The organism is Hyphomicrobium sp. LHD-15 (genome assembly GCF_031157355.1).
Lineage (GTDB): Bacteria > Pseudomonadota > Alphaproteobacteria > Rhizobiales > Hyphomicrobiaceae > Hyphomicrobium_C.
Map to the genome: position 1 here is coordinate 1168084 of NZ_JAVIFT010000002.1, position 57671 is coordinate 1225754.

Here is a 57671-nt window from a genome sequence, read left to right on the forward strand (position 1 = left end):
GCGCCGCCGGCGCAGGATGCGGCTTCTCCGGTGCGTACGGTGTGGAGCCGCGATCAGAAGGGCGCTCCCGAAGCCACGGCGAAGACGGCGAAGGCACCGGACGTCAAGCAGCCACCTGCGAAGAAGAGCACGGTTTCCATCGCCAAGGTGCAGCCGGTCCAACGTGTCCAGCCTGTCGCGGTCGCTGCTGCAGCGGGGCCGGTGCAGGATGCACGTGCGGCGCGTGCGCCGACGGGAGCTGTCGTTGAAGGCGCGCCTGGCGAACCCGTCGCAACGCTTCCTGCGCGCGATAGTACCGAGGGCAACGTGACCGTCGATCAGCCGTCCGGTGAGCCGGAATCGTCGTTTGCGCTGTTCACGCCGCCAGCGGCGTTGGCGTCGGCAACTTTACCCTCGGCTTCGCCGCGCACGGTCGCGACGCGCCAGGCCGATGCGCATCAGACGCAGGGCGGACAAGTTCCGAGTGATCAAGCTGCGGCAAGCAACGATCAAGGTTCGGCCGAGATAGGTCGCGAGCTGGCCGGTCCTCCGGCGCCGCCTGCTACTTCTGTCGCTGCGTCAACGGCGATGGGCCCACCCGTCGCGGCGCTGACATCCGACAGGCCGGCCGCGCCGCCTGCCGAGACGGAAGCGCCGGGGCCGCTCGCATCGCTGCTCGGCGGAGGAAACGGTGCGGCTTCTAAACCAGCTTTCGATCCGCCTTCGGGGCTCGGCGTGAAGCCCGGCCGATGCGTCGTCGAAACCGCGCGCTACGGCGGCGACACCACTGTGCTCGTCAAAGCTCAGCAGGGCGCAAAGGTGCATTACATCGCGCTGTCGGTGATCGACGGCTTCGAGGACAGCATGACGAAAAGCTTCCTCTCGTCTCGCGGTGAAGGAGGCGAGGTGCTCGGAACCTTCCCCAGCCGGGATCAGGCGTTGGCACAGGCGAAGACGCTCTGCCCGGGCTGATGCTTTAGGGCTCCGGCGCAAAGTACTTGAGGGCGGCGGACGAGATGGCGCCGCCGACGACGCACGGAATTCCGGCTACGACCAGTCCTCCGGCAGCGGCGCCGACACAGCCGAGTGCCAGCGCGGTCTGTCCAACCTGACCCCACCAGGCGTAGTTGCGTGATTTCTCGGAGCCCTTGGCCTTCAGCTCGTCGATGGACGCGAGCGCTTCCTTGCGGATTTTTCCGATTTCGAACGTTTCGGCCGCCTCGATGACCTCCCGCAAAGGCTTCCGCACCACGGTGGGCTGGCGGTTCATTTCCTCGTTCAGGATATCGAGCAGTTCCTTCTCGCGCGAGGCGTTGGTGGCGAGCGTCCATTTGGCCATGGAGCCGATCGTCAGCTTTTCGACGTTGTTCTTGTCGACGGACAGGGCGAGGGCGCCGACGATGCGCTCGATCGGCTCCCGGTAGCCGGTGGCATAATAGTAGCCCCACAGCGCGTCGAGCACGTAAGCCCCGTCGTCGATCGGCATATCCGATAGGGGTTTGCCGTCGCCGTAGAGATATTTCCGCAGCAACACCATGCGAGCCGGCATGCGCTCTACGAACTTCTGCAGCAGATGCTTCCAGTCCGGCAGGCCGGAATAGGCGATGGCGCGGATCAGCACGACCTGATCCTCGGGCGACATCGGGAACATGCGCGAGATCAGGCGCTCGGCGCGCTCGGGGTTCGATCCGATCACGCCGCCGACGAAGCCGATGTAAACACCCGCGGAATCGAGATCGCGGAAGATGCCGAGGTCGCCCATCGCATGAAAGATCTCGGGCAGCCGGTTGGGCTCGGGATCCTTGCGGTAGTCGTTGATCCATTTCAGGATCTGCTCGGACTTCTTGAACTCCTGCTCAGGCGGGTCCTTGGCCAGGGCTGGGGACAGCCAGGCCGGAGAGAGGGCGATCGCCGCCAGCAGCGCGAGGGTGGTCGATATTCGCATGGGCCGTCACCTCCGGACGCGCCGGGCCTTTGTTTTTGCGGAGTAGAGGCAGATTTACCGATCACAAGGCCTGGATATCCGGGGCGATTTTGTGGCGGCCAGCCGTGAGGGTGACCCTACACCGCGTTTTGCCTGCTTTGCGGACGCACGACTTGGCTTGACGGGGCGGCTTTCGCCGCCAATGTTCCGGGCATGCCCACAAGCAACGAAAATGCCCAGGACGGACTTGCCCCGCCCCTGCCGCCCGAGCCGTCGGAACGCGGTGAAAAGCCGGTTGCGACCGGGCCCGACGTCATCGCGTCCTATCTCAAGACGCTGACCACCGGGCCTGGCGTTTACCGCATGCTCGATGTGGCGGGTGAGGTCGTCTACGTCGGCAAGGCGCGTAATCTCCGCGCACGCGTTTCGAACTATACGCGACTTGCCGGGCTGCCGAACCGTACCTTGCGGATGATCCAGTCCACCGCGTCGATGGAGTTCGTCACGGTTCGGACCGAGGCGGAAGCGCTGCTGCTAGAAGCGAACCTGATCAAGCGCTTCCGCCCGCGTTTCAACGTCACGCTGCGCGACGACAAGTCGTTTCCCTACATCCTGATCCGCCGCGATCAGGGTGCGCCACAGATCCTGAAACACCGGGGCGCGCGGACGATCAAGGGCGAGTATTTCGGCCCGTTTGCGTCGGCTGGCGCCGTCAACCGCACCATCAACATGCTGGAGCGCGCGTTTCTCTTGCGCTCGTGCTCGGATAGCGTGTTCGAAAGCCGCACGCGGCCGTGCCTGCTCTATCAGATCAAGCGATGCTCCGGCCCTTGCACCGGTGAAATCGGACTCGAAGACTACGGCGCGCTGGTCGAAGAGGCGCTGCGTTTCCTGAAGGGCGAGAGCCAGTCGGTGCGGGAAATGTACCAGCGGCTGATGCAGGAGGCGTCCGACAATCTCGAATTCGAGCGGGCCGCGAAGCTGCGTAATCGCCTTTGGGCACTGGCGCACGTCACGGCCGAGCAGGCGATCAATCCCGAGGGCGTCGAGGAAGCGGACGTGTTCGCGGCGTTCCAGGAAGGCGGACAGACCTGCATCCAGGTGTTCTTCTTCCGGGTCGGCCAGAACTGGGGAAACCGCGCCTACTATCCGAAGGCCGATCGCACGCTTTCGGTCGAAGAGGTGCTCGATAGCTTCGTTGCGCAGTTCTACGACGACAAGCCGGTGCCGCGGCTCATTCTGCTATCGCACGAGATCGCCAATCACGAGCTTCTGGCCGAAGCGCTCTCGATCAAGGCGGACCGGCGGGTCGAGATCCGCGTGCCGCAGCGGGGCGTCAAATCTGGGCTCGTAGACCATGCGCTGACCAACGCGCGGGAAGCCCTGGGGCGAAAGCTCGCGGAGGGATCGTCGCAACGCACGTTGCTGGCGGCGCTCGGCGAGCGGTTCGAACTCAAGCGTGCGCCGCGCCGCGTCGAGGTGTTCGACAACAGCCACCTCATGGGCACCAATGCAGTCGGCGGGATGATCGTCGCGGGCCCGGATGGGTTCGCGAAAGGCGCTTATCGCAAATTCAACATCCGTTCGGATACGCTGACGCCGGGCGACGACTACGGCATGATGCGGGAAGTGCTGACCCGGCGGTTCCGGCGGCTCGCGGAAGCCGAGGCGGAGGCCCCCGCGGATCAGGCGTCGGATGCCCTGTGGAACCAAGTTGCGGCGGAACAGGCGCCGCCGAGCGAAGATGCCGGCCCAGACGAGGCCGAAGCCGATGTGTTTCCCGACGATGTGTTTCCGGATCGGCCGGATCTGGTGCTCGTCGATGGTGGCGCCGGGCAACTCACGGTGGCGGTGGAGGTGCTGGCGGAACTCGGCCTCTCGGACATCAAGGTTATCGGCATCGCCAAGGGGCCGGATCGCGACGCGGGCCGCGAGCATTTCCATGTGCCGGGGCGCGGGGCGCCGTTCATGCTCGAACCGCGCGATCCGGTGCTCTATTTCGTGCAGCGGCTCCGGGACGAGGCGCACCGGTTCGCGATCGGTACACACCGGGCTAAACGCACGAAGGCGCTCGGCGCCAATCCGCTCGACGAAATTCCCGGGATCGGACCGACGCGGAAGCGCGCCCTGCTCAAACATTTCGGATCGGCGAAGGCGGTTTCGCGGGCCGGCGTCGAAGATCTCACGACCGTTGGCGGGATCTCCGAGGAGATGGCCAAGAAGATCTACGATTTCTTCCACGAGCGGAAGGTTTGACGGCGGATGTTCCGAGGGCTCGGCTGGCGACGGCCGCCCAAAAAGGAAAGAGCGGAGCGAGAGCTATTCGCTCCTGCTCCGCTCCAATGGCGCCCTGATCCCGGATACGCGGCTACATTCGAGGCGCTGACGACCGGCAGTCGACGACGAGATACATAAGTCGGCTGCTTGACGTTCCTGCGACAACAACGGAACCGGCCGAGGTTTGTTCCGGCGCGATCGGAGTTGCCTGTGGATAAGCCATAATGGGCAGGATAGCTCCGAGGGTTCAAGCGATTTCCTCAAGTCCGTCTGAGCCGCGCTTCGGAACCCCATTGACTGGCGTACGCGCGAATGGTGTTAGCTAGGCGCCATGGACCCGCCCATCTCGACCCGGCCACATGCGACGAGCCTCCCGAACGTGCTGACCTACGCACGGATCGCAGCCGTGCCCGCATTGGTGGCCTGTCTCCTGTTCATCGAGGGCGAGGCCGGCCGTTGGGCCGCCTTCTGGCTGTTCGTCGTGGCCGCCATCACCGACTGGCTCGACGGCTATCTCGCGCGCCGGCTGGCGCAGCAGTCGACGCTCGGCCGGATGCTCGATCCGATCGCCGACAAGCTGATCGTCGGAGCGGCGCTGATCATGCTGGTGCACGACCGGACCATCGACGGGATGTCGATCTGGGCGGCGGTCGTCATTCTGTGCCGCGAGATCCTGGTATCGGGCTTGCGCGAATTCCTGGCCGAACTGAATGTGAAGGTGCACGTGACTGCGCTCGCCAAATGGAAAACGGCTGTGCAGATGGTGGCGCTCGCGTTTTTGCTTGCGGGCCCGGCCGGCGACCAGATCGTGCCCGGCATCTCGACAGCCGGCATCCTGCTGTTGTGGCTAGCGGCGGTTCTTACACTCTGGACCGGCTATGACTATCTGAAGGCTGGCATTCGTCACGCCATGGAAGGATAGACCTCTTGTCGATTGCAGAGACCAGCGAAGCCCGTTCGGCGGGCGTTTCCAACAGCCAACGGCTGACGGTGCGGTATTTCGCGTGGGTCCGCGAGAAGGTCGGGCGGGCGGAAGACGTGCTCGACCTGCCGGCCGAGGTGACGACGGTCGGCGAGCTGGTGGCCTGGCTCACGACGCAGGGGCCGGAATATGCGCGCGCGTTCGAGCGTGCCAGCGTGGTTCGGGCCGCACTCGACCAGGTTCATGTCAAACCCGCGCATTCGCTCAAGGGCGCCCGCGAGATTGCTTTCTTTCCGCCTGTGACCGGCGGCTGAGAGGAGGGCACGCATGGCGGTGCGGGTCCAGCGCGAGGAATTCGATGCGGCCGCGGAGGTCCGCACGCTGGTCGACGGGCGCACCGATGTCGGCGGAGCCGTCACGTTCACCGGTTTCGTGCGCGGGGAAGCCCAGGGCAAGCAGCTTCTGACGCTGACGCTCGAGCATTATCCCGGGATGACGGAAATGGAGCTGCAGCGGATCGAAGACGAAGCCCGCGCCCGGTTCGAGCTTACCGCGTCTCTCATCGTGCATCGTTTCGGGGAGTTGAAGCCGGGCGATCCGATCGTGCTGGTCGCGACCGCGTCGGCCCATCGGGCGGCGGCGTTCCAGGCGGCCGAATTCCTGATGGACTATCTCAAGTCCCGGGCGCCGTTCTGGAAGAAGGAATCTTTCGCCGACGGCAGCGAGAGCTGGGTCGATGCACACGCGTCGGATTGTGACGCACTTGGGCGTTGGGACGGCCCTGGGTTAACTCAAAAGTAACCATAACCGTCATCCTAAATAAATTACATTTCCTGTTGATAACACTTGGAAAACCGATACTCTGTGTTCGGTCCATGGTGAACGGTTAGTAACTCCTTAACCTTTATCGATCCATAACAATGCCTGATGGTGTCCCGGAAAACGCCATTATTTACGATTACTTACTGACTGTCCCGCCAATGGACCGTGTTGCGTAGACGGGGGTCACACAACGATGAAGACTGTTTTTTCGTGGCGCTTTGCGCCGCAGCAACTTTGTGCGCTCGTCGCACTAACATTTCCGCTCGCGGCTTCCGCAGCGGAAGGACAAGCTGCGTCGACTACGAAGCCCGCGCCTCAAGCACAGAAGCTCGCCAATAAGGTCGAGACCACGGGGTCGCTCGGCACGGCCGCCACGGTCAAGTTGCCGGAAGCTTCCGCACCCGAAGCGACGCTGGGCGGAGACGCCACCCACACCCGCTTCCTGATCGGGCTGCCCAAGCAGGTCGAATTCCAGGTCTTCTCGCTCTCCAATCCCAATCGCGTCATCGTCGACGTTTCGGAAAAGGTTCTTCGGCTTCCCCCGCAGCCGGAAGAGAACATCGCCGTCGGTCTGGTGAAATCGTTCCGCGCCGGTGGATCAGGTCCCGGCAAGTCGCGCGTCGTGATCGAGGTCACGCGGCCGGTGGTCGTCGAAAGCGCCATCATCGAAGCAGCAGCGGATGGCAAGGGTCATCGTCTGGCGCTCGACATCGTGCCGGTGAACGCCGCCAAGAACACCGAAAAGAAGCCGCTCAAACTGCAGCCGTTCTCGCTCGGTGCCGTCGATGTGCAGCCTCCGCTTCCGACGCCCGCGATACGACCGGACGAAAGGGCGGCGCGGTCGTTCAAGCCGATCATCGTCATCGACCCCGGCCACGGGGGTCACGACTCTGGTGCCATGAAGAACGGTGCGGTCGAGAAGGACGTGGTGCTGGCGTTCAGCTTGATGCTCAAGGACAAGCTCGAGAAGACCGGGCGCTACAAAGTGATGATGACGCGCGACAAGGACGTGTTCGTCGAACTCGACAAGCGCGTCGATTACGCCGAGGAGCAGAAGGCGAACCTGTTCATCGCCGTCCACGCCGACTATGCGGGCGGAAACTCCAAGGCGCGCGGTGCGACCATCTATTCGCTACGTGAATCGGTCGCCAACGCGCTTCAGCGGTCGGCGAAGGGCGAGGTTTCGAGCGCGGTGTTGAGCAAGACCGAGGTCGAAAAGATGAAGCTCGCCAGCATCGACAACGATCTCTCGGCGGTCAAAAACATTCTCGCCGATCTCGCAGGGCGCGAAGTCGAGGCGACGCAGGAGCGGACCAGCGTGTTCACGCGCTCCGTCATCGAATACATGGGCGCGAGCACCGAACTGCGCGCCAAGCCCGATCAGCAGGCCGCTTTCCGGGTTCTCAAGACCGCTCAGTTTCCGTCGGTCCTGATCGAGCTCGCCTATGTCACCAACAAAGAGGACGCGCAGCTGCTTCGTTCCGATACTTGGCGCGACAAGGTTTCGGATTCGATCCTGACCGCGGTCGAAAACTATTTCGGAAATCAGATTGCGCGCCTGCCGATGTAAGGGCGCGCGTAAGAGGTTTGGGAGCGCTGATAACAAGAAGGCCGGTCCGCAAGGACCGGCCTTTAGTTTTGTAGCCGGCTTCCAGGTCGCACACCCTGCCGGCAAAGCTCAGTTAAGTTCTACTTGGAGGATGCGGAGGTTTAAGGCGCCACAGGAGTACATATTTCCATTCGAGATCGTGCCGAAGCTCATGGGTATGAGCGGCGCTCCTTGGTCGGGAGGCGTCGGTGGACCACTGACGAAGGTGCTTCAGCATAGTGCACTCCATCTTCGAGTTGGTGCCGTGAACCCGCTCCGATCAATTTGACCAATTCCAGCCGCGACACACCTCTCCCTTCGCCAGGGTTGGCAAAGCGAGACGACGACGATGCTGAAGAAGGCGGAGCGGACACGGCGGTCCTGGACGGGCTTATGGAATGGCGCGATGCGTGCCCGCGGAACGCTCCCTCTGGCAGCGCCGTCCCGGGCTGCCACGCGTTCCGCTGGACTCTCAGACCAGCTGATCGGTCATTTCGGCTCAGAGATCTCAAGGACACCTGTCCAAAAAACTCTGACGCATGCACCAGTAGCAGATGCAAAACGTGGACGAGCCACGTTCGCAGCCGGCGAGGCAAATCTCTTCCCCCACGAGAGGAAGACTAAGCGATTCGAATGACACCAAGCTTATCGCGGCACAATAATCACCGATGCGTGGCGCGGGTGACTCAGTTCGCCGGTGGGGTTGCGTGGGGTGCTTCCTGCTCCGGCGGCTTGGCATCCTCTCCGCACGAATTGAACAGCGACGTGATGCAGGTCCAGGTTTTCGTCGCAGCGTTGCCGATGGCGCTGCCGGCGTTCCCGATCTGCTCGCCGGCCTTCTTCGCGGTGCCGCCGATGGCCTCTCCCGCCTTCTCGAGACCTTCCTTCGAGGATTTGACGGTCTGGCCGGCCAGTTCCTCGACGGTGCGGGGAACGGGCGCAGGTTTCGCGGGCTCGGCCTGGTGTTCGGCGGGCTGAGTAGGCTGGGGGGCCGCCGGAGCGGCGTGAGGCTCGGGCGCGGCGGTGGTGGGCGAGGGGGCCGGTGGGGTCGACTGGTGTGGGGCGGCGGGCTGTGAGACGACGGCTGTCAGGCCGGGGCACGGGAATGGGGCGCCGCGCGAGACGGCGCAGGTTTCGTGGCGGCCCTTGGTGGCCATCTGCGATATGCAGAAAAGGGAGGCCGTCGGATCCTGGCCGGCGCCGTCGGCGGTGCCGTCTATGACGCAGCGATAGAGTGCCGGTGGGCCTTCACAGGTTACGCAATATTCGAGCGCTGCCGCCTGTCCCGTGGTGAGGCTGACGACAAGCCCGGCTGCTGCGAGCCTGGTAGCCAGTGTCTTAACGCGACCGAACATCTCTCACTCCCACCGTAATTCTATTCACGGCCTGGCTTTTTATTGTCGAGCGCGAGCGTACGGCCCCAAGCCCCCTTAGCATAGGACCTAGGGCAAACCAATGAAGGCAGAGCCACAATCGGATGTGCACGCGCGATTTTGCGCGCTGCGGCGTGCTTGCCAATCCGCGACCCCCCCTCTATACGGGTGCTTCGCGCGACCCCGGAGACGTGGCCGAGAGGCTGAAGGCGGCGGTTTGCTAAATCGTTATACCCTCTAAAGGGGTATCAGGGGTTCGAATCCCCTCGTCTCCGCCATTTTATCGCTCTCGCGCCCATAGGCGCTCCGCGGGGGGGGGGCGGCACTCGTGCCGGGTCGCCTTGCTCCGAAGCCTCCGGGCTTCGACCAGAGAGCGAATTCGCCCTCTCCAGTCTGGCAACCCCTCCTGATGGCTCGATCGCGGACGCTCAGCCCTCGGTGGACGAGGGCAGCCGGAGGGTGCGCCGCTACTTGTATTCAATGATTGTCGAGCGGCGACCGGTCCATTGGGTCCACTGAAATTTCAGCTGGCCGAAAGCCTGGGGAATTTTCGACAAGGTGACAAAGGTTGCGTAGGACGTGTTCGATCGGGCTCTGAATATGCGAAACCACAGGATAGGCCAAAGCGGCCACATGACCGGCAGCGCCCACACATAGTTGCTCAGAACATTCTGTCTGCAGAAGCGCTCAGGAAACGCACCATGCATGTGGAAGCCTTCGGCGTATGCGTGCCCTGCCCGGACGTTCCGCATCCACCATTGCTTGAACCGTGTCATGTCGGCGTTGTGAAGCGTCATGGGATGGTCGATGCGCCAGATCTCCCATCCGTTCTGGCGCAGCCGCACACTCATCTCGGGCTCTTCGCCCGCGATGAGCTGTGAATTATATCCGCCCACTTCGGCGAAAGCCGCCCGTCGGATCAAGGCGTCGCCGCCGAAGAACAGCGTCTTGCCGGTTGGGGTATCCCACTCCATGTCGCACAGAAGATTATAGGTTGATGCCTTCGGAAAGCGCTCTCTGCGACGCCCGCATACGACGGCCGCTTTTTCATTTTGAACTAAAAATTCGATCGCTGCGGAAATCCAACCTGGGTCCAACTCGCAATCCCCGTCCAGGAATTGGATGAACTCGACTTCGGGATGTTTCGCGATCAACTTCTGCGCGCCTTCGTTTCGGGCGCGTGCGGCTGAAAACGGTTTTGTGAGATCGAGGGGCAGGACTTGCACGCCGTAGGCTAACGCAAGGGCGACCGAATTGTCGGTCGAGTTGGAATCGACGTAGATGGCGGGTGCCTGCAAGGCGCTGACCGATTTGAGGCACGCGGCGAGGCGTTGGCCTTCGTTTCGGCCGATCATGACAAAGCCAATTGTTGGCCGATCAGGTTTTAGGTCCGCACTCATCTTTCGCCTTCACGAGACCGCCGCCAAGTTCGTCGCTTCCGACAGTGCGCAATGCTTAACGCTGCCGCCGATTGCATCAAAGCATGGATTAGTCTCATTCGACGCGGCGTGGACAGACTTTTTGCAGGTAACAGTTACTATAACTTTTCGTAAACAACTTATGGCTCTGTCTCGCTTTGAATTTGCGCCTCAAAAGCTGGTGTCGATTAATCTTTATATTGTTTTCCAATTGTTTTTCTTTGTGGCTATTGTTTTCTTTGGTCTCATAACCGGATCGCTGGCGCCTTTTCCCTGCAGCTCTCCGTGAACTTGCGAGGGCACTTTCGCTATGATTAGTGAAGTCTTCGAGCAGCGCGCGCGGTGGTTGCGCGATTTGCCTGCGCGCACCGCACTCAAACTCTGCAATCAACAACGAATTCGCGGCATACTTGGAAAGCGCTACGACGAGGCGCTGCGGTCGCACGTTCGCGAGCTTCCTAAGCTGAGCGAGGTCGATGCACCTATCGTAGAGGCGCTGAACCGCGACGGCATTTACATGACGTCGCTCGACAAGCTTGGGTTGCCGGGCGGCGATACGGCCTTCCAGGTTGCTGCCAAGCTGGCGCAGGGGTTCGCGACCGAGGCTCGCGCCCGAGCGGCAAGCGGCGAAACGTTCGTTTTCGTTCCGCCCGAAGAAATCGTCTCCAATCCTGACCTTTTCCTTCTTGGTCTGCAGGATCGGTTGCTCGACATTGCCGAGAACTACATTGGCCTGGCGCCCGCATACGACGGTGTCGTGCTCAACTATACGGTGGCGGACGGGCGGGAGATCTCGACACGTAAATGGCATCGCGATTGGGAAGACCGGCGGATGCTGAAGGTCGCGATCTATCTCAACGACGTCGATGCTGGCGGCGGCCCGTTCCAGATGATCCGGCGGCACGACTCGATGCAGAACGATGTCGATGGCTTCGACTACAGCCTGGCTGACGATCGGGAACTCGAGCGCCGATTGGGGACGACATTCGCGCAGGACGTCGTCAGTTGCGAAGGGCCGGCCGGTACCGTCATCTTCACCGACACGGCGCGTTTCTTCCACCGCGGCAAGCCCGCGACCGCACGGGATCGATCGGCGCTCTTCTACAGCTACTTCGCCAGCCATCCGCGTCATCCGTTCCTGTGTGAAAGAACGGGCATGAAGCGGGGCGACATTGCCCGCTTGTCGAGAGACCTGCCGCAACGGCAGCGCGACGCCGCGCTGTGGAGGCAACAACTTTCGCCGGCGCTGCGGATTATTCCGCCTGCAAGGCTCTGATCGCGTCACTCGGCGTTCAACGATCGGGCTTGCGACGACAAGAGGCGGACGTTCAGGCGAGCTCATGCACGCTGAACAGCGCCTCTGAATCTTCCCATACTCGCACCGGAGTCCATCCAGAGCAGCGGGCCAAGGTCTGAAACTGCTCGACCGAATACTTGTAGGAGTTCTCGGTGTGGATGCTCTCGCCGGCCCGCATCGTGAACCGATGTCCGCTGATTTCGAAACGCTGATCGCGACGGCTCACGAGATGCATTTCGATCCGGCCCTCGCGGGCATTATAATGGGCCGCGTGGCGAAAGGACTCGAGATCGAACACAGGTTCAATCTCGCGATTGATGTGGGCGAGCAGATTGAGATTGAAATCTGCGGTGACGCCTAGGCTGTCATTGTATGCGCTTTCGAGCGTGGCCTTGTCCTTCTTCAAGTCGATACCAATTAGCAGACGCCCTTCTGCGGAGAGAAGCGATTTGAAGCGCAACAGAAGGCGCGACGCCTCTGCCGGTGCGAGGTTTCCGATGGTCGATCCCGGAAAGAAGCCGATCTTCTGACGTGTCTTGAAGTCGTTCGGTAGACGTGACAATTCGGAGAAATCGCCGAGCATCGGGCGGATGTCGAGCCGCGGGAAACGCCGCGCTATGCGAGCGGTCGCCGCAGCCAAAGCGTCGGTCGACACGTCGATCGGGACGTAGGCCGCATGGTCCGGCAGCTCTCGCAGCAGCAACTCTGTTTTCCGGCTGGATCCGGAGCCGAACTCGACGAGCACGCTGTCTGAAGACGTACCGTCCATCATCTCCCGCGCGTAGGTGGTCAATATGCCGGTTTCGGTGCGCGTCGGATAATATTCGGCGAGCTCCGTGATCTTCTCAAAAAGCGCGCTGCCGCGTGCATCGTAGAAGTAGCGGCAAGGCAACGACTTCTGGGGGCGCGACAGGCCATCGACAACTGCGCGCACAAAAGCGTCCCTTTGGCCGGTCGCATCCGCGCGGAGCCGCTTGGTCTGTGAGTTTGAAAGCATTACGAGATATCCGAAGCTAGACGCAGGCCAGCGAATTGCCAGCGTTGTTGGGGATAGAAGAAATTGCGGTAGGTGGATCGAGAGTGACCGTGCGGCGTGGCGCAGGAGGCTCCGCGCAAAACCTGCTGACTGACCATGAACTTGCCGTTGTATTCGCCAATCGCGCCTTCCGGTGGTTTGTAGCTGGGGTAGGGCAGGTAGGCGCTTTGGGTCCATTCCCAGACGTCGCCGTACATCTGTCGTGGAACGCCCGGTGCGGGGTTGCCGGCGGGCACGGGCCGCAACGACCCTGAACCGAGATCATTTCCTTCTACCGGCAACGCCGCCGCCGCGATCTCCCACTCGAATTCGGTTGGCAGCCGCTTGCCGCTCCAGCGCGCAAAGGCGTCGGCCTCGAAATAACTGACGTTGCAAACAGGAGCGGCCGGCTCCAACGGCCGCTGCCCTTCAAGTGACATTGCCTGCCATTGGTCGTCGCGGTGCTCCCAATAGAGCGGTGCTTGCCAGCCCTCGCGCTGTACGGTCGCCCATCCGTCGGCAAGCCAGAGAGATGCGGTGCGATAGCCGCCATCCTCGATGAACGCGAGCCATTCGCCGTTTGTGACGAGACGGTCGGCGAGGCCGAACGGATGGATCAGGGCATCATGGCGGGGGGCTTCGTTGTCCCAGGCGAAGCCCGCGCCATCGTGTCCGATTTGATGGATGCCGCCCGGATATTCGATCCAGCTTACGCCTGGGGGTTCGCCGCGGCCGACCGCTGCAGGCTTTGGCTTCCGGTACGCGGGACGGAGAGGATTGGCGGCGAACAGGGCAAGAATATCCGTCAGCAAAAGCTCCTGGTGCTGCTGCTCGTGATTGATGCCGATCTCGACGAGGCGGGCGATCTCGCCTTCGGGCTCGCCGGATTGCGCAAACATGCGGGCGAGCGCGTCGTCAACATGCGCGCGATACGAGAATACGTCGTAGATGCCGGGCCGGGTCAGCACGCCGCGACGGGCGCGCGGATGACGGGAACCTTGGCTCTCGTAGTAGGAATTGAAGCAGAAATTGAAACGCTCGTCGAAAACGCGGTAGCCCGAAAGGTGCTTGGCCAGGATGAAGGTTTCGAAGAACCACGTGACATGCGCCAAGTGCCATTTCGTCGGGCTGGCATCGTCCATCGCCTGCACGACCATGTCCTCGGGACTCAACGTTTCCGTGAGGTCGATGCTCTGGCGCCGTGTTTCGAACAGTCGGGCACTGAGCGTAGGAGCTTTGGGGGCCGGATGAGGAGCGAGAGCGGGAACTCGGCTGGCCATGTTCGGGTCCTCTTCGACGCGTGTTTTCTCTCAACGCGCGAAACAGGGAAAAGGTGCAGAAATTCCTTGGGCGACGAAACCAGACATCTGGCTTTCGAATCCATGCCTGAAGGCTATTGGAACTTCGATCAGGTTGCTGTGCTTTGAACCCACAGACCTTGGAAGGCTGGATCGCGGGAGTGAACGATGTCCTCGCAATTCGATGCCGTTATCATCGGGACTGGGCAGGCCGGACCCTCACTGGCAAACCGGCTGTCACAAGCGGGCCAGAAAATCGCGGTCATCGAGCGGGCCTGTTTCGGTGGCACCTGCGTCAACACCGGATGCATGCCGACGAAAACCCTTGTGGCCAGCGCTTACGCCGCCCATCACGCGCGTCGCGCCGCCGACTATGGCGTTCTCGTTCAAGGTCAGATCGGCATCGACATGAGGGCCGTCAAGGCACGAAAGGACAAAGTCTCTGACTCGGCATCGAAAAATATCGAAGCATGGTTGCGTTCGATGCCCGGCTGTACAGTGCTGCAAGGTCATGCGCGATTTGTGTCGCCCGATGAGATCCATGTGGGCGGCGAGCATCTCAAGGCAGAGCAGATCTTCGTTAACGTCGGCGGACGGGCCGTAGTCCCACCGATCGCGGGTATCGAAGCCATCGACTTTCTCACCAACGCGACGATAATGGATCTCGACACAGTGCCGGAACATTTGATTGTTCTTGGCGGCAGCTACATCGGTCTCGAGTTCGCGCAGATCTTTCGGCGCTTCGGCAGCAAGGTAACGGTGGTCGAAGCCGCGCCTCGTTTGGTTGCGCGCGAGGATGAGGACGTGTCGGCGGCGATCAAGGACATTCTCGAGCTGGAAGGTATTTCCATTTACGTGGATACGAAGTGCTCGGGTCTCGCGAAGCACGGCTCCGGGATCGCCGCGACGTTTGAGACCGCTTCCGGGGTGGTCGAGATCACCGGCACGCACTTGCTCGTTGCGATAGGGCGGCGGCCGAACACCGATGATCTCGGGCTTGCCGAGGCGGGGGTTCGGACCGACAAGCACGGCTTCATTCCGACCGACGACAGCCTACGCACCAATGTGCCGACAATCTGGGCGCTCGGCGACTGCAACGGCCGGGGCGCCTTCACGCATACGTCCTACAACGATTTCGAAATCGTCGCGGCGCAGCTTCTCGACAATGATCCGAGACGGGCGAGCGATCGCATTCCGACCTACGGGCTGTTCATCGATCCGCCGCTCGGCCGTGTCGGGTTGACGGCGCGCGAGGCCATCGACCGAGGGCACAAGGTGCTGATCGGTACGCGCCCCATGACACGCGTTGGACGGGCGGTCGAAAAAGGTGAAACCCTCGGCTTCATGAAAATCGTGGTTGACGCTGACAGCAGGCGGATCCTGGGGGCGGCGATCCTTGGCACCGGAGGCGATGAGGCGGTGCACTGCATCACGGCGACGATGTACGCCGATGCCCCGTACACGACGCTACAACGCTCGGTGCTGATCCATCCGACCGTTTCCGAATTGATCCCCACGGTTTTGGGCGAGCTGCAGGCCGTTTAGGACGTGCTCTTCGACACTCTTGCGCTGCCTGCAAGGCGCCCATAGGCTCTCGTGGCGGCGAAACGAGGGTTGGTCGGTGCACACCAAGCACATCGTACTTTTTGGCGGCGTGGCCTGCATTCTTGCAATGCTGGCGTACCTTTTCGTGTTCGCGGAGGCGCCGATCGTCGATGAGCCGCCACCGCCGTTGGCTGCTCCCGCAGCGCAATAGCTTGAGAGCAAGGGAATGGAGCGAGCCTAGCAATGGCAACACCTCTCTTCCCACGCTCACTTAGTTCGCGCTCATCAGGCGCCGCGAACAACGCGGAGCAGATCAGCTTTCTCGCGGCCGTATCTCTCGGCATCGGGGGCATGGTCGGCGCTGGCATCTTTTCGATCCTGGGCGTTGTCGCGCAGGCGGCCGGTAACGCGATGTGGCTTGCTTTCGCCATCGGTGGCGTAGTGGCGCTGCTTTCCACCTATTCCTACGCCAAGCTCGGTGCAGCTTTTCCTTCCGCGGGCGGGGCTGTGCACTTCCTGGTTAAAAGTTTTGGCGATGGTGTGGTTGCGGGTGGGCTCAACCTGTTCATGTGGGCCGGCTACATCATCTCACTCGCGCTCTATGCAACGGCGTTCGGCAGCTACGCGGCGACCTTCATCACCGATCATCCGTCTGCTCTGTTGCTGGAGACGTTTGCCGTCGGCTCGGTCGTTGCGCTGACGATCGTCAATGCCTTTGGCGCCAAGACCATGGGACGGGGCGAAACCGTCATCGTCGCGGTGAAGGTTGCCATCCTGCTGCTGTTTGCGGGAACCGGCCTCTGGTTCGTAAAGGCGGATAACCTGTCGCCTGCGCAATGGCCCGAGGCGCAGGCGATCTTGTTTGGGGCGGGCGTGTTGTTCATCGGCTACGAGGGCTTCGGGCTGGTGACCAATGCGGCCGGAAACATGCGCGATCCGCGGACCACGTTGCCGCGTGCGCTCTATACGGCGGTGCTGCTCGTCATCGTCCTCTATCTCGTCGTCGCCGTGACGGTTACCGGAAATCTCACCAGCGCCGAGATCGAGCGCGCCCGGGACTACGCCCTTGCCGAAGCGGCCAAGCCGTTTCTGGGCGAAGCCGGATTTCGGCTGATCGCGATCGCGGCGCTGTTCTCGACGGCGTCTGCCATCAACGCGACGCTCTTCGGCTCGGCCAACGTCTGCTACATGATCGCGCGCGACGGCGAGCTGCCATCGGGCCTGGCGCGCACGATGTGGAAAGATGCAACCGGTGGACTTCTGCTGACCGCGGGGCTCGTGGTTCTGGTGATGCTCTGCTTCGATCTCTCAGGTATTGCGATGATGGGCAGCGCCGCGTTCCTGCTCGTCTACGCCGCGGTGAACGGCGGTCATTTGCGTGTGCTGAAGCAAACGGGTGCGAACGCCGCGCTCGTCTGGCTTTCGCTCATTACCTGCATCGTCATGTTCGCGATCCTGAGCGTCTACACCTATCAGCAGCAACCGGCTGCGTTGGTGGCGCTGGTCGTCATTGCGGCGGCCTCTTTTGGCGCTGAATGGAGTTATCGCCGCTTCACGGGACGACGGATCTCGACCGCCCCCTAGAGATTGAACGACGTTCTAATTGCGAGCGTACGGCAGAAATAACGCGTGCTCTCGAAATCTCAGCATACCCCACTCTCGAAGCGACCCGACTCGCAGTATGGCATTGAGGCCTTCGGGGGAGAGCTGAAATGCCGGGGAAGGTGGATAAGCGCCAAACGGGAGTTGCGCCTTCTCGCGCCGCGGTTTTTGCGCGGTCCGCAGTTGCTTGCTGGGCATTGTCGATGTCGGGATGTGCGGTCGGCCCCGATTACATTCGCCCCGATGTCGGTCTCCCCGCACAATATCTTCCCGGCGACCAGACGTTGGCTGGAAAGAGCGACGCCCAGCGTTTCGTCGAGGCGCGCAGTATCCCGGCTCAATGGTGGCGAGCATTCGGATCCGAGAAGATCAACGGCCTCGTGGACATGGCCTTCGCCGGAAATCCTTCGGTCGGTGCGGCCATTGCCGCACTGGAGGAAGCGAAGTGGAATGTGCGGGCTCAGGAAGGCGCGTTTTTCCCGCAGGTTTCCGGCGAATGGGCCTCGACGCGCCAGAAGCTGCCCGCACCTGAAGCTGCTCCCTCGCGATTCAAGGGTGAGATCTTCACGCTTCACACCCCGCAGGTGAATGTCGGTTTTCTCCCCGACGTGTGGGGCAAGAACCGGCGCGCCGTCGAGGCGCTGATGTCCGTCGCCGACGCCGAGTATTTTCAGCTCGAGGCGACTTACCTGACGCTTTCCACGAACATCGTCGTGGCCGTGATCCAGGAGGCTTCGTTTGCCGACCAGATTGCAGCCACGCGCGATATCGTGAACATCAACAAGCGCATTCTGGGACTGCTGCGGAAGGAATTCCAGGCGGGTGCTGCCTCGGGGCTCGATGTTGCCTCCCAGGAAGCCCAGCTCGCGCAGGCGCAAGCGCTGTTGCCGCCACTGGAAAAGGCCTACGAGCAGCAACGCAACCTGATCGCCGTGCTGGCCGGCCGCTATCCCGCCGCTGTCACGCAACAGCCAACGAGCATCGATGCCATCCGTCTCGTGCGGGATTTGCCGGTGATCGTGCCTTCGCAGCTCATCGATCAGCGTCCCGACGTGCGCGGGGCGGAGGCCCAGGTTCGGCAGGCCAGCGCGGAGATCGGCATCGCAACCGCAAACCTGCTGCCGCAGTTCGGCATCAGCGGAGATGTCGGCGCGTCCTCGCGAACGCTATCGGAATTGTTCACGCCGCAAACGCTGGTGTGGTCGATCACGGGCAGCGTCATGCAGCCGATCTTCAAAGGCGGAACGTTGTTGGCGCAGAAGCGCGCCGCGGAAGCGGCGTTCATGGAAACGGTGTCGCTCTATCATTCGAGCGTGCTTACGGCGGTGCAGAACGTGGCCGACGTGCTGTGTGCGATCGAAGCCGACCACAAGGCGGTGCAGGCCGCGCTCGCGTATCAGAAAGCCTCCGAAAAGGCCTTGAACATGGTCGAAACCGAGCTGAAAGCCGGGCAGGTTTCGATCTCAGTGCTTCTCACGTCGCAGCAGAACTACCAGCAGTCGCGGCTCTCGGTCATCCAGTCTCGCGCGTTGCTGCTGGCGGATACCGCCGCGTTGTTCCAGGCACTGGGTGGCGGTTGGTGGGGAGGGGACGGTCATTTGGTTGCCGTCGCTGATTGATCGCCTTCACGGTCTGCGGTTTTCTGCGGCGCAGCATCGAGTGTTTGCTCAATACCTGTTGACCATAAATGGAGTAGCCCCGTCGCGGGCAGATCCGGCCCTGTACGGAATTTCCCATATGGCCTACGCTGGGCGCTTCTCATTCCGCGATGAGGAGAAGCGGTTCACATGGAAGGCGATTTCGGATCCCTGTCTTCTCCACGAGCCCATGCGCTTTCGTTTCTTCTCGCCAACCCCCGACGTCTGACGGCCGGGTTCATCCTCTCCGCGACGCTGGCGGTCGGGGCCTGCGGGGACACCAACGTCTATGTGCCGCCACCGCCGCCGAAGGTCGACGTGGCGTTGCCGGTGAAGCAAACCGTCGAGCGGTATCTGCTCTCGACGGGAAGCACGGCCGCGGTGAACAGCACAACGCTGGTCGCGCGGGTGCCGGGGTTCATCCAGAAAATAAACTACAACGACGGTGACCTCGTCAAAGCCGGCACGGTGTTGTTCATCATCGAGCCGAAGCCTTACGAACTCGCGCTCGAGCAGGCGCAGGCGGGTCAGTCGAGCGCGATCGCCTCCACCAAACAGGCGGAGGCGGACTACCAGCGTCAGTCGGATCTCGCGGCGCAGAAAATTTCGAGCCAGGCGACGCTCGATCAGGCAACGGCATCCAAAGAATCCGCCATCGCGAAAGAGAAGCAGGCCGGCGTTGACGTCGAGCAAGCGCAGCTCAACCTCACCTATACGGAGGTGAAGGCGCCATTCGATGGCATCGTAACCTCGCGTGCGGTGTCTTTGGGGCAGTATGTCGGTGCCGGCACACCCACGACGCTCGCTACAATCGTTCAACTCGAACCGATCTACGTCAACTTCTCCGTCAGCGAAGCCGAAGTGCAGGGCATTCGCGCCAATGTGCGCGCGCGCGGTCTGACACCCGAGGACCTCAAAAAAGTTCCCATCGAAGTCGGCTTGCAGACCGAGGAGGGCTATCCGCATCGGGGAACGCTCGACTATGCGTCGCCGACGCTTACGGCTGCTACTGGCACCTTGTCGGTGCGGGGTGTTTTTCAAAACGAAAAACGGGCCCTGCTGCCTGGCTATTTCGTGCGGGTCCGGGTGCCATTGGCAAAGCGACCCGACAGTCTTCTGGTTCCGGACCAGGTGATCGGAAGTGGCCAGGGCGGGCGTTACGTTCTTGTCGCGAACAAGGATGATGTGGTCGAGCAGCGCAACGTCGAGCTCGGTCAGCAAGTCGGTGAGCTGCGCGTCATCACCAAGGGCATTCAGGCCGACGATCGCGTTCTGATTTCCGGACTGATGAGCGTTGTGCCGGGACAGAAGATCGAGCCGGTTCCGAAAGTCGTCTCCGGCGTCGAGCAGGACGCTGCGCCATGATCTCGAAATTCTTCATCGAGCGGCCAGTTCTTGCAAACGTCATCGCCATTCTGATGGTCGTGATCGGGGGCGTCTCGGCGCTTCGGCTTCCGGTCGCGCAATATCCGAACGTCGTGCCGCCGACGGTTCAGGTGACCGCGCGCTATCCCGGCGCCAGCGCGCGGACCGTCATCGACACCGTGGCGTTGCCGATCGAGCAACAGGTGAACGGCGTGGAGCGTATGCTCTACATGCAGTCGTATGCCACGTCCGACGGCACTTACGCGCTGACCGTGACGTTCGAAATCGGCACCGATCTCAATGCGGCGCAGGTTCTGGTGCAGAACCGCGTCTCATCCGCCATGGCATCGCTGCCGCAATCGGTCCAGTCACAAGGCGTGGTGGTGCAGAAGAAGTCGACGGCCATTCTGCAGATCATTACGCTGACCTCGCCGGACGAAAGATACGACAGCCTCTATCTGAGCAACTACGGCACCATCAAGCTCAAGGACGAGCTTGCGCGCCTGCCGGGCGTGGGCAACGTCAACGTGTTCGGTGCGGGCCAGTATTCGATGCGAATCTGGCTCGATCCGCAAAGCATGCAGGCGCGCAACCTCAATGCGCAGGATGTCATCCAGGCCCTGCAGCAGCAGAGCGAGCAGGTGACGGCGGGACAGTTCGGTATGCCGCCTGCTCCCAGCACGCAGAACTTCCAGTACACGATCGAAGTCGTCAGTCGATACGACGATCCCGATCAGTTTGCGAATGTGGTGGTGAAAACCGGCGCCAACGGCGATCTGACGCGTGTGCGGGACGTTGGCCGTGTCGAGTTGGGCGCCCAGACCTACAGCCAGATCTTCAACTTGAACGGCAAGCAGGCTGCGGGGCTTGCAATCTTTCAAACGCCCGGCGCCAACGCACTCGATGTGGCGCATCTCGTCTCGGAGAGGATGCAGGCGCTTTCCCGCGAATTTCCGCAAGGCATGGTGTACTCCATTCCTTTCGATACAACTTTGTTCGTTCAGGCGGCCATTTCCGAGGTCTACAAAACCCTCTTTGAAGCCGCGATCCTCGTTCTGATCGTCATCCTGGTGTTCCTGCAGGATTGGCGGGCGACGCTCGTGCCGGCGACGACGGTTCCGGTGACGATCATCGGCGCGTTCGCTGCCATGGACGCGCTCGGCTTTTCGATCAATCTGTCGACCTTATTCGCCATCGTGTTGGCTATCGGCATTGTGGTGGATGACGCGATCGTCGTCGTCGAAGGTGCGGCGCACAAGATCGAGAAGGGTTTGTCGGGGCACGACGCCGCGATCAGTGCCATGAACGAACTCATGGGGCCAATCATCGGAATTACGCTGGTTCTGATGGCGGTGTTTCTGCCGGCGTCGTTTCTGCCGGGCCTGACGGGGCAGATGTATGCGCAGTTCGCTCTTGTGATTGCGGCCACCGCTCTGATCAGCGCCATCAACGCCGCAACGCTCAAGCCGACGCAATGCGCACTCTGGTTGCGGCCGCCGGTTCCGCCCGAAAAGCGTAACTTCTTCTATCGCGGCTTCAATGCCGTCTACGCTCGCACCGAGAGCAAATACGAGCGCTTGATTGGATCGATGGTCCGGCGCAGTGGTGCGATGGTGCTCATCGCGTTGGCGATCATGGGCGCGGCGGTCTATGGCATGTCGCGCGCGGCGACGGGCTTCCTGCCCATCGAAGACCAAGGGTATATGCTTGCGGCGGTGCAGCTTCCCGATGGCGCGGCCTTGGGGCGTACGCAGAAGGCGCTCGAGGAGGTCGATGAAATCGCCAAGACGGTGCCGGGGGTCGAGCGCATCATTACGATCGCCGGCATTTCGGTACTCGACAACAGCGCGTCTCTCGCGAATGCGGGCGTCGCTTACATCATGCTCAAGGACTGGAGTGTCCGCGGCAAGGGCCAGGATCTAGCTTCTCTCTACAAGACGCTCAACGACAAGCTGTCGAATATTCAGGATGGCAGTGTGTTGGTGCTGCCGCCGCCGCCGATCCAGGGCATCGGAAATGCCGGCGGTTTCACGCTTCAGATCGAATTGCGCGACGGCAGCTTCGATCTCGCGAAGCTCGGCGGCTCGACGAACGCCGTCGTTTCCGCCGCAAGCACGCAATCGTCTATTCAGCGGATCTCAACGTCGTTTCGCGCGAGCGCGCCTCAGTACAAGGTGGAAATCAACCGCGAGAAAGTGCAGGCGCTGCTGCTGACCACCGACCAGGTGTTCTCGACGCTGGCCACCTATATGGGCTCGAGCTACGTCAGTCAGTTCAACAAGTTCGGGCGCGTTTTCCAGATCTACGTCCAGGGCGATGCGAACTTCCGCATGGATCCGCGCGATGTGCTTGGCCTCAAGGTGCGCAACCAGAATGGGGACATGATCCCGCTCGGTACGGTCCTCACCATCGAGCCGAGCTTCGGACCTTCCTTGATCAGTCTCTACAATTTGTATCCATCGGCGACGGTCATCGGCATTCCGGCGAAGGGCTTCTCGTCAGGCGATGCGATCGAGCTGATGGAACAGATCACGGCGCGAACGTTGCCGCCGGGCGTGGGGTCATCCTGGACGGCGCTGTCTTACCAGGAGAAGCTGGTCGGCGGGCAGATCCTCTACGTGTTCGGTCTGGCTTTGCTGCTCGTTTACCTCGTGCTCGCGGGGCAATATGAAAGCTGGTATGCGCCGGTCACGGTGCTGCTCGCTGTTCCGCTATCGCTCGTGGGACCGGTGCTGGTGTTCCTGTTGCTGCGCGTCGAGATCAATCTCTATGTGCAGATCGGCCTCGTGCTGCTCATCGCGCTCTCGGCCAAGAATGCCATTCTGATCGTCGAAGTTGCGCGTGAATTGCGGAAGGCGGGGAAGCCCATCATGGAGTCCGCGATCGAAGCGGCGCGGGCACGCTTCCGCCCGATCCTGATGACGTCGTTCACCTTTGCGCTCGGTGTCTTGCCGCTGGTTCTTGCCGAGGGCGCGGGTGCATCGGCTCGCAAATCCATCGGCATCACGGTCTTCAGCGGCATGCTCGCCTCGACCTGTCTGGCGGTGCTGTTCGTGCCTGCGCTGTTCGTGGTGGTTCAAAGGTTCGAGGAATGGCGCAGTTCGCGGAAGAGCGCGGCGGTCGTCGACACTGCCTCACTCACGGGTTAACCGCCGCCACCCACGTTCGGGGCGCGGCCCGTGCCTTTGTGCCGCTAGCTCCCGTTTGGACAGGATCGGTGATGATTGCGTCCGCATTCGACAGGGGCGTATTCGCAGCGGCAGTAGCTTTTTCCCTCCGCCGTGCTCCGACACACTGGCCGGGTTACTTCCATGCAGCAGAGATGGGACCCATCGGGTTTTCGGATCCAATGCCCGCAGGCTCCAACATAAAATGCCGGATCGCCGGGAATGTCGCCCGCCACGCCCAGGACAAGACCTCCATATATGATGGCGTCCGCTAAACGCATTCCGTGTTTACCAATCGGCCGTCATTCGATGCTGTAAAGCACCGTTTTGAATTTTCAAGCAACCTCGAATGGCGAAGCTCAGCTTTGCGGTTTTTCATCGCGGTTATTTCCTATCCATTTCGATGTTGTGATAGCCGGGACCGGAGTGGGTGAGGCGTCTTCAGGATGCGCGCTGGCTAAATCCGGCCTTGGTATGACTCATTCGGAAAATGGTGTGGATCCACCTGCGCCGATGGAATTGAAACAGATCAGCTCCAAGATCATCAATGGCCCTATCTGATTTCGAGTTCCCTGGACGGACAAGCAATTAGAGAGTTTTTTACCGCATTGGTGCGGTAGCTCTTTGCGTGGCCAACCGTAATCAGGATGCGCGTCGCAGCATGAAAACGTGCTGGCACAACGTGGGCCGGCACAATTTTTCTGTTACCAACAAAGTGAAATTCAATCCCGTTCGATAGGGCCTGGCGCTATTCTGATCGCGGTTGGTGAAAGGCGGAGGAATAAATGCCAACACTCGATCAATTCATCGTCTGGATCATCGTCGGACTTCTCGGCGGCAGCCTCGCCGGGCTGATCGTCAAATGGGACCGCGAAGGTTTCGGGAGGATCCGCAATCTGGGCCTTGGGCTCTTGGGCGCTTTCGTAGGCGGCCTGTTGTTCCGGCTGCTTGGATTGTTTCCCGGACTCGACACCGTCTCGATCTCGCTCCGGGATGTGGTATCGGCTTTTATTGGTTCACTGATCGTGCTGACCGGTCTGTGGTTCTGGCAACGGTCCAAACCGCCGCTCTGAGGGAGCGCCTGCGCTTGTTCGCAGCCCCATTGACACAACGCGTGCTGCTGCCCATTCTTTGTGCATGATTTCAGTGGCGGCTTTTCATCTCAAGCTTCCCCGAGAGGGAACCGAAGTCGCGGGCCTGTAGCCCCGGCTTGGTTGTGCCGTTCCATGTCCCCGAGCCGGGGGGCGTTCTGATCCTCTCCCTCATTTCGCGCCACGTTCGCTCCGGATGTGGCTTCTCGTAACAGCGCGACGCGTGACCCGCGCCTGTGCGTGCCTTTTTGCGCGCTCGGCATCGCGCCTCCTCCTTTGAGGTTTTGACATGATCTATCACCCACCCACCGATGCGCTTCCGCGCATATTCGTCGGCGAACGCGAGGAGACCCGACTCACAACGCTTGCGACCTCCGCCATGCAGGCCGGCCGATCGGTGCTTGTCGCGCGGGTTCTTCTGGCCGAGATGGAGCGCGCGGAAATCGTGCCCGACGCGGCCTTGCCGTCATCCGTGGTGCGCATGAATTCGCGCGTCGTGTTCGATGTCGACGGCGGTGATCGGCGCGAGGGCGTGGTGGTGTTTCCCGGGGAAGCCAACATCGACGAGGGAAAGATCTCGATCCTGACGCCGATCGGTGCGGCTTTGATCGGACTTTCGCCGGGGCAGATGATGATGCTGAGAGGCGCGGATGGGCGGGCCCATAAGCTTCGCGTGATCTCAGTCGAGGCGCCATTGCCTGGGGCCTGACCCGAATGTCCGGCGGCGGTTTACCACGTTACGCGTGGGGCCGCGGCCGGGCGTGCGCGTCCATAAGCTCCGGTTACTGCGAACAGTAAGTTCATTTGCTGCTCTCACCGGTTTGTGGCAGCCTTTCCGGATAGTTATGGCAAGAAACCGCTCGCGCGCGTCTAACGCGGAAGACGGGCGTCAGGGAGGAATAGCGTGGGGCGTTTTTCGGCCTCTGCCGGCTCATGCGGAATCGGCGTCGCGAGCAGTAGCGCGCCGGCGGTGAACGACGCCGTGCGCGAGCTCAAGTCTCAGCTCACAGGCGACTTTCAGCACATCATTGCGCTGTTTTCCGTCGATTACGATGGGGCCGAGGTTGCGGCCGCGCTTGCGGAAGCGTTTCCCGACATCGTGGTGAGCGGATGCTCGACCTCGGGCGGGATTGGTCCGGCGGGTCTCATGGAAAGCGGTCTGCTGCTGATCGCATTTCCGCGCCAGGGCTTTTACATCCAGACCGGCGTGATCGAAGACGTCGGAGCCTCAGGCGTCGAGCGGGCAAGCGAGCTTGTCCGAGAGCTCAAGTCCAAGATTGGTGCGAAGCAGGGCGACGGGAAGCTCGCCGAGCGCGTGTTCGGCATCATGCTGGTGGACGGGCTTTCCAATTCCGAAGAGCTGTTGGTTGCAGCCGTGCATTGGGCCTGTGGCGACATGCAGCTCATCGGCGGATCGGCCGGAGACGGGCTCACCTTCGAACGCACGTCGCTTATTCACGGCGGGCGTGCGCTCGAACGCAGTGCCGTCCTGATCATGGTCGAGAGCGAGTTTCCGTTCCGCATCTTCAAGACTTCGAACTTCGAGCCGACACAGATCAAGCTCGTGGTCACCGCGGCGGATACGGAAAATCGCACCGTGCACGAGCTCAACGCTGAGCCCGCCGCACGCGAATACGCTTCCGCAATCGGATTGATGCCCGACGAGCTGGGGCCGTTCAGCTTCGCATCCTATCCGCTCGTGGTGAAGGTCGGTGGCGATTACTACTGCCGTTCGATACGCAATATGAATCCGGACGGAAGCCTGTCGTTCTTTTGTGCCATAGACGAAGGTCTGGTGTTCACGGTGGCGCGCCCCAAGGATATGCTGAGTTCCACGGCACGCACACTCGAAGACCTCGATCAGGCGCTTGGCGGCATCGATCTCGTGTTGGGCTTCGATTGCGTGCTGAGACGTCTCGATGCGGAGAACCGGCAGGTTCGCAGGCAGATGGAAGACCTCTACAGGAATTATAGCGTCGTCGGATTTCATACCTACGGCGAACAGCTCAACGCCATGCACCTCAACCAAACGCTGACGGGCGTGGCGTTCGGATCGCGGCGAGGCGCGCGGTGACGAACGAGATCCGTTCGAGCTTCATTTCGACCGACGACGTCATCGAGGATCTCGAGCGGCGCAACGAGAAGCTCGCCAAGATCAACGCCGCGCTGATGCAGCGCGTCGAGCGGTCCATGGACTATCAGGCAAATGCCTATTCCATGTTCCAGACGGCGATCGGTCTCGAAACGCAGGTCAGGGCGCGCACGGAAGAGCTCAAGGCTGCTCTCAACCGGCTCGAGCGGGCCAACAGCCAGTTGACGTCTGCGCGCGATGGCGCCGAGCGCGCCAACCGGTTCAAGACGCGCTTTTTCACTGCTGTCGGGCATGATCTCCTGCAGCCGCTGCATGCGGCGCGCCTCTCGCTTTCGGCGCTAGGAGAGATCCACGGCGACCAGCATCACACCCGGCTCATTGGGCAAGTCGATCACGCGCTTTCGACGATCGAGGAGCTGCTTCGCACCATTCTCGATTTGTCGAAGCTCGACTCGGGCGCGATCAAGCCGTCGCTGCAGCCGGTCGAAATCCCGGACCTGTTCCGCTCGGTTCTAGTCGATATCGAGCCGATCGCGCGGGCGAAAGGGCTGCTCGTCACGATGCGGTCTCGCGATGTCGCGGTGACGTCCGATCCGCTGATGTTGCGGCGTATTCTGCAGAACCTGCTCGCCAATGCAGTGCAGTATACGGAGCGCGGCCGGGTGCTGCTCTCGTGCCGCAAGCGGGGCGCGCATTTCCGTATCGACGTGTGGGATACGGGGCCGGGTATCGCGCCCTCCGAGCAGAGCAAAATTTTCGAGGAGTTCCATCGTGGGGCCGCCGGGCAGCGGTCGCATGCGGGTGGCTTCGGTATCGGGCTTGCGATCATCTCGCGCATGGCCGAAGCGCTGGGACATAGGATCGAGCTTTGCTCGGAAACCGGTCGCGGAACTCGCTTCTCCGTGTTCGTCCCGATCGCCGGGGATGCGGTGACCCATCGTGCGAGCGGCGCCCGCGACCGGCAATCCGCCGCTTCGCGTGCGTATGGCCTTGCGGCGATGAAGGTGATCGTGATCGACAACGATGCGGGCGTGCGGGATGCGATGCGGGCGCTGTTGGACCGCTGGGGGTGCGATTCGCGTCTTATCGCGGGGCTCGCCGACGTCGAGGATCTGATCGGCAATGAGCCGGGTTTCCGCCCGGACATCATCCTTGCCGATTTTCATCTCGACAACGGCGAGCAGGGGCTCGACGCGGTCACGCGGCTGCGTGGGGAAGCGCTGATTTCTATCCCGACCGTGGTGATCACGGCCGATCATTCGGCGGAGGTTGCGGAGGCCGTCGCCAAGGCCGGATGCGAGATTCTGCGCAAGCCGGTGAAGCCTGCGGAGCTTCGCGCCCTGATCACGCATCTTGTCGGTTGAATTTTGTCGATTGAATTCGGCGACCGCCCGGACCGGCGGCTGGCGATCAGGACGACGACGAGCCGGCCGGATTTTTGTCAGCTTCCTTGGCGCTCGCGCCGAGGATGGCGTCGTAGTCGAGGCGTGCAACCTCGATCACGGCCTGTGTTCGCGAGACGACGTTGAGCTTGCGCATGATCTCCGACACGTGCGCCTTGATCGTCGTTTCGCCGACGCCGAGCTCGTGGGCGATCTGTTTGTTCAGCATGCCCAGGCGGACCATCTGCAAAACGCGAAGCTGCTGGCGCGTAAGCGAAGCGACACGGGCTGCGAGATCGGGCTCGCGCGTGGTGGCGCCTTCGGGCCGGGGCGGCTCGTAGCCCTTCGGCAGAACGACGAGGCCGGCCATGACGTCCTGGATTGCTTCGGCCAAATCGCGCTTTTTTACGGATTTCGAAATGTAACCGGCCGCGCCGCAGGTCATCGCTTCATGGACGATGCGGGGATCCTCGTGGGCGGAAACGACGAGAATGGGCTGCTTCGGCCGGGCGGCGCGGAGCTCGATCAAGCCGTCGAAGCCACGCGTTCCGGGCATTGTCAGATCGAGGAGCAGAAGGTCGAAGGGCTGGTCGCTATTCAGGGCGTCGAGCGCCGCGGCGACGGATGAGGCTTCGACGATCTCAGCCTCCGGGTAGGCGGATTCGATCGCGAGCTGAAGCGCTTCGCGGAAGAGCGGGTGATCGTCGACGATCAAGAATCTGACCGTCATTGCGAGCGTCCTCGGCTAGGGTTTGCCACATGGCCGGTCGGCAGCAACAGCTCTCTCAATCCAGTCAAAACCGGGAAATCCATCTCTCAGCCAAACTGTGTCAGTTGTGGCACGCGTGCGCCGGTTGGCAAGCAGAAAAGGCGGCAAAAGGTCAATTGGTGTGCAACGCAACGGCCGATGATCTCGCCGGGGGCCTTTGGGGCGCGCGGACTTGCTTAACATTGTCGCCGCGTGGTCATACGAAAGGCAGTTGAAATTCTAGCATCTTAGCCCGCCGGGTTTGGGACGCGCTGCAACTTGGAAACCCGGAAAGGCTTGTCTATAGTGCACCGCGTCAGGTGGGCCGGGGGGCCGGGCCGGAGGGTTTAGTGCCCGTTTTTCTGTAGGGCAATGGGGAGCTTAGGGCGGGAATGAGGTGTAATCCTTCGCGTTGGCTTTGGGGCCTCATCCCGATCGCCATGCTGAGCTGGGGCACGTATTACCGTGAGCGCCCGAATGTCGAGGCCGATCTCACGGTGCGTTCGCTGGAGGCGCTCAGCGCGGCTGGCCAGCCCTGGGCGAAGGTCGAGGTTACCGGCCGCGACGCCATTATCACAGGACGCGCAAACAAGGACGGAGAGCCGAAAGCGGCGCTCGACGCCGTGAGAGGCGTGTGGGGCATTCGCACCGTTCAGCTCAAGACGGATCTTTCTGAAACTCCGCCGCCGCCGGTTGCGATCGGACCGCAGGCCTTGCCGGCCGAGGCCCAAGCCGAAGCAGGCGCCAAGGCAAAAGCCGATGCTGAAGCGGCTGCCCTGAAGGCCAAGGAAGACGAAGCCGCCGCCGCGAAGGCCAAGGCGGAGGCAGACGCTGCTGAGGCAGAAGCTAAGGCGAAAGCAGATGCGGAAGCGGCTGCTCTGAAGGCTAAGGAAGACGAAGAGGCCGCTGCGAAGGCCAAGGCGGATGCAGACGCTGCTGAGGCTGAAGCCAAGGCGAAAGCAGATGCGGAAGCGGCTGCTCTGAAGGCCAAGGAAGATGAAGCCGCCGCTGCAAAGGCTAAGGCCGACGCAGACGCTGCTGACGCCGAAGCCAAGGCGAAAGCCGATGCAGAAGCGGCTACTCTGAAGGCCAAGGAAGACGAAGAGGCTGCCGCGAAGGCCAAGGCGGACGCTGCTGACGCCGAAGCCAAGGCGAAAGCCGATGCGGAAGCCGCCGCTGCAAAGGCCAAGGCGGAGGCGGACGCTGCTGACGCCGAAGCCAAGGCGAAAGCCGATGCAGAAGCGGCTACTCTGAAGGCCAAGGAAGACGAGGCTGCTGCTGCGAAGGCTAAGGCTGACGCAGACGCTGCTGACGCCGCAGCCAAGGCGAAAGCCGATGCGGAAGCAGCTGCCCTGAAGGCGAAGGAAGACGAAGAAGCCGCCGCGAAGGCCAAGGCCGAGGCGGAGGCTGCCGAAGCTGCAGCCAAGGCCAAGGCTGAAGCCGAAAAGGCGGCTCTCAAAGCCAAGCAGGACGCGGAAGCTGCTGCCGCTCAGAAGGCGAAGCAGGAAGCCGACATGGAGGCCGAGGCGAAAGCCGACGCCGAGCGTCAGAAGGCCGAAGCGGCCGCAAAGGCCAAGCCACGCGAGACATCCGACGAAACGCGTGCTTGTGAAAAGCGCCTTGCCGCCGCGGCCGAGCAGGGCGTGATCCTGTTCAAGCGCGCCAAGTCCGACATCGATCCCAAGAGCTCGCTCACGATCGCGCGGCTCGCCGAGATCGTCAAAAACTGCCCGGGCATGCGCGTCGAGGTGGAGGGGCACACGGATTCCGAAGGCGAGCCTGATCGCAATCAGCGGCTTTCCGAGCGGCGTGCGCGGGCTGTCGTCAGAAGCCTGATCTATGCCGGCGTGCCCGAGGACCGACTGAATTCGGTCGGCCATGGCGCGACGCAGCCGGTCGCATCGAACGACACGAAAAAGGGGATGGCACGCAACAGGCGTATCGAGTTCAAGGTCTTCAAGGACTGAGGTCGTGCGCGCTGGGGCGAAATAGGGTTTGAGCTGGGGGACGGCGAGATGGATTACCTGGTCGTAAAGCTGTTCTGGTATCTGGCGGCGGCATTTGCCATCGGGCTTGTCGTCGGGTGGATCAGCTGCGGGCGTGTCGAAGACTGAGCCTCGGCATCGACGTGCATTGTCCCGAGTAACCGGGATGCACGCGGGGCTGCGGTCTTTGAAAGGGAGTTGGTGCGAATGACGATTTTGCTCTTGCAGACGTTCCTGCTGATGCTGGGAGCCTTCCTGCTCGGCGCCTCGCTTGCCTGCTTTATCCGAAGGGGCTTCTCAGGGCATGCGGAAGAGCCCGCGGGCGTTGTGCTGGCGCCCGCCGCCGCTGCCGCAAGCGTGCCGGCCGCAGCTCCCAAAGCCGTCGACACCGACCGATTTGGCCGGGCGCTCGTCGGGGAGGCGGGATCGGGTGTGCCGCCCGTGTTCCAGGGACAGCCCGTCGTCGAGGTTCAGCCGCTGCCTCAAGCGCCGGCGCCGGTCGCCGAGCCGGCTCCGCCGGTTGTGGTGGTCGCGCCGATTGCGGAGACGCCGCCGTCCGAGCCCGAGCCTCTGCCGACACCGCCTCCGGGGCCGAGCTATACGGAACTTGCCGTTGCGGCCGCCGCTGCGGCGGCAGCAGCCGCTGCCGCCAAGGCTGAAGCCGAAGCCGTAGAAGCCGCTGCACGAGCTGAAGAAGAGGCTCTTGCCGCAGAAGCCGCGGCCAAGGCCGAGGAGGAAGCTGCCGCGGCAGAAGCTGCGCGGGCCGCCGAAGAGGCACAGGCCGTTGAGGAGGCTCGTGCGCTCGCTGAAGCCAAGGCGCTCGAAGAAGCACGGGCTCTGGAGCAGGCAAAGGCCGCCGCTGACGCGCTGGCCGCCGAGGAAGCCGCACGCGCCGCAGAGACGCAGGCTGCCGAAGAAGAAGCGGCACGCCTTGAAGCCGCTCGTCTTGCTGAAGCCGAGGCTGCGGCTGAAGAACTGGCCGCTGCCGAAGCCGCAGCAGCTGCTGCTGCAACAGTATCGGCCCCTGCACTTGCAGAAGCCGTGGACGATCTCACCCGCATCCGGGGCATCGACGGCGATCTCAAGGAGCGGCTGGTTCGCCTTGGCGTCGGCAGCTTTGCGGCGATTGCCGGCTGGAGCGCTGCTGACGTCAACCTGGTCAGCCAGACCCTCGGTTTCCAGGGCCGCATCGAACAGGAAAACTGGATCGAGCAGGCGCAGATCCTAGCCAAGGGCGGTGACACTGATTATTCGCGCAAGCTCGGCGCCGAGACCGCGTCGGATGCTCCTGCGCCGGTCGATGGCGAGCGGCTGCACCGCGTGATTGGCATCGATCCGCAATCCGAAGCTATTCTTCGCGCGAACGGCGTGACGACGCTCACCCAGATCGCTGGGTGGTCGAAAGAAGATGTCGAGCGGTTCGAATGGCTGCTTGGCGTCGGAGGCCGCATTACGCGTGAAAACTGGGTTGAGCAGGCTCGTTTTCTGGCAGGCTTCGTAGCGGCCGCTGATGATGCTGCCGATGCTTTGCAGCGCTCGGTGCCGCAGGCGGTGGAGCCGGAGGCTGAGGCGCCGGCACTCGAAGAGCCAGTGGAGTTCGCCGCGTCCGCGGAGGCCGATCCGGTCGATGAGACGCTGGAAACTTCAAGCGTTCTCGATGCGCCTCGCAGCGACTATTCCGGCTTCCGGTCTGTACGGTCCGAAGCCTTGCGCGGCGACAGCGACCTCTTGATCGGCGGAGCCGGCGAGGTCGAGGATCTCAAGCGCATCCGCGGTATCGGCGTGTTGATCGAGAAGAAGCTCAACTCGCTCGGTATCACCAGCTACGAGCAGGTCGCGAACTGGACGCTCTCGGATATCGATCGCATCAGCGAGCTTCTCGATTTCAAGGGTCGCATCGAGCGCGAGAACTGGATCGAACAGGCACGCATTCTGGCGTCCGGCGGGCAGACGGAGTTTTCACGGCGCGCTGATCGCGGCGAGGTTTGACGCGACGTTCTGCTGCGTTCGTGCGGAGTTTTTGCTACAGCTTCCAGCCGGAATGGATGGCGGCGATGCCGCCCGTGAGATTGCGATAGGAGACTCGCTCGAAACCGGCTTCGCGGATCATACCGGCGAAGGTTTCCTGGTTCGGAAAGCGGCGGATGCTTTCAACCAGGTAGCGGTAGGGGTCGGCCGATCCCGCGGTCAACTCGCCCAATCGCGGGATGACCTCGAACGAGTGGAAGTCGTAGAGGCGGTCCAAGAGCGGAACCTGGCACTCGGAGAATTCGAGGCAGAGAAAGCGGCCGCCGATCTTCAGCACGCGATGGGCTTCACGCAGCGCGGCATCGATATGGGTGACGTTGCGGATGCCGAAAGCGATCGTGTAGGCGTCGAAGGTACGATCCGGGAAGGGAAGCGCCTCGGCGTTGCCCTGGGCCAGGCTGATGCGCGACGCCAATCCCTTCGCGGCCACTTTGGTGCGGCCCTCTTCAAGCATCTCGGGGCTGATGTCCGACAGCACGGCGGTGGCGTTCGGTCCCGAGTTCTCGGCGTAGCGGATCGAGATGTCGCCCGTGCCGCCGGCGACGTCGAGGAGCTTGAACGGCTGCTGCCCCTTAGGCGCGCCGATCATCGAGACGAACTCCATCTTCCAGAGACGATGCAGCCCGCCGGACATCAGATCGTTCATCAGGTCGTAGCGGGAGGCGACCGACGAGAAGACCTGGTTGACGAGGCCTTGGCGGTCGCTCTCGCGGACGGCGCGGAAGCCGAAGCTCGTGGTGTTTTCGGCGCCGGGCGGCGTGTTGGGTTCGTTCGACATATGGGGTCCGTGAATTGAGAGGGCGACCTTAGCCGCAATGAGGGGGCGGCGCCAAGGTTTCCCGGAAAATCGTTAGCTATCGAGGGCTTGTGGGCACCCCCGCTTTCCGGAAGCACTCTAGGCGCCGGCAAGCAGAGCGTGCGGGGCCTTGGTAGCGAGATAGCCGGCTACGGCCTCGGCCAGCACGGGCGCCAGCAGGAAGCCATGGCGATAGGCGCCGTTGACCAGGATCTTCCGGCCGCCGTCCCGGATTTCGGCGTGGGGCATGTTGTCGGGGAAGGCGGGGCGGATGCCGGCGCCGGTCTCGACGATCTCGGCTTCGCCGAATGCCGGATGCAGCGCGTAGGCCGTTCCCAGCAACTCCAGGGCCGAGCGTACCGTAACCGGGCCCACGTCCTCGCTTTCGATGACGGTTGCGCCGACGAGGTACAGGCCTTCGCCCCATGGCACCACGTAGAGGGGATGGCGCGGGTGGAGCAGACGCACGGGGCGCGCCAGATGGATTTCGTCGCTCCTGATCAGAAGCCGCTCGCCGCGGACGCCGCGAAGCGTCGCGAGCTCGTCGGACGCGGCGATACCCCGGCAATCGATCACGATGCCGGATGTCTCGGCGGCCTTCCATGTGGCGCCGAGTTCGATGAGCGCACCGGCGTTACGGGCGGCTTCGAGCAGGAAGGCGAGCGCATGGGGCGTATTCATGTGCGCTTCGTCGGGGAAATAGAACGCCTGCGAGAAGCGCCCGCCGAGGTCAGGTTCGAGGCGTGCGACACCTTCGGCATCGAGCGTCTCAGGCGGGCTGGTGGCGCGTTCGAAGCGGGACAGTTCGGCTTGGTCGCGCGGGGCGGCGACGACGAGGCTGCCGGCATTGACGAGGTGCGGATAGACGGCGCGCCAGAGGGCCAACCCGTGCGGGCCGAGCGTGCGCAGCTCAGGCGCGGTTTCGCTTTCACAGCCGGGCGCGAGCATGGCACCCGCATGCCGGCTGGCGCTTTCTGCAAATGGGTTCGTGCTTCTTTCGACGAGCCGCACGCGGTGGCCCTGGCGTGCCAGCGTCAGCGCTTGCCATAGGCCCATGATGCCCGCGCCGACGACCGTGATCGTCAATGGCTTGCCGGTCGTGGGCGGCTTTCCTTCAATCCCCAAGTGCAACTCCTTCGCGGCGCGGATCGGCACCGCCCTCGAGCACACCATTGCGCCGGACGATGGCGTGCAAACCGGAATTCATAAGGTCGGGCGAGATCCGGTGACCATAGCTTCTCAACTGCAGTGCGCGCCAGATGGTCGACCAGCCGTACTCCAGTTCCACGGTGTTGCCGGAGCTGCCGAAATTCGGGAGGTCGATGGCCGCCTGCGCGTCGAGCTTCCAGTCGATCAGGCCGACCAGCGACTTCATGACGAACAGGATGATGCGGCCGCCGCCGGGCGAGCCGAGGGTGGCAAACACATCGCCTTTCTCGTCGAACACGATGGTGGGCGCCATCGTGCTGCGTGGGCGTTTGCCGCCTTCGACGCGGTTGGCGATCGGGCGGCCAGTGTCGTCTTCATAGCGGAAGGAGAAATCGGTCAGCTGGTTGTTGAGCAGAAAGCCGTTGGCGAACACACCCGATCCGAAGGCGCCTTCGATCGTGGTGGTAAGCGAAACGGTGTTGCCGTCGGCGTCGATGACCGACAGGTGGCTGGTTCCGATGTTCTCTTGCGTGGCATCGATGCCGAATGCGCGCTTGTCGGCATCGGGCGGCAGGCCCGGCTCGGCTTGGGCCATGGCTTTGGCGGGATCGATCAGCGCACTACGGGTCGCGATGTAGGCCGGGTCGAGCAGACCTTTCGGCACGGGGACGAAATCGGGATCGGCGAGGTAGCGATCGCGATCGGCGTAGGCGAGGCGCTCGGCTTCGACGATGAGATGTAACGCCTGCGTGCGCGTGGCGTCCTCGGGGCGAGAGCCGAGATCGAAAGGCTCCACGATTTTCAATGCTTGTGCGACGGCGACGCTGCCGGACGAGGGCGGCGACATTCCGCAAACGCGGTGGGCGCGATAGACGACGCAGATCGGATCGCGCTCGACCACTTTGTAACCGGCGAGATCGTCAAGGGTGAGATCGCCCGGCGCATTGGGTGCGCCCTTGGCGGCGGCGATGATGCCCTCTGCGATCGGGCCTGAATAGAACGCGCCGGCGCCGCCTTTCGCGATCGCTTCGAGGGTAGTGGCGTAGGCCGGGCTTTTCAGGAGGTGGCCGATCGGGAGCGCGCTGCCGGTGCTATCGAAGAAGTGGCGGCGGGCGGCGGGGGCGAAGCTTTCGGGGCCGAACCAGCGCAGCAGGAAATAGAGGCGGTTCGAGATTTGGAAACCGTCGTGGGCGAGTTTCAGAGCGGGCTCGAACAGACGCGCCCAGGGCAGCTTGCCATGTCGCTGATGGGCGTGCTCGAGCAGACGGACGAGGCCTGGTGTGCCGATGCTGAGGCCGGAATGAACAGCCTCTCCAAAGCCGATCGGCTTGCCGGCTTTCAGGAAGCGATCGGGCTTTGCGGCGGCCGGCGCGGTCTCGCGGCCGTCGTAGGCCTTCAAGGCTTTTTGGGCCTCATCCCAGTGCAGAAGGAAAGCGCCGCCGCCGAGGCCGGACGATTGCGGCTCGACGAGGCCGAGAACCAATTGCGCGGCGATGGCGGCGTCGGTCGCGGAGCCGCCTTCACGCAGCATCGCACGGCCGGCTTCGGAGGCCAGCGGGTTCGCCGTCGAGATCATGTATTTCTTCGCGACGGCGAGGCTTTTGCCGGACAGCCCCGTATGGCCTTCGGGTTCGAGCTGCAGGCGCGGGGTGGCCGCCGGCTCGGCGCGTGCGGTGTGGACAGCCGGTGCAACGAGCAGAAGTGCGATTGCCGCGATCGTCGTTCCAGCCGACAGTTTGCGGACGCCGATCCTGATGTCGATCATAGGGTGCCCTTGCAGCTTCGCGGCGTCATCGGCGGTCTCCGGCATCTTCGCCTGGCCTCTCCTTGTGGAGCCGAGCCGGGTCTACATGGTTTGGCGGCGTTGGCGATGCGTAGAGAGTGACTGTTGGAGACGCGAGTTCTCGATACCGTTCTATAGGGGCGAACACATGCTTGGAAACCTCCGTATTCGCGTCAGTGCCGCGGCGCTTCTGTCCGGCGCCTTGCTCTGTGCGTTCGCGATCGGGAAGGAGACCGTCGCGCGCGAACCTCCGAGCCCGGCGGCGCCGCTACTCCGAACCGGCACGACCGTCGTCGGTGAGCCCGTCGTCTATCCGACAGGGGCGCCGGCGCAAGTCACGGCGGCCGTGGTTTCGCTCGCGCCCGGAGAGGAGACCGGGTGGCACACGCACGGCATGCCGGTGGTCGGTTACATGATCGAGGGCGAGCTCACCGTCGACTACGGCGAGAAGGGGCAACGGGTGTACCGCGCGGGTGAAGCGCTGATGGAAGCCATCGCGGTGGCGCACAACGGGCGGAACACCGGAAGTGGGCCGGTGCGAATTTTGGCCGTCTTCATCGGGGCCGAAGGGCTGACGCCGACCCACCCGGTGGCGCGCTAGCGTGAGCGGATAAAAAGACGGCCGGAATGGCGGGGGCACCATTCCGGCCGCTGGGCCAGTCCATACTCTTGAGCGTGCTCCACGGCACGGAACACGCTCGACGCATCACGAACGCGGCTGGCGCCACAAGATCGTCGGTACGGGGGACGCACGGTTACTCGTCGGGGGACGTACTCACGCGATACACACTTAGGTATATGTACGAGATCTGCGAGCTGAGGGGGCCCGAGACCTTACGCGACGCAACCAACGCAACACCACTTTAGGTTACGCATACACCCCGAAACGCAACGCGGGGTTAGGCAACTTCTGGAGCGGCCGGCCTAAAACGCTTCACTGTGTTGGCCGTTACGCGACACGCGCTCCGGAGCAGCCGAACCGGTCGGCACGCGCTCACGGATACTTTTATGCCGGACGATAATGTTCTTTTTTTGTTCTCGTTTTTTTCCGGCTATTTGTCAACCGGTGGGCGAACCCGTTGCTCACGCAAGCGTCGGGATTGCCTCACAAATCGGCATGCGTTGCGATATGGCATCGGTCGAGTGGCAAGTGGGCCGAAAATGATGGAACATGACTAGAGTGTGACCGTCCTGCTCTCCCGCCAATTTTACGAGTGGTTTATACGGGGACTTCATGAAACTGGCGCAGGATGCCAGCGATGCGGCGGAGCCTTTTCGAGGGAACCGGTTCCGTTACTTGCGGCTTATGACAGCGGGAGTTTGGTAGATGGTGTTGAAGGCAAAGGTCGGTGGAGTTCTGGCAGCAGTGGCCGCGGCGGCTGTGCTGACGGCTATCCCTGGCGCGGCCAACGCTCAGGGGTTGATCGAATTCCTCTGGGGGGGCGAGCCTGAATACGGTGGCGGCAAGCGCCAAATCGTAAGCTTCAACCCGCAGTACAAGGCTGGCCAGATCATCGTCAGCTTCGGTGATCGCCGCCTCTATCACATCACCAAAGACGGCCAGGCGATGAGCTATCCGATCGCGATCCCGCGTGAGCAGAGCCGTTGGCAGGGCACGACCACCGTCTCGATGAAGCGCGAGAACCCGGATTGGCGTCCGACCCCGGAGATGCTGCGCGAAAATCCCAAGCTTCCGAGCTGGGTTCCCGGCGGCCATCCGATGAACCCGCTTGGCGTGCGCGCGCTCTATCTCGGATCGAGCACCTATCGTATTCACGGCACTGACGCGCCCTGGACCATCGGCCAGAACGTCTCGAAGGGCTGCATCCGCATGTTCAACGAGGACGTGATCGATCTTTACCCGAAGGTGCCGACGGGTACGAAGGTCGTCGTGACCTGGGAACGCTTCAAGACGGACACGATCGCTTCGGTGGATAGCGCGCCTGCGCCTGGATCTGACGCGAATTATCCGTCGTCGGGATCTTCGACGGCATCGCAGAGCGCCGCTTCGGCTGGAAGCAATTCGAACAAGGTTGTCGGCAAGACGCGCTCGGTTGCCTCCGCTCCGAAGGCTGGGTTCTTCATCGCTTCGGATAGCGAGCCGGCCGCTAACGAGAAGGCCGCGAGCCAGACGGCTTCGGACGAGCCGGCCGCGAGCGAGACGGTCAGTGCGATCGAAGCCGACGAAGGCTTGACGCAGGAAGAGGGCGCGACCGTCTACAAGCGCAATCCTGACGGCACGTACTCGCAGCAGGAATCGAATGCGGTCTCGGTCGAGGAAGAGCCCAAGAAGGTGACTCGCCTCAACGCCCGCAAGATTTCTCAGCAGGCGAACTCGGTGCAGTAGTTTTTCGAGGCGGGAAGCTTCGGAGGCTGAATTTTGGAGGCGGTCCAACGCAGTTGGGCCGCCTCTTTCGTTTGGGCGCTCGCTCCGTTTTTGGGGCTTGGCGAGGCCTGGGTTCGCTGCCGGCGGGGCGCGTTCTTAGAGCGTGATTGCTTATCTTTGAAATCGCAACCCCGTTCTCGTCTCTTGATGAGACCGATGATTCACGCTTCAGGGCATTTTCTGCCCTGCCGATTCACGCCGCGCCCGATAAGGGCCGCGACGATGGGACCGCGTGGTCTGAAGCGATCATGGTCTAGGACGTCAGCTTCCTTGGGCGAGGCAGGACTTGAGGCTCGAGACGAGGTTTTTCAGAAGCGCGGTGTAGGCATCCGGTCCAGGCTCTACGAGAGCGCCCTCGGGATCGAGCGTGCCTGATCTCGCGCTGGTCCCCTCCGTCACGGCCGTCACCAACTTCGGCTGGAACTGAGGTTCGCTGAAGACGCAGCTCGCCGACAGCGTCGCCAACTTCTTGCGGATCTCGGTCAGGCGTTTGGCCGAGGGTTGGGCATCGGGGCTTACGGTGATCGATCCTACGGCGGAAAGGCCGAAGCGGCGCTCGAAATACTGATAGGCGTCGTGAAACACGACATACGGTTTGTTCTCGATCGGCTTCAGCTCGTTGGCGAGATCGGCTTCGAGCGCGACCAGGGCTGCTTCCGCGCGGGCGGCATTGGCCTTGAACTTTTCCGCGTCGGCAGGGGAGGTCTCCGAGAGTACGCGCGCGATCTCGGCAATCATCTTGCTGGCGTTTCTCGGATCGAGCCAGACATGGCCGTCGCGGACGTTCGCTCCGTGGTGGTGATCGTCGTCGTGATCATGCCCGTGACCGTCGTGGCGATGGTGACCATGGTCGTGGTTGTCGTGTCCGTGCTGCTCGAACGTTGCGCCGGTGCGTACGTCCAGGATCTCGATACCCGGTGCATCGGCGAGCGTGACGGTGCGGACGGACGCGGGAAGCGCGGTCACGATCTTGCGCGTGAACGGTTCGACGTTTTCGGAGACACGGAAGAATATGTCCGCCTTGTTCAAGGCATTCGCATCGGAGGGCTTCAAGGCGTAGTTGTGGGGAGAGGCGGCGCCTTGCACCAACAGAGTGGGGGTGCCGACGCCGTCCATGATCTGAGCCACCAGCGCATGGATCGGCTTGATTGTCGCGACGACCTTTAAATCATGCTCTGCGGCGAGGGTCGGCCCGGCCGTCAGCTGCAACGGGAGGGTCGCGGCTGCCAGCAGAAGCGCGCGCACGCGGGCGGATGCGGCAAGAAAGGTCGTCGTCATATTTTCTCCATCGAGAGCGGTGTGGATACTATAACATCCGTCACGGTGCAACCTCGGACGCGATCAAGCCGGCGTGGTCCGCATTTGGAGCGGTACGCGTTTAAGGCGCTGGACGTACTAACGATTTGTTTTTCAGCTCCGGCGAGGCCGCTACGTTCGGATCGGCGGCGAATTGTGCCTTGCTTCCGCTCCATTTTTCCGGCTGGTGTCCAGCAAAAATGGCGCGTCGTTGAGCCCGCGCGGGGATCAGGATCGAAGGAGAGACAGGTGCGAACCATCGGCGCGACGGTGTGGGGACGGCTTCTCGCTCTCGTTTTTTCGGTGGCGGCGCTGGTGTTTGCTGCGCTCCCGGCAGCGGCGCATCCGCACGTGTGGGTGACGGTCGAAACCACGGTTGTCTACGACGGCGGAAAGATCACCGGCCTGCAGCACAAGTGGACGTTCGACGATTCCTATACGGAGATGGCGATCCAGGGGCTCGATGCCAACGGTGACGGCCAGTATTCCCGCGAAGAGCTGGCGGAGCTCGCCAAGGTCAACATCGATGGGCTCAAGGAGTTCGGCTACTTCACCGTCGCCAAGCTCGGCGAGGAGAGGGTCAAGGCCAAGGATCCGGTCGACTACTATCTCGAATACAAAGAAGGCTTCCTGTCGCTGTTCTTCACGTTGCCGTTCGAGCAGCCGGTGCTCGCGGACGCTCCCAACTTCAATTTCTCGGTGTTCGACGAGTCGTTCTTCATTGCGTTCGATTTCGGCAAGGACAATCCGGTCAAGCTGTCGGCGGGCGCGCCAGCGGGTTGCTCCGCCCAGATCGGCATTCCCGAGAGTGAGCTTGAGCAGCTCAAGTCGCTCAACGAGTCGTTCGGCGGTCAGCTGACGGCGGGCGATGCCAACGCCGGAACCGGCATGGGGTATGCGCGCACGGTGACGCTCGGCTGCAAGAAATCGTAGACGGAGCGACTAGCAGGCACGCGTGCGGGCTCGTGTTTGGGCGTGCGTCCTGCCCGAAAGCCCTTTATGGATTGGCGCGTTTCCTTCCTGAGTTTTCATCCTAGGCCGCCATGAAGCTTTATCGCGCCTTTGCAACCGTCGGCGGTCTCACGCTCGTCAGCCGCGTGCTCGGGTTCCTGCGCGATATCGCGTTCGCCTGGGGGTTCGGCTCGGGGATGGTGGCGGACGCCTTCAATGTGGCGTTCCGGTTTCCCAACCTGTTCCGGCGGCTGTTCGGCGAGGGTGCGTTCAACTCCGCGTTCATTCCGCTGTTCGCGAAGGAGCTTGAAGGCAATGGCCGCGAAGCCGCGCGGGTATTCGCCGAAGAGGCGCTGAGCGGCTTGTTCGCGGTGCTGGTGGTGCTGTCGGTCGTCGCGATCCTCACTATGCCGTGGCTCATGTACCTCTTGGCACCGGGGTTCAGCGAAGTGCCCGAGAAGTTCGATCTCGCGGTGCTGCTGACGCAGATCACCTTCCCCTATCTGCTCTGCATGTCGCTCGTCGCGCTGTTCTCGGGCGTGCTCAATACCTTCGGCAAGTTCGTCGAGAGCTCGTCGGTTTCGATCGTGCTCAATCTCACGCTTCTGGTCGCGATTTTCATCGGATTCGGGCTCGGCTATCACAGCGAGCCGGGTGGTGGCGTGATCCAGGCGATCGGTGTGTTCGTCGCGGGCGTGCTGCAGCTCTGGCTTCTGATCAGCGGGCTCAAGCGCAACAATTTCACGCTCAAGCTGCGCCGTCCACGCATGACGGATGGCGTGCGCCGCCTGATCACGCTCGGAATACCGGGCGTCATCGCAGGGGGCGTGACGCAGCTCAACATCATGATCGGGACCGTGATCGCCTCGCAGCAGCCGGGCGCGGTCTCGCAGCTTTATTATGCCGACCGGCTTTACGAGCTGCCACTTGCGATCGTCGGCATCGCCATCGGCGTCGTGTTGCTGCCCGACGTGTCGCGGCAACTCAGAGCCGGCAATCACGAGGCCGTGCTCGACAGCCAGAATCGCTCTCTCGAATTCGCCATGCTGCTGACGGTGCCGGCGGCGCTCGCGCTCGCCGTCGTGCCGGTGCCGATCATCAAGGTGCTGTTCGAGCGCGGCGCGTTCACGGCGACCGATACGGCGCAGACCGCGGCCGTGCTCTCGGTGTTTGCACTGGGGCTGCCGGCGTTCGTGATGATCAAGGTGTTTTCGCCGGCTTATTTTGCACGCGAGGATACCAAGACGCCGATGCGCTACGCGGCGTTCAGCCTGATCGCCAATACGATCGGCTCGATCGCGCTGTTCTTCTGGTTCCGCGAACTCGGGTGGTTGCCCCATCTCGGCATTGCCGTTGCCACCACGCTCGGCGGATGGCTCAATGCGGGGCTCCTCTGGTTCACGCTGGTCAGGCGCGGGCACTTCACACTCGACCGGCGGATGGCGCGGGCGTTCGCGATGATCCTGTTGTCGAGCGTCGTGATGTGCGCGGCGCTGCTCGGGGCGGCACATTTCCTCGGCGTCTATTTCGCGACCGGCCGCGGATTCGTCGTGCACGCGCTGGCGCTGGTGGCGCTGATCGGGACCGGGCTCCTGGTTTATGCAGCGGCCATTCTGGCGACCGGAACGCTCAATCTCCGGCAGTTGCGGAAGATCACGCGGCGGGGCTGATCGGGCGTGCCGCAAGGCTTGCGCATCCCATCCCGCCGCGCCATAACCCGGCCGGGTCAAATGCATCTTGGCCGGACGGACGAGGGACTATGGAACTCACACAACGCGTTTTCTCGGGCATGCAGCCCACCGGCAGCCTTCATCTCGGCAACTACCTCGGCGCCATGGTGCAGTGGATCGAGATGCAGAAGACGCACGAGTGCATCTATTGCGTCGTCGATCTGCACGCGATCACGGTCTGGCAGGATCCGGTCGAGCTCAAGACTGCGATCCGGCAGGTGACCGCCGCCTATATCGCGTCCGGTCTCGACCCCAAGAAGAGCATCCTGTTCAATCAGAGCCAGGTGTCGGCGCACGCTGAGCTGGCCTGGGTGTTCAATTGCGTGGCGCGCCTCGGCTGGCTCAACCGCATGACGCAGTTCAAGGAGAAGGCGGGCAAGGACCGCGAGGCGGCTTCGGTGGGTCTTTACGCGTATCCGAACCTGATGGCGGCGGACATTCTCGCCTATCGCGCGACGCACGTGCCGGTCGGCGAGGACCAGAAGCAGCACCTCGAGCTCGCGCGCGACATCGCGCAGAAGTTCAACAACGACTTCCGTGCTTCCATCGAAGCGAAGGGTTATGCGGACGGCGTGTTCTTCCCGCAGCCTGAGCCGGTAATCATGGGGCCGGCGACGCGCGTCATGAGCCTCCGCGACGGCACCAAGAAGATGTCGAAATCGGATCCTTCCGAGCAATCGCGCATCGCGCTGACCGACGACGCGGAAACGATCGCCAACAAGGTGAAGCGCGCCAAGACCGATCCCGATGCGCTGCCATCGGAGGTCAAGGGACTCGAGGGACGCCCGGAGGCCGAGAACCTGCTCGGCATCTATGCGGCCGTTACCGGACGGACGCTCGAAGCAGTGGTCGCGGAGGTCGGGGGATCGCAGTTCTCGTCCTTCAAGAAACTGTTGTCGGATGCGCTCGTCGCCAAGATCGCGCCGATCGGCGAGGAGATCCGCCGGCTGATGACGGAGCCCGCCGAGATCGATCGCGTGCTGGCCGACGGCTCGGCGCGGGCACGGGCGATCGCAAGCCCGATCCTAGACGAGGTCAAGGATATCGTCGGGTTCATCCGTTCGTAGTCAGAACGGCTCTGTTGTGCGGCTTCGGATCACGTGGCAGCATCGGCGTCATGACACTCACTTTTCGCAAACGCCGATCGTTCGAAGCCGGCCACGTCCGGAAGTTCCTGATTGTCATCGACGACAGTCCGGAGGTGGAGCGCGCGCTTTACTACGCTGCGGCGCGGGTGGTGCGTTCGTCGGGCCAGCTCCTGATGCTGTACGTGATCGAGCCGCAGGATTTCCAGCATTGGGCGGGCGTGCGGCAGGTGCAGATCGAGGAAGAGACCGTCAAGGCGCGGGCGATGTTCCGCCTGCTGCGTCGCAAGCTGCATCAGGTCGGCTTCGAGAACATCATCTGCGAGGAGTTGATCCGGGAAGGTCTCAAGGGCGAGGAGATCATGCGGACCATCGCCGAGGACGAGGATGTCTCGATCCTGGTGCTCGGCGCTTCGACCGATCCGAAGGGGCCGGGGCCGCTGGTCTCGACGATGGCGGCGGGGACGGCGGCCGGATCGTTCCCGATCCCGATCACGGTGGTGCCGGGGAACCTCGATTTCGACGATATCATCGCGCTGGCGTAGCGCCGCCGGTTCTGCGTTTAAGCGCCAAGCTGCCGGAAAAGTTGCGATATTTTTTGGTTTGGGCCGAGGCCGCGCTTGGAAAACTCCGATTGCGGGGCTAGACAATTGCTCTATGCTTTCCTAGGTTCTGGAACTATTCTAAAGAGTTCCCGGCGATAGCTGCAGTAGCGCGCGCCTTGAGGAGGAGACGACGACATGTTCATTCAGACCGAGGCCACTCCGAACCCTCAGACGCTGAAGTTCATCCCTGGCAAACCGGTGCTGGAAGACGGTACCGCCGATTTCCGTGCCAAGCGCGATGCGCAGGCTTCGCCGCTGGCGAGCCGCTTGTTCGACATCGAAGGCGTCTCGGGTGTTTTCCTGGGCTCGGACTTCATCTCCGTCACCAAGAACGATACCGAGTGGCAGCATCTGAAGCCGATGATCCTCGGCGCGATCATGGAGCACTATCTTTCGGGTGCTGCAGTTGTGGACCGCGACGGGGCAAACGATGCGGCCGACGGCGCCTATGATGCCGAGGACGCCGACGTGGTGGCGACGATCAAGGAGCTGCTCGAAACGCGCGTTCGCCCGGCGGTGGCGCAGGACGGCGGCGACATTACGTTCGCGGGCTTCCGCGATGGCGTGGTCTATCTTCATATGCGTGGCGCGTGCTCGGGCTGCCCCAGCTCGACGGCGACGCTCCGGCACGGCATCGAGAACCTCTTGAAGCACTTCTGCCCAGAGGTCGAGGAAGTGCAGGCCGCTTGATGAGACCGATGATTCACGCTTCGGACATTTCCTGCGCTGCCGATTCACGCCGCGCCCGATAGGGGCCGCGACGATCGGAGCGCGTGGGTCCGAAGCGATCATGGTCACCTTAGTAAGATCGATGATTCACGCTTCAGGCGGATAGGGCCTGAAGCGATCATGGTCTAAGGCCCACGATTTTCGGAACCCCCGCTCACGAAGTGGGGTTCTTTTTTTATGGGCGCACGGTTTGCGTCCGTTCTGACCCAATCAAGGATATCGATATGGCATTGGCACTCGACGAGGCTGCGCTTTCCCAACTCTTCATCTCGGCGCGGACGCACAGCGTCTGGCAGGACAGGCCGGTTGCGGATGAGCAGATCCTCGGCATCGTCGAGTTGATGAAACTCGGACCGACGAGTGCCAATTGCTCGCCGGTGCGGCTGGTGTTCGTCAAATCGGCGGAAGCGAAAGAGCGCCTGAAGCCGTTCCTGTCGGAGGGCAACCGCGACAAGACGATGAAAGCGCCGGTCACGGCCATCATCGGCTACGATCTCAAATTCTACGACGCTCTGCCGCGCCTCTTTCCTCACACCGACGCCAAAAGCTGGTTCACCGGCAAGCCCGAGCACATCCAGGAGACGGCGTTTCGCAACAGCTCTCTCCAGGGCGCCTACCTGATCCTCGCGGCGCGGTCGCTGGGGCTCGATTGCGGCCCGATGTCCGGCTTCGACCAGGCTGGTGTTACGCGCGAGTTTTTTGCCGGCACCGATATTCGGGCAAATTTCCTGTGCAATATCGGCTACGGCGATGCTTCGGCGCTCAAGCCGCGGTCGCCGCGCTTGGCCTTCGAGGAACTGGCCAAGATCGTCTGATCCGACGCAGACAGAATGCCGCCCAAAATCAATTGGTGCACTGGCAGTATCGCGGTATAGGCTCACGGCATGAATATGCTTGCCTTCGATACCTGCTTTGGAGGGTGCTCCGTCGCGGCAGGCTGGAATGCCTCCGGAACAAATGCGTCCGGAACAGGCGGGCCGTTCGCGTCCGATCATGCCGTCTCTCGTTTCGAGCGGCTCGAGAGGGGGCACGCCGAGCGTCTGCCTCCGATGATCGCGGCGGTTCTGGAAGAGGCTCCGTTCGCGGTCTCCGATCTTGATGTGATCGTCGTTACGACGGGCCCCGGAACGTTTACCGGGCAGCGCGTCGGGATCGCTGCGGCACGCGCGCTTTCGCTTGCGTCCGGCGCTCCCGTTGCCGTGCTCTCCAGCCTCGCGGTCATGGCCTATACCGCTGCGGCCGAGATCGGGCCCGAGATTGCGGGCAAGGTTTTGGCGGTCGCGGTCGATGCGCGGCGGGGCGAGATCTACTTCCAGGCTTTCGCAGGTGACGGTCTTGCGCCGCTAAACGCGCCGACGCTCACCACGCCGGAGGCGGCTGCCCAAATTCTCGAGGGGCGGGTGGCGATCTCGGTCGGCTCAGGGGCGGACATGCTGGCGAAAGCAGCGCAGGCGCTGGATAGGGCACCGGTTACGGCTCGGCTCGGCGCGCTCGAACCCGATGTGCGGTTCATTCCGTTTTCGTCGGTTGTGCCGGGCGCGGGTTTGCCGCAACCTCTCTATCTGCGGCCGCCCGACGCCAAGCCGCAGGACGGAGCTTCCCTTAAGAGAGTGTCATGACGCAAGAAACGCCCATCGATCTCAAGTACGTCTCTCTTCTGTGGGCCGGGCCCGAGCAGGCGCCCCTGATCGCCAAACTGCATGCCGAGCTGTTTTCGCCGGCGTGGTCGGAAGAGAGCATTCAGGCGCTCCTCGACCATCCCGCGTCGACCGCGTTCACCGCCATGGTAGGCGGGGCGCCCAAGGTGTGTGTCGGCTTCGTGATGGCGCAGCTTGCGGCCGATGAAGCGGAAATCCTGACTGTCGGGGTGACACCGGCCTGGCAGCGCAAGGGCGTGGGACGCAAGCTTATCGAAGGCGTGGCGCGCGCTGCCCAGCGGGCCGAGGCCAAGAAGCTGTTTCTCGAGGTTGCAGCCGACAACGATGCCGCGATGGAACTCTACCGGCGGGCAGGGTTTCTCGGCACCGGACTCAGGCGCGGTTACTACCAGCGCAGCGGCGGGACTGCCGTCGATGCCGTAACGTTAGCTCTAAGGCTTTAGACAGCCTTGCAGAATCCCATATGATGCGCGAGTAGAAGAAACTAATCCGCGGGCTTTTCGCCGAAAGGCGGCCGCGGCAACAAAAACTGCTCGGGATATGCTCCATGCCGGTCTCGAAAGACGAGGGCCTCTCGCGGCTAGAAGTTCTGTGCGCCGAGCACGGACTTCGCATGACCGGCCAGCGCAGGGTCATTGCCCGGGTGCTGTCGGAAGCGCGCGATCATCCCGACGTGGAAGAGCTCCATCGGCGGGCGCATCAGGTCGATTCCCATATCTCGCTTTCCACCGTCTACCGGACGGTCAATCTGCTCGAAAAGAAGGGCATTCTGGAACGGCATGCGTTCGGGCGAGGACGGGGGCGCTACGAGGAAGCAACACGCGATCATCATGATCACCTGATCGATATCGCCACGGGGCGCGTCATCGAGTTCCACAGCGAGGAAATCGAAAAGCTGCAGGAGAAGATCGCGCGCGAGCTCGGGTTTGTGCTCGTCGGGCATCGGCTCGAGCTTTACGGCGAGCCGATCGAAAAGAAAAAGTCTTCGCGAAAGAGCTAACTCACCGTTCGAAGCTCTCATGGCTTGGCCTGTCAGGTGCGTATGGGAACGTTCAGAGCCGCCTCCATTCTTACCGGGTTTTTCGCGCTCACCGTGCCGCTGCTGCCGGTGCAGGCGGCGCTGCTCAGGGTTTCGCCGAAGGCCGCCCGGCGATTTCCGCATTGGTACCATCGCCAGGTCTGCCGACTAATGGGGGTGAGGCTTTCGATCGAAGGCGCGGTTGCCGGAGACAAGCCGGTGCTGCTCATTTCGAACCATACGTCGTGGCTCGACATTCCGGTTCTTTCGGCGGTGGCGCCGCTGTCGTTCGTTGCGAAGAAGGACGTTTCTCGCTGGCCGTTCGTCTCGACGCTCGCAAGGCTGCAACGCTCGGTGTTCGTGGATCGCGAACGGCGCAGTGCGGTCGGCGAGACGACGAACGAGATTATGGGACGCCTCGCGGAAGGCGATACGGTCGTGCTGTTTGCCGAGGGGACATCGAGCGACGGCAATCGCGTACTTCCGTTCAAGACCTCGCTGTTTGCCGCGGCCAAGCCTCCGGTCAAGGCGGGGGTGGCACAGGCGCCGGTGCCCGACGTCGTCGTGCAGACGCTGTCGCTGGTGTACACACGTCTTCACGGCGTGCCGATCAACCGGAGCGCGCGCCCGATCGTCGGCTGGTTCGGCGACATGGAAATGCAGAGCCATGCCTGGTCGCTGCTGAAGGCGGGGCCGCTCGATGTTCGCATCCGCATCGGGGCGCCGATCCCGCTCGAGAGTTTCACCGACCGAAAGGATCTCGCGCGGCGGAGCGAGAACGAGATCCGTGAGAATGTGGTGAAGCTCCTGCGCGGCTATCCGGCAGATGTGCCGATCGCGGTGACGGCCCCTGCGGCGGAGACGCGCACATCGGTCCGGCCACAGCCGGGAGGGGCGCTCTTCCGGTGACGCCCGCTTTCGATTCCCGGCGCTTTTACTCGGCTCAACAAGCCGCGATTGCTGCTGATTTGCGATAGGAGGCAGGCCGGCTACGTGGCTCGCCGTGCTGGACAAAGCGGCCGCGCAATGCTGCAATGCAGTAAGACGGGGTGCGGGGACGCGTGAATTGTGTTACCGCGGCGCACGGCTTTGCTTCAGGAAATTCGATCTAATCTTCCGGAAGCTGTTGGAAGCTTGAAGAGTGGGACTCGGAACGCCCCTTGGACGATTTTGAACCATTGCTGTCCGACGATATGACAGCGCATCCGCGTCCGTCTGACGTCGAGCCTGCGCCCGAAACCAAGCGGGTGTTCATCAAGACGTTCGGCTGCCAGATGAACGTCTACGATTCCGAACGCATGAGCGAAGCGCTCGCGGCGGAAGGCTATGTCGAGACCGCCGATGTCGCGGAAGCGGACCTCGCGATCCTCAATACTTGCCATATTCGCGAGAAAGCGGCCGAGAAGGTCTACTCGGACCTTGGACGTCTGCGGGATCTCAAATCCCTGCGTGCGAAGAGTGGCAAGGAAACCTTCATCACCGTTGCCGGCTGCGTAGCGCAGGCCGAGGGCGACGAGATCGTCCGGCGCGCGCCGGCCGTCGATCTCGTGCTCGGGCCGCAGAACTATCACCGGCTGCCGGAGTTTCTTTCGCGGCTGCGTGGCGGCGAAGCGGCCCTGGTCGAGACTGCGTTTCCCGACGAGGACAAGTTCAAGGCGCTGCCAGCGCGAAGTCCCGCGAAATCCGCGTCGGCGTTTCTGACTGTTCAGGAAGGCTGCGACAAGTTCTGTACGTTCTGCGTCGTGCCTTATACGCGCGGCATGGAGTTTTCGCGTCCGGTTGCCGCGCTTGTCGAAGAGGCGCGCGCCCTCGTTGCGCGGGGCGTGCGGGAAGTCACGCTGCTCGGACAGAACGTCAACGGCTATCACGGTGAGGGCGCGGAAGGTCATGCGACCACGCTCGCCGGTCTCATCCGGCAACTTGCGTCCGTCGATGGGCTTCAGCGCATCCGCTACACGACCAGCCATCCGCGCGACATGACCGACGATCTCATCGCAGCGCACGCGGAAGAGGAAAAGCTGATGCCCTATCTGCATCTCCCTTTCCAATCCGGCTCCGATCGTGTGCTCGCGGCGATGAACCGGAAGCACACGGCCGACGACTATCTTCGACTTATCGAGCGCGTCCGCGCGGTGCGGCCGGACATTGCGATGTCGACGGATATCATCGTCGGCTTTCCCGGCGAAACGGACGCGGATTTCGAGGCGACTGTCGATCTCGTCAAGACGGTGGGCTTCGCCTACGCCTATTCCTTCAAATACAGCGCACGGCCGGGGACGCCAGCCTCGTCCATGGACGGGCAGGTGAGCGAAGCCGTGAAGCGCGAGCGCTTGGAACGGCTGCAGGCCGTGCTCGAGGATGGGCATCGCCAGTTCAACGTTGCGACTGTCGGCAAAACCATGCCGGTGCTGTTCGAAAAGGCCGGCCGGCAAGACGGCCAGCTGGTAGGCCGATCGCCCTATCTTCAGCTCGTCCAGGCGGACGCGGGGCCCGAATTCATTGGCGAAATCGTCGATGTGGAGGTTCGGGCGGCCGGCGCAAACAGTCTTTCGGGCGTCATACGCGGGTCAATGTGAGCCTGGTAACCTTCTTCGGACTGGGCGGGGGCGTTGATTCGACTGCGCTCTTGCCTATTCTAGGAAAGGTTCCTGTTCGAAAGTCCGGTTTCGGTGTTCGACGGAAGGGTGTCCGCTCGCATCTCGGACGAACAGGACTTAAGCTCGATCCCATGGGGCCGCGATTCGGCCCTGCCAAGTCAGTTACCGCTCTTCGTTTAATCGCTCCAATAGCACTCTAGCCTCAGGAGACGAAACGATTGACAGCAATTCGCGGCCAGACGGCGACAGGTCAAAGGCGAGTGGCAAAACCCTCAACTCCCAACAAGAGAGTCGTTGTTCCCTTCGAGGACAACCGGCTTCTTACCCAGGTTCTCGGCGAATTCGACAGCCATCTGGCGCTCATCGAGGATCGTCTCGGTATCGAGGCGCATGCGCATGGTAACGTCGTCGTCTTGAGCGGGTCGGAGACTTCCTGCGATATCGCGCGGGGTGTTCTCGAACAGCTCTACGATCGCGTCTCGAAGGGAGACCATGTGGGACCTGGAGATTTCGACGGACTGATCCGCCACTCCCGGCAGCAGGATTCACCCTCCGAGGGAGGCCAAGCGCAAATTGCGACGCGGCGGCGCGTCGTGAAGGCGCGAACGCAATCACAGAGCACGTATATTCGCGCGCTCGAGAAAACCGATCTCGTGTTCGGGATCGGCCCGGCGGGTACCGGTAAAACCTATCTCGCCGTGGCGTTTGCCGCACAATGCCTCGAGCGTGGCCTCGTCGAGCGGATCATTCTTTCGCGCCCCGCGGTCGAGGCCGGCGAACGGCTCGGCTTCCTGCCGGGCGACATGCGCGAGAAAGTCGATCCCTATCTGCGGCCGCTCTATGATGCGCTTTACGACGTGTTGCCGCCGGAAAAGGTCGAACGGGATCTCGAGCAGGGCGTGATTGAAATTGCGCCGCTCGCGTTCATGCGCGGCCGGACGCTCGCCAATGCGTTCGTCATTCTCGACGAAGCGCAGAATACGACGAGCATGCAGATGAAGATGTTTCTGACGCGTCTCGGTGAAGGCTCGAAGATGGTCATCACGGGAGACCCCTCCCAGATCGACCTTCCGCCGGGCATGACCTCGGGCCTCGAGGAAGCGGTGCGGCTGTTGGGCGACGTGCCCGACATCACGGCGGTGCGCTTCACGAATTCCGACGTCGTGCGGCGCGATCTCGTGGCGAAGATCGTGGAAGCCTACGATCGCGCAGGGCCGAGGAAGTCCTGAGATGCCAGACGAAACGGACAGTCGAAGTCGTAGCGAGGGACGCCCCGGGGCGTCCCTCTGGCTCAGCCTCGACATCCTTCACGAAGCGGGAGACTGGTCGCGGATCGGTGATCGCGACGCTCTGATCTCGACTGCGGCGCGCGCGCTTGCCGGTCATCCCAGGTTCGCCTCGAACCCTGCCGCTGAAGCTTGTGTCGCGCTCAGCGACGATGCGACGGTGCGCGAGCTCAACGCGCGGTTCCGCGGCAAGGACAAACCAACCAACGTGCTGTCGTTTCCCGCCCTCCAGGGTGGACCGCCCGAAGCAGCTGAGGATGGCGCGCTGGGCGATGTTATCCTGGCGCAGGAGACGGTCATGCGCGAGGCGGATGAGCAAGGCGTATCGCCGGCGCATCATCTGCAACACCTCGTCGTGCATGGCTTGCTCCACCTTCTCGGATTCGATCACGAAACCGACGCGGAAGCCCAAGAGATGGAAGGGCTCGAGGTGGAGATTCTCGCCTCGCTCGGGATCGCCAATCCCTACGCCGTGGACGAAACGGCCCTGTAACGCTCATGACCAGTGACGATGATCAAATGGACGATGTAACGCTTGCCAACGAGCGCCCGACGATGCGCGAGAGCGCAAGCGGGTGGCTCGCGCATCTGTGGACCCGGCTCGGTCTCGCCGAGCAGCCGACGCTGCGCGACAAGCTCGAAGTGCTGCTCAAGGAAGAGGCCAAGGCCACCGGCGGTTTTTCGCCGGAAGAACGCAAGATGCTGTCGGGCCTCTTGCGCTTCGGGGCCTCGCGCGTCGATGAAATCATGGTGCCGAGGGCCGACATCATCGCGATCGAGGAGATGGAGCCTCTCGGCGAGCTCGTGCGGCTGTTCGAGGAAGCAGGCGTCTCGCGCATTCCGATCTATCACGAGACGCTCGACGATCCGCGCGGCATGCTGCACATCAAGGACCTGTTCCGCTGGATCTCGGCCGAGGTCGCGGGGCGTGCTCTGAGGGAGCCCAGCAAGCAGCGTCCAGGATATTTCGAGGCCGCCAAGCCTGAAGGCGATAAACCCGCCGGAACCGGTGCAAAGCCGGATCTCAGCCGCATCGATCTCACGCGGCCGATCGCGGTGCTGAAGCTCCGCAAACCGGTGCTCTACGTGCCGCCGTCGATGCCCGCCATGAACCTTCTGGTGCGCATGCAGGCGACGCATATCCACATGGCGCTGATCGTCGACGAGTACGGCGGAACGGACGGCCTCGTGACCATCGAGGATCTCGTCGAGCAGATCGTGGGCGACATCGAGGACGAGCACGACGAGGAAGAGGCTGATCTGATCGCGGTCGATCCGAAGCTCGGTCTCGTTGCCTCGGGCCGTGCGCCGGTCAAGGATCTCGAAACCCGGCTCGGCCAGAAGCTGCTCAAGCCCGAGGAGGAGGCCGACATCGACACGCTCGGCGGGCTTGTGTTCGCGATCGTCGGACGCGTGCCGGCACGCGGTGAGTTGATCCGGCACAGCTCGGGTGTGGAGTTCGAGGTGCTCGACGCCGATCCGCGCCGCGTGAAGCGGCTCAAGATCCATCTGCCGCGCTCCCAGCAGGCCGATAGCGGCGAACCAGGCTAACCATGAGCGCGCGCGACCGGCTTGGCGAGTGCTGCCATGCGACCAGGACTGCGCGCGGATGGCGGCGGTGGGCAATCGCATTTGTGGCCGGTGCGGTCGCGAACCTCGCGATGGCACCGTTCTTCATCGCACCCATTCTGTTTCTATCGTTGCCGGTGCTGGTGTGGCTCATCGACGATGCGGTCCGTAAGCCGGGTGGTGCTCGGGCGGTGGCGATGTGCGCGGCCAGCGCTGGGTGGTGGTTCGGCTTCGGCTATTTCCTGTTCGGGCTGTTCTGGATCGGCGAGGCGTTCCTGGTCGAGGCCGACAAGTTCGGCTGGCTGTTGCCGTTCGCGGTGACGCTGATGCCTGCCGGGCTCGCGCTGTTCTGGGCGGCGGCGGCGGCGGTCGCGGCGCTATTGTGGCGTGCGGGCGTGCTGCGGCTCGTCGTGCTGGCCCTCGCGCTCGCGAGTGCGGAATGGCTTCGCGGTCATATCCTGACGGGATTTCCCTGGAACGTGCTCGGCTATGCGCTGACTTGGCCGGTGGTTCTGATGCAGAGCGCAGGGCTGCTCGGCATATATGGGCTGACGCTGATCGCTGTTCCGATATTTGCAGCGCCCTTGGTGCTTGCGGCGGATGCGCCGGCGGGTGCGTTGCGGCGGCGTGCCGGGGGCTCCGCGCTGTTGATTACCGGCGTGCCGCTACTGCTGCTCTCTGGGTATGGCGCCCTCAGGCTCGCGACCGCGCCGGACGGCGTGATCGATGGCGTCAAAATCCGCATCGTTCAGCCCAGCATTCCACAGCGCGAGAAGTGGATGCCGGAAAAGCAGGGTGCCATCTTCCAGGAACATCTGGCGCTCTCGAAGCGCGATGCGTCCGGCGTCGCGGACGATCTCGCCGGGATAACGCACGTGGTGTGGCCGGAGGCGGCGATGCCGTTTCTGCCGCTCGAGCATCCGGAGGCGCTGGAGGCGATCGGCGCCTTGCTGCCGGATACGACGATGCTGCTCACAGGTGCGCTGAGGCGCGAGACGGATGCTGCGCGCGCGGAGGCGGGCGACGCCGATCCGCGGCCGGTCCGTGCCTACAACAGCCTCATGGTGCTCGACGGCAGCGGGGCTCTGCACAGCGTCTACGACAAGACGCACCTGGTTCCGTTCGGCGAATATCTGCCCTGGCAATCCGCGCTCGAAGCGATCGGTCTCGAGCAGCTGACGCGTCTGCGAGGAGGGTTCTCCGAAGGCATTACGCCGCGTCCGACGCTCGCGCTTCCGGGGCTGCCGCCGGTCGGTGGGCTCATCTGTTACGAGGCGATCTTCCCGGGTGTCGGGGCCGCAAGCCGCGAGCGGCCGGGGGTGCTGATCAATGTCACGAACGATGGATGGTTCGGGAACACGACCGGTCCAAGGCAGCACTTCCATCAAGCTCGCGTGCGAGCAGTAGAAGAAGGGCTGACCTTGGTCAGAGCTGCAAATAATGGAGTTTCAGCAGTAATCGATGGAAATGGCCGAGTTGTAGTCATGCTAGGCATAAATGTGAAGGGAAGTATAGATTCTTCTGTGCCTGTTCAACGCTCGACGCCTCTCTACGCAGTTTTTGGTGATAGCGTTTTTCTTCTCGCGGCTCTGATATTCGCTGTTATACTTGTTTTTGTTAGCAGAACTCGAGACGTCGACTCTTATGTCTGATGTTCAGCATCCGAAGTTTTGATAGACGTCGTTTCAAATTGCCGCTCGATTGACTCAAGATTGCTTTATCAGAAATATTCAACCAAAGATGCCGAAGGCAAAAATCTTTCATGTTGGTCAATATTGGTCCAGCAGCCTGATTTAGGCAGTTGCAATCCGGCACGATCACGCAGGGTACGGAGCACAGATTGATGTCCAAGGAAGAAGCGATCGACGAAGACGTCGATATCGAACGCAGTTCGCGCAAGCCGAATCCGATCGATGCTCACGTCGGCACGCGGGTGCGTTTGCGCCGGATGCTGCTTGGTATGAGCCAGGAAAAACTCGGTGAACACCTTGGGCTGACTTTCCAGCAGGTTCAGAAGTACGAAAAGGGTGTCAATCGCATCGGGGCGAGCCGGCTTTTCGATCTGTCGCGGGTGCTCGGGGTGCCTGTTCAATTCTTTTATGACGAAGCCCCGTCAGAACTCGTCGATGCTTCATTGGCGCCCGGTTTTTCTGAACGGCCTGCCGAAAGCTACGTCATCGAGTTTCTTTCGACGCGCGAAGGTCTTGAGCTGAACAAAGCGTTCGTCAAAATCTCGGATCCGAGGGTGCGTCGGTCGATTGTCGAGCTGGTGCGTTCGCTCGGCGGAGAAGACGGGATCGACTAAGGCCGGTCCGTCGCGTTCTGCGCGGCGGTCTCCGCCTGGCCGGTCCGGCCGCAGGGCATCCAGCCCCGAAGGCTTCGGCATCCCCTGGTGCCGAGGCGTCGCACTTGACCGCACTCCGCAAAACCGGCAAGACACCCGCGCATTCTCTGGGGCGGTTCGCGTTCCAGGTTCTATGTTTGTCACATTTTCTACGATGCAGATGTGGTTGCTTCGTTGGAAAATGTGACTGCGTCGTTGGAAAGTGTTCCGGCCGCAGCGCGAGATCAAGGGGATCAGGGTGGCACGCCAGTCGTTTCTATTTACGAGCGAATCCGTTTCCGAAGGACATCCGGACAAGGTTTGTGACCGGATCTCCGACGAAATCGTCGATCTGTTCTATCGCGAGGGTGCAAACGCAGGCGTAGATCCGTGGATCATCCGCGCCGCTTGCGAGACGCTGGCTACGACCAATCAGGTCGTCATCGCCGGCGAGACGCGCGGCCCCGAGACAGTGACGAAAGACTGGATCGCCCACACCGCTCGCATGGCCATTCGCGATATCGGCTACGAGCAGGACGGGTTCCACTGGGACAAGGCCGACATCAAGGTTCTGCTGCATCCGCAGTCCGCGGACATCGCGCAGGGCGTCGATGCCCAGCAGCCGACCAATCAGGAAGAAGGCGCGGGCGACCAGGGCATCATGTTCGGTTATGCCTGCCGCGAGACGCCCGAGCTGATGCCGGCGCCGATCTACTACAGCCACAAAATTCTCGAAGACCTCGCCAAGGCCCGCAAGGCCAAGAGCGGAGATGCGGCCAAGCTCGGCCCCGACTCCAAGAGCCAGGTGACAGTGCGTTACGAGGGCGGCAAGCCCGTCGGCGTCACGCAGATCGTCGTCTCTCACCAGCACGTCGTCGAGGATCTGTCCTCGCGGCAGGTGCGCGAGATCATCGAGCCGTACGTCCGGGCGGCGCTGCCCGACGGCTGGATCGGCAAGGATACGGTCTGGCACATCAATCCGACCGGTAAGTTCTACATCGGCGGTCCGGACGGAGACAGCGGTCTCACGGGACGCAAGATCATCGTCGACACCTACGGCGGCGCGGCTCCGCATGGCGGCGGCGCGTTCTCGGGCAAGGATTCCACCAAGGTCGATCGCTCGGCAGCCTATGCCGCACGCTATCTGGCCAAGAACGTCGTCGCAGCCGGACTTGCGGATCGTTGCACGATCCAGCTTTCCTACGCGATCGGCGTCGCGCGTCCGCTGTCGATCTACGTCGACACGCACGGTACGGGCAAGGTCGACGAGGCCGCGATCGAGACCGCTCTGGCGAAGTCCATGGACCTTACGCCGCGCGGTATCCGCAGCCATCTGGAACTCAACAAGCCGATCTTCGCGCGGACGGCTGCTTATGGTCACTTCGGGCGCAAGCCTGACAATGACGGCGGCTTCTCGTGGGAGAAGGACGACCTGGCCGAGACGATCAAGAAGGCCGTTTAAGCTTTCATTCCGCGCATGTGTTACGGGCGGCCGCATTCGTTGCGGCCGTTTGTTTTGAGGATGGGCCCAAGTTTGGACAGGGATGAAGCCAAGAGCGCGCATTCGGCGGAGCTGAGGTCGTTCGGCCGCCGGCGAGGGCGCAAGCCCAGCCCTCGGCAGGTCCACCTTTTCACCGAGCTTCTGCCGCGCCTGACGTTCGACCTGGCGGAGCCTGCGCCCAAGGCGCTTGAATCCGCGTTTGCGCCGGCCGTCTCCAACGTGTGGCTCGAGATCGGCTTCGGTGGTGCGGAGCATCTCGTCTGGCAGGCGCGACACCATCCCGATACGGGGCTCATCGGCTGCGAGCCGTTCGAGGACGGCGTGGTCAAGGCGCTGACGGCCATCGACGAGGACGCGCTCGGCAACATGCGTCTTTGGGCGGACGACGTGCGACCGCTGCTCAGGTGGCTGCCCGAGGCGTCCATCTCCCGCGTGTTCATGCTGTTTCCCGATCCGTGGCCGAAGAAGCGCCACCACAAGCGGCGTCTGTTCTCACCGGAGCTCTTGCGCCTGCTTGCCCGCGTGATGAAGCCAGGGGCCGAGCTCAGGCTCGCGACCGATATCGGCGACTATGCGCGGACGGCGCTGATGGCGGTGTCGCAGGTGCCGGAATTTCGTTGGACGGCCGAGAGCCCACAAGACTGGCGCCAGCGG

The 57671-nt window shown here is 62.6% G+C and carries 49 protein-coding genes and 1 tRNA gene (2 of these 50 only partly in view); 40 read left to right on the top strand and 10 right to left on the bottom strand.

Translation table 11 applies throughout. The annotated features are described in order from the left end of the window. Positions 1-951, top strand: partial view of a glucosaminidase domain-containing protein gene (locus tag RCO24_RS11960; protein ID WP_308962294.1) — the 3' portion only. Its footprint begins 762 nt before the window's first position; only the last 951 of its 1713 coding nucleotides appear in the window; the start codon falls outside the window, past its left edge; its stop codon occupies positions 949-951. 4 nt (positions 952-955) lie between these two features. Here RCO24_RS11960 and RCO24_RS11965 read toward each other — a convergent pair whose 3' ends face one another. Then, the gene (locus RCO24_RS11965) at positions 956-1924 is read right to left on the bottom strand and encodes a hypothetical protein (RefSeq protein WP_308962296.1); all 969 of its coding nucleotides are present in this window, start codon (positions 1922-1924) and stop codon (positions 956-958) included. A gap of 192 nt (positions 1925-2116) precedes the next feature. On the opposite strand from RCO24_RS11965, the gene uvrC reads away from it, so the two are divergent. The 5 genes from uvrC (at position 2117) to RCO24_RS11990 (ending at position 7494) form a co-directional block, all read left to right on the top strand. Then, entirely contained in the window at positions 2117-4159 is a 2043-nt protein-coding gene (uvrC, locus tag RCO24_RS11970; RefSeq protein ID WP_308962297.1) for an excinuclease ABC subunit UvrC, read from the top strand. 352 nt (positions 4160-4511) lie between these two features. After that, entirely contained in the window at positions 4512-5102 is a 591-nt protein-coding gene (gene pgsA / locus RCO24_RS11975) for a CDP-diacylglycerol--glycerol-3-phosphate 3-phosphatidyltransferase (protein ID WP_308962299.1), read from the top strand. A gap of 62 nt (positions 5103-5164) precedes the next feature. Further along, positions 5165-5416, top strand: a complete 252-nt coding sequence (gene moaD, locus RCO24_RS11980; RefSeq protein ID WP_308962437.1) for a molybdopterin converting factor subunit 1 — start codon at positions 5165-5167, stop codon at positions 5414-5416. A gap of 13 nt (positions 5417-5429) precedes the next feature. Beyond that, the gene (locus RCO24_RS11985) at positions 5430-5903 is read left to right on the top strand and encodes a molybdenum cofactor biosynthesis protein MoaE (protein ID WP_308962301.1); all 474 of its coding nucleotides are present in this window, start codon (positions 5430-5432) and stop codon (positions 5901-5903) included. Positions 5904-6117: 214 nt separating this feature from the next. Then, positions 6118-7494 carry an N-acetylmuramoyl-L-alanine amidase gene (locus RCO24_RS11990; protein ID WP_308962303.1) on the top strand — a complete coding sequence of 459 codons (1377 nt, stop codon included), beginning with the start codon at positions 6118-6120 and terminating at the stop codon, positions 7492-7494. A gap of 704 nt (positions 7495-8198) precedes the next feature. On the opposite strand, the gene RCO24_RS11995 is transcribed toward RCO24_RS11990, so the two are convergent. Further along, positions 8199-8867, bottom strand: coding sequence for a hypothetical protein (locus tag RCO24_RS11995; protein ID WP_308962304.1), 669 nt, complete (start codon positions 8865-8867; stop codon positions 8199-8201). 203 nt (positions 8868-9070) lie between these two features. Here RCO24_RS11995 and RCO24_RS12000 point away from each other — a divergent pair. After that, positions 9071-9163: transfer RNA gene (locus tag RCO24_RS12000), tRNA-Ser, on the top strand. A 189-nt stretch (positions 9164-9352) separates the two neighbouring features. Here the strand turns inward: RCO24_RS12000 and RCO24_RS12005 are convergent. Further along, the gene (locus tag RCO24_RS12005; RefSeq protein WP_308962306.1) at positions 9353-10285 is read right to left on the bottom strand and encodes a glycosyltransferase family A protein; all 933 of its coding nucleotides are present in this window, start codon (positions 10283-10285) and stop codon (positions 9353-9355) included. A gap of 328 nt (positions 10286-10613) precedes the next feature. Between RCO24_RS12005 and RCO24_RS12010 the strand changes: the two genes are divergently transcribed. Continuing rightward, positions 10614-11579 (top strand): hypothetical protein, encoded by a 966-nt coding sequence (locus RCO24_RS12010; protein ID WP_308962307.1) that lies wholly within the window; start codon positions 10614-10616, stop codon positions 11577-11579. Positions 11580-11631: 52 nt separating this feature from the next. Here the strand turns inward: RCO24_RS12010 and egtD are convergent, their stop codons facing one another. Next, positions 11632-12597 carry an L-histidine N(alpha)-methyltransferase gene (gene egtD / locus RCO24_RS12015; RefSeq protein ID WP_308962309.1) on the bottom strand — a complete coding sequence of 322 codons (966 nt, stop codon included), beginning with the start codon at positions 12595-12597 and terminating at the stop codon, positions 11632-11634. Further along, the gene (gene egtB / locus RCO24_RS12020) at positions 12597-13895 is read right to left on the bottom strand and encodes an ergothioneine biosynthesis protein EgtB (protein WP_308962311.1); all 1299 of its coding nucleotides are present in this window, start codon (positions 13893-13895) and stop codon (positions 12597-12599) included. Before egtB ends, egtD begins: the two co-directional genes overlap by 1 nt. A gap of 186 nt (positions 13896-14081) precedes the next feature. Here egtB and RCO24_RS12025 point away from each other — a divergent pair, with 186 nt between their 5' ends. From RCO24_RS12025 to RCO24_RS12070, 10 genes are all read left to right on the top strand, one after another. Continuing rightward, positions 14082-15458, top strand: coding sequence for an FAD-containing oxidoreductase (locus tag RCO24_RS12025; RefSeq protein WP_308962313.1), 1377 nt, complete (start codon positions 14082-14084; stop codon positions 15456-15458). Between the two features lie 76 nt (positions 15459-15534). After that, positions 15535-15669, top strand: coding sequence for a hypothetical protein (locus RCO24_RS12030; RefSeq protein ID WP_308962315.1), 135 nt, complete (start codon positions 15535-15537; stop codon positions 15667-15669). 32 nt (positions 15670-15701) lie between these two features. Continuing rightward, positions 15702-17042 (top strand): APC family permease, encoded by a 1341-nt coding sequence (locus tag RCO24_RS12035; RefSeq protein ID WP_308962317.1) that lies wholly within the window; start codon positions 15702-15704, stop codon positions 17040-17042. A 221-nt stretch (positions 17043-17263) separates the two neighbouring features. Beyond that, on the top strand, positions 17264-18679 hold the full coding sequence (locus RCO24_RS12040) for an efflux transporter outer membrane subunit (protein WP_308962319.1): 1416 nt from the start codon (positions 17264-17266) through the stop codon (positions 18677-18679). Between the two features lie 168 nt (positions 18680-18847). Then, positions 18848-20062 (top strand): efflux RND transporter periplasmic adaptor subunit, encoded by a 1215-nt coding sequence (locus RCO24_RS12045; RefSeq protein ID WP_308962321.1) that lies wholly within the window; start codon positions 18848-18850, stop codon positions 20060-20062. Next, complete coding sequence (locus tag RCO24_RS12050) at positions 20059-23211, top strand: multidrug efflux RND transporter permease subunit (RefSeq protein WP_308962322.1); 3153 nt, start codon at positions 20059-20061, stop codon at positions 23209-23211. Before RCO24_RS12045 ends, RCO24_RS12050 begins: the two co-directional genes overlap by 4 nt. A gap of 803 nt (positions 23212-24014) precedes the next feature. Next, entirely contained in the window at positions 24015-24302 is a 288-nt protein-coding gene (locus RCO24_RS12055; protein WP_308962324.1) for a GlsB/YeaQ/YmgE family stress response membrane protein, read from the top strand. A gap of 307 nt (positions 24303-24609) precedes the next feature. Beyond that, positions 24610-25029 carry a nucleoside diphosphate kinase regulator gene (gene rnk, locus RCO24_RS12060; RefSeq protein WP_308962326.1) on the top strand — a complete coding sequence of 140 codons (420 nt, stop codon included), beginning with the start codon at positions 24610-24612 and terminating at the stop codon, positions 25027-25029. 195 nt (positions 25030-25224) lie between these two features. Then, on the top strand, positions 25225-26394 hold the full coding sequence (locus tag RCO24_RS12065) for an FIST N-terminal domain-containing protein (RefSeq protein WP_308962328.1): 1170 nt from the start codon (positions 25225-25227) through the stop codon (positions 26392-26394). Further along, positions 26391-27776, top strand: a complete 1386-nt coding sequence (locus RCO24_RS12070) for a hybrid sensor histidine kinase/response regulator (RefSeq protein ID WP_308962329.1) — start codon at positions 26391-26393, stop codon at positions 27774-27776. The genes RCO24_RS12065 and RCO24_RS12070 overlap by 4 nt, the downstream gene beginning before the upstream one ends. 46 nt (positions 27777-27822) lie before the next feature. Here RCO24_RS12070 and RCO24_RS12075 read toward each other — a convergent pair whose 3' ends face one another. Further along, positions 27823-28524 carry a response regulator transcription factor gene (locus tag RCO24_RS12075; protein ID WP_308962331.1) on the bottom strand — a complete coding sequence of 234 codons (702 nt, stop codon included), beginning with the start codon at positions 28522-28524 and terminating at the stop codon, positions 27823-27825. A gap of 410 nt (positions 28525-28934) precedes the next feature. On the opposite strand from RCO24_RS12075, the gene RCO24_RS12080 reads away from it, so the two are divergent. Both RCO24_RS12080 and RCO24_RS12085 read left to right on the top strand, forming a co-directional pair. After that, positions 28935-30509, top strand: coding sequence for an OmpA family protein (locus RCO24_RS12080; protein ID WP_308962333.1), 1575 nt, complete (start codon positions 28935-28937; stop codon positions 30507-30509). A 225-nt stretch (positions 30510-30734) separates the two neighbouring features. Further along, entirely contained in the window at positions 30735-32516 is a 1782-nt protein-coding gene (locus RCO24_RS12085) for a hypothetical protein (RefSeq protein ID WP_308962335.1), read from the top strand. A 34-nt stretch (positions 32517-32550) separates the two neighbouring features. On the opposite strand, the gene ubiE is transcribed toward RCO24_RS12085, so the two are convergent. The 3 genes from ubiE to ggt form a co-directional block, all read right to left on the bottom strand. Next, complete coding sequence (gene ubiE / locus RCO24_RS12090; RefSeq protein WP_308962337.1) at positions 32551-33333, bottom strand: bifunctional demethylmenaquinone methyltransferase/2-methoxy-6-polyprenyl-1,4-benzoquinol methylase UbiE; 783 nt, start codon at positions 33331-33333, stop codon at positions 32551-32553. A 117-nt stretch (positions 33334-33450) separates the two neighbouring features. Continuing rightward, positions 33451-34476: an FAD-dependent oxidoreductase gene (locus tag RCO24_RS12095; RefSeq protein ID WP_308962338.1), complete on the bottom strand. Its 1026-nt coding sequence runs from the start codon at positions 34474-34476 to the stop codon at positions 33451-33453. Beyond that, complete coding sequence (gene ggt, locus RCO24_RS12100) at positions 34466-36310, bottom strand: gamma-glutamyltransferase (protein WP_308962339.1); 1845 nt, start codon at positions 36308-36310, stop codon at positions 34466-34468. The genes RCO24_RS12095 and ggt overlap by 11 nt, the downstream gene beginning before the upstream one ends. 121 nt (positions 36311-36431) lie before the next feature. On the opposite strand from ggt, the gene RCO24_RS12105 reads away from it, so the two are divergent. Together RCO24_RS12105 and RCO24_RS12110 are read left to right on the top strand one after the other, a co-directional pair. Further along, complete coding sequence (locus tag RCO24_RS12105; RefSeq protein ID WP_308962340.1) at positions 36432-36884, top strand: cupin domain-containing protein; 453 nt, start codon at positions 36432-36434, stop codon at positions 36882-36884. Positions 36885-37610: 726 nt separating this feature from the next. Next, positions 37611-38630 (top strand): L,D-transpeptidase, encoded by a 1020-nt coding sequence (locus tag RCO24_RS12110; RefSeq protein ID WP_308962342.1) that lies wholly within the window; start codon positions 37611-37613, stop codon positions 38628-38630. A 300-nt stretch (positions 38631-38930) separates the two neighbouring features. On the opposite strand, the gene RCO24_RS12115 is transcribed toward RCO24_RS12110, so the two are convergent. Beyond that, on the bottom strand, positions 38931-39947 hold the full coding sequence (locus tag RCO24_RS12115) for a metal ABC transporter solute-binding protein, Zn/Mn family (protein WP_308962344.1): 1017 nt from the start codon (positions 39945-39947) through the stop codon (positions 38931-38933). Between the two features lie 267 nt (positions 39948-40214). Here RCO24_RS12115 and RCO24_RS12120 point away from each other — a divergent pair, with 267 nt between their 5' ends. The 18 genes from RCO24_RS12120 to trmB form a co-directional block, all read left to right on the top strand. After that, the gene (locus RCO24_RS12120) at positions 40215-40898 is read left to right on the top strand and encodes a DUF1007 family protein (protein ID WP_308962346.1); all 684 of its coding nucleotides are present in this window, start codon (positions 40215-40217) and stop codon (positions 40896-40898) included. 110 nt (positions 40899-41008) lie between these two features. Beyond that, entirely contained in the window at positions 41009-42586 is a 1578-nt protein-coding gene (murJ, locus tag RCO24_RS12125; protein WP_308962348.1) for a murein biosynthesis integral membrane protein MurJ, read from the top strand. A gap of 89 nt (positions 42587-42675) precedes the next feature. Next, positions 42676-43713: a tryptophan--tRNA ligase gene (gene trpS, locus RCO24_RS12130; protein WP_308962349.1), complete on the top strand. Its 1038-nt coding sequence runs from the start codon at positions 42676-42678 to the stop codon at positions 43711-43713. 50 nt (positions 43714-43763) lie between these two features. Next, positions 43764-44276 carry a universal stress protein gene (locus tag RCO24_RS12135; protein WP_308962351.1) on the top strand — a complete coding sequence of 171 codons (513 nt, stop codon included), beginning with the start codon at positions 43764-43766 and terminating at the stop codon, positions 44274-44276. A 195-nt stretch (positions 44277-44471) separates the two neighbouring features. Continuing rightward, the gene (locus RCO24_RS12140; protein WP_308962353.1) at positions 44472-45026 is read left to right on the top strand and encodes a NifU family protein; all 555 of its coding nucleotides are present in this window, start codon (positions 44472-44474) and stop codon (positions 45024-45026) included. A 263-nt stretch (positions 45027-45289) separates the two neighbouring features. Further along, positions 45290-45880: a malonic semialdehyde reductase gene (locus RCO24_RS12145; RefSeq protein WP_308962355.1), complete on the top strand. Its 591-nt coding sequence runs from the start codon at positions 45290-45292 to the stop codon at positions 45878-45880. A gap of 69 nt (positions 45881-45949) precedes the next feature. Further along, positions 45950-46684, top strand: coding sequence for a tRNA (adenosine(37)-N6)-threonylcarbamoyltransferase complex dimerization subunit type 1 TsaB (gene tsaB / locus RCO24_RS12150; RefSeq protein ID WP_308962357.1), 735 nt, complete (start codon positions 45950-45952; stop codon positions 46682-46684). Further along, positions 46681-47166 carry a ribosomal protein S18-alanine N-acetyltransferase gene (gene rimI, locus RCO24_RS12155; protein WP_308962359.1) on the top strand — a complete coding sequence of 162 codons (486 nt, stop codon included), beginning with the start codon at positions 46681-46683 and terminating at the stop codon, positions 47164-47166. The genes tsaB and rimI overlap by 4 nt, the downstream gene beginning before the upstream one ends. Positions 47167-47270: 104 nt before the next feature. Then, positions 47271-47723, top strand: a complete 453-nt coding sequence (locus RCO24_RS12160; protein ID WP_308962361.1) for a Fur family transcriptional regulator — start codon at positions 47271-47273, stop codon at positions 47721-47723. 42 nt (positions 47724-47765) lie between these two features. Continuing rightward, complete coding sequence (locus tag RCO24_RS12165) at positions 47766-48650, top strand: lysophospholipid acyltransferase family protein (RefSeq protein WP_308962362.1); 885 nt, start codon at positions 47766-47768, stop codon at positions 48648-48650. Between the two features lie 284 nt (positions 48651-48934). Continuing rightward, positions 48935-50317, top strand: coding sequence for a tRNA (N6-isopentenyl adenosine(37)-C2)-methylthiotransferase MiaB (gene miaB, locus RCO24_RS12170; RefSeq protein WP_308962438.1), 1383 nt, complete (start codon positions 48935-48937; stop codon positions 50315-50317). 239 nt (positions 50318-50556) lie between these two features. Then, a complete protein-coding gene (locus RCO24_RS12175) occupies positions 50557-51567 on the top strand; it encodes a PhoH family protein (protein ID WP_374990946.1) in 1011 nt (336 codons plus the stop codon). A 1-nt stretch (position 51568) separates the two neighbouring features. Next, entirely contained in the window at positions 51569-52117 is a 549-nt protein-coding gene (gene ybeY / locus RCO24_RS12180; protein WP_308962364.1) for an rRNA maturation RNase YbeY, read from the top strand. 26 nt (positions 52118-52143) lie between these two features. Further along, complete coding sequence (locus tag RCO24_RS12185; protein ID WP_308962366.1) at positions 52144-53175, top strand: hemolysin family protein; 1032 nt, start codon at positions 52144-52146, stop codon at positions 53173-53175. Positions 53176-53177: 2 nt separating this feature from the next. Then, entirely contained in the window at positions 53178-54845 is a 1668-nt protein-coding gene (gene lnt / locus RCO24_RS12190; RefSeq protein WP_308962368.1) for an apolipoprotein N-acyltransferase, read from the top strand. A gap of 191 nt (positions 54846-55036) precedes the next feature. Then, a complete protein-coding gene (locus tag RCO24_RS12195) occupies positions 55037-55498 on the top strand; it encodes a helix-turn-helix domain-containing protein (RefSeq protein ID WP_374990947.1) in 462 nt (153 codons plus the stop codon). 277 nt (positions 55499-55775) lie between these two features. Then, entirely contained in the window at positions 55776-56978 is a 1203-nt protein-coding gene (metK, locus tag RCO24_RS12200) for a methionine adenosyltransferase (protein ID WP_308962369.1), read from the top strand. A 72-nt stretch (positions 56979-57050) separates the two neighbouring features. Further along, a protein-coding gene (trmB, locus tag RCO24_RS12205) for a tRNA (guanosine(46)-N7)-methyltransferase TrmB (protein ID WP_308962371.1) crosses the window boundary here: on the top strand, positions 57051-57671 show its 5' portion. It continues 87 nt past the right edge of the window; 621 of the gene's 708 nt are visible here — the first part of the coding sequence; it begins with the start codon at positions 57051-57053; the stop codon falls past the right edge of the window.

Excerpts from the sequence above, each read along its gene's own strand:
- RCO24_RS12160 (WP_308962361.1), top strand. The coding sequence starts at position 47,271 with ATGCCGGTCTCGAAAGACGAGGGCCTCTCGCGGCTAGAAGTTCTGTGC.
- RCO24_RS12005 (WP_308962306.1), bottom strand. The coding sequence starts at position 10,285 with ATGAGTGCGGACCTAAAACCTGATCGGCCAACAATTGGCTTTGTCATG.
- RCO24_RS12050 (WP_308962322.1), top strand. The coding sequence starts at position 20,059 with ATGATCTCGAAATTCTTCATCGAGCGGCCAGTTCTTGCAAACGTCATC.
- tsaB (WP_308962357.1), top strand. The coding sequence starts at position 45,950 with ATGAATATGCTTGCCTTCGATACCTGCTTTGGAGGGTGCTCCGTCGCG.
- RCO24_RS12135 (WP_308962351.1), top strand. The coding sequence starts at position 43,764 with ATGACACTCACTTTTCGCAAACGCCGATCGTTCGAAGCCGGCCACGTC.
- pgsA (WP_308962299.1), top strand. The coding sequence starts at position 4,512 with ATGGACCCGCCCATCTCGACCCGGCCACATGCGACGAGCCTCCCGAAC.
- RCO24_RS12185 (WP_308962366.1), top strand. The coding sequence starts at position 52,144 with ATGGACGATGTAACGCTTGCCAACGAGCGCCCGACGATGCGCGAGAGC.
- RCO24_RS12145 (WP_308962355.1), top strand. The coding sequence starts at position 45,290 with ATGGCATTGGCACTCGACGAGGCTGCGCTTTCCCAACTCTTCATCTCG.
- RCO24_RS12110 (WP_308962342.1), top strand. The coding sequence starts at position 37,611 with ATGGTGTTGAAGGCAAAGGTCGGTGGAGTTCTGGCAGCAGTGGCCGCG.
- RCO24_RS11965 (WP_308962296.1), bottom strand. The coding sequence starts at position 1,924 with ATGCGAATATCGACCACCCTCGCGCTGCTGGCGGCGATCGCCCTCTCT.
- RCO24_RS12055 (WP_308962324.1), top strand. The coding sequence starts at position 24,015 with ATGCCAACACTCGATCAATTCATCGTCTGGATCATCGTCGGACTTCTC.
- RCO24_RS12080 (WP_308962333.1), top strand. The coding sequence starts at position 28,935 with ATGAGGTGTAATCCTTCGCGTTGGCTTTGGGGCCTCATCCCGATCGCC.
- RCO24_RS12040 (WP_308962319.1), top strand. The coding sequence starts at position 17,264 with ATGTCGGGATGTGCGGTCGGCCCCGATTACATTCGCCCCGATGTCGGT.
- RCO24_RS12105 (WP_308962340.1), top strand. The coding sequence starts at position 36,432 with ATGCTTGGAAACCTCCGTATTCGCGTCAGTGCCGCGGCGCTTCTGTCC.
- murJ (WP_308962348.1), top strand. The coding sequence starts at position 41,009 with ATGAAGCTTTATCGCGCCTTTGCAACCGTCGGCGGTCTCACGCTCGTC.
- egtB (WP_308962311.1), bottom strand. The coding sequence starts at position 13,895 with ATGGCCAGCCGAGTTCCCGCTCTCGCTCCTCATCCGGCCCCCAAAGCT.
- uvrC (WP_308962297.1), top strand. The coding sequence starts at position 2,117 with ATGCCCACAAGCAACGAAAATGCCCAGGACGGACTTGCCCCGCCCCTG.
- RCO24_RS12115 (WP_308962344.1), bottom strand. The coding sequence starts at position 39,947 with ATGACGACGACCTTTCTTGCCGCATCCGCCCGCGTGCGCGCGCTTCTG.
- RCO24_RS12085 (WP_308962335.1), top strand. The coding sequence starts at position 30,735 with ATGACGATTTTGCTCTTGCAGACGTTCCTGCTGATGCTGGGAGCCTTC.
- RCO24_RS12025 (WP_308962313.1), top strand. The coding sequence starts at position 14,082 with ATGTCCTCGCAATTCGATGCCGTTATCATCGGGACTGGGCAGGCCGGA.
- rnk (WP_308962326.1), top strand. The coding sequence starts at position 24,610 with ATGATCTATCACCCACCCACCGATGCGCTTCCGCGCATATTCGTCGGC.
- ggt (WP_308962339.1), bottom strand. The coding sequence starts at position 36,310 with ATGCCGGAGACCGCCGATGACGCCGCGAAGCTGCAAGGGCACCCTATG.
- miaB (WP_308962438.1), top strand. The coding sequence starts at position 48,935 with ATGACAGCGCATCCGCGTCCGTCTGACGTCGAGCCTGCGCCCGAAACC.
- RCO24_RS12010 (WP_308962307.1), top strand. The coding sequence starts at position 10,614 with ATGATTAGTGAAGTCTTCGAGCAGCGCGCGCGGTGGTTGCGCGATTTG.
- trpS (WP_308962349.1), top strand. The coding sequence starts at position 42,676 with ATGGAACTCACACAACGCGTTTTCTCGGGCATGCAGCCCACCGGCAGC.
- RCO24_RS11995 (WP_308962304.1), bottom strand. The coding sequence starts at position 8,867 with ATGTTCGGTCGCGTTAAGACACTGGCTACCAGGCTCGCAGCAGCCGGG.
- RCO24_RS12035 (WP_308962317.1), top strand. The coding sequence starts at position 15,702 with ATGGCAACACCTCTCTTCCCACGCTCACTTAGTTCGCGCTCATCAGGC.
- RCO24_RS12165 (WP_308962362.1), top strand. The coding sequence starts at position 47,766 with ATGGGAACGTTCAGAGCCGCCTCCATTCTTACCGGGTTTTTCGCGCTC.
- RCO24_RS11985 (WP_308962301.1), top strand. The coding sequence starts at position 5,430 with ATGGCGGTGCGGGTCCAGCGCGAGGAATTCGATGCGGCCGCGGAGGTC.
- RCO24_RS11990 (WP_308962303.1), top strand. The coding sequence starts at position 6,118 with ATGAAGACTGTTTTTTCGTGGCGCTTTGCGCCGCAGCAACTTTGTGCG.
- ubiE (WP_308962337.1), bottom strand. The coding sequence starts at position 33,333 with ATGTCGAACGAACCCAACACGCCGCCCGGCGCCGAAAACACCACGAGC.
- egtD (WP_308962309.1), bottom strand. The coding sequence starts at position 12,597 with ATGCTTTCAAACTCACAGACCAAGCGGCTCCGCGCGGATGCGACCGGC.
- RCO24_RS12075 (WP_308962331.1), bottom strand. The coding sequence starts at position 28,524 with ATGACGGTCAGATTCTTGATCGTCGACGATCACCCGCTCTTCCGCGAA.
- RCO24_RS12140 (WP_308962353.1), top strand. The coding sequence starts at position 44,472 with ATGTTCATTCAGACCGAGGCCACTCCGAACCCTCAGACGCTGAAGTTC.
- RCO24_RS12045 (WP_308962321.1), top strand. The coding sequence starts at position 18,848 with ATGGAAGGCGATTTCGGATCCCTGTCTTCTCCACGAGCCCATGCGCTT.
- rimI (WP_308962359.1), top strand. The coding sequence starts at position 46,681 with ATGACGCAAGAAACGCCCATCGATCTCAAGTACGTCTCTCTTCTGTGG.
- RCO24_RS12195 (WP_374990947.1), top strand. The coding sequence starts at position 55,037 with ATGTCCAAGGAAGAAGCGATCGACGAAGACGTCGATATCGAACGCAGT.
- lnt (WP_308962368.1), top strand. The coding sequence starts at position 53,178 with ATGAGCGCGCGCGACCGGCTTGGCGAGTGCTGCCATGCGACCAGGACT.
- ybeY (WP_308962364.1), top strand. The coding sequence starts at position 51,569 with ATGCCAGACGAAACGGACAGTCGAAGTCGTAGCGAGGGACGCCCCGGG.